The organism is Vibrio sp. 2134-1 (genome assembly GCF_033339495.1).
The window spans coordinates 136,669-194,339 of the sequence record NZ_JAWOUS010000004.1; the positions used below are offsets into that span (position 1 = coordinate 136,669).

Below are 57,671 nucleotides of genomic sequence, written 5' to 3' on the forward strand. Positions count from 1 at the left end.
AGCCAAAGCGCGAAAAGCGAAGCAAGCAGACTCAGCTGAAGCGGAAGAAGCTGAAGCACCTGCCGAGCAAACCGAAGATCCGAAAAAAGCCGCCGTGGCAGCTGCCATTGCACGTGCCAAAGCGCGTAAAGCGAAGCAAGAAACGCAAACAGAGCCTGTTGAAGAAGCAACTTCCGAAGAACCAGAAGTGGATCCGAAGAAAGCCGCGGTTGCCGCAGCAATTGCGCGCGCGAAGGCTCGTAAAGCAAAACAAGCAGACTCAACTGAAGCGGAAGAAGCTGAAGCACCTGCCGAGCAAACCGACGATCCGAAAAAAGCCGCCGTGGCTGCTGCCATCGCTCGAGCCAAAGCGCGCAAAGCGAAGCAAGAAACGCAAACAGAGCCTGTTGAAGAAGCAACCTCCGAAGAACCAGAAGTGGATCCGAAGAAAGCCGCGGTTGCCGCAGCAATTGCGCGCGCGAAGGCACGCAAAGCGCAACAAGAAGCTAATAAAAATAATACTGAGGAGAACGAGTAGTGTCGTTTTTTATTGCCAGTTCACCGCATACCCACAGTCGTCGTAGTACGCCAGACTTAATGAAATGGGTGGCACTTTGCGCACTTCCAGGTTTAGTAGCTCAAACCTACTTCTTTGGCTGGGGTACGCTTATTCAGCTGATTTTTGCCATTGCAGTCGCTGTATCCCTTGAAGCCTTAGTCATGATCTGTCGTAAACGCTCACCAATGAGAGCGCTACGTGATAACAGTGCAATAGTTACCGCTTGGTTATTAGCCGTTGCTATACCACCATGGTCTCCGTGGTGGATTATGGTGATCGGGCTTATTTTTGCGATAGTAATTGCTAAACACCTCTATGGTGGCCTTGGACAAAACTTATTCAACCCTGCAATGGTCGCTTATGTGGTCTTGTTGATCTCTTTCCCAGTACAAATGACGAGTTGGAGTGCACCGACATCACTCATACCTGATCATGTAAATTTTGCAGATACACTCTCTTTAATTTTTACGGGCTATGATTACGACGGCTTATCACTTCAGCAAGTTCGCTCAGGTGTTGACGGCGTGACAATGGCGACACCACTTGATGCATTTAAGACTGGCATTCTTACAGGTGCCACTCCAAGCGAAGTAATGTCGCAGCCAATATTTGATGGCTTAGGTGGTATTGGTTGGCAATGGGTAAACCTTGCTTACCTTCTTGGCGGCATAGTCATGATCAAAAAGCGTATCATCCAATGGTATATTCCAGCAGGTTTCCTTGCGAGTCTGACTCTGTTTAGCCTAGTGTTCACGTTGCTGACGCCAGGGGAAACTGCGTCGCCAGTTTTACACTTGTTATCTGGTGCAACCATGCTTGGCGCATTCTTTATTGCAACCGATCCCGTTTCGGCGTCTACCACCGTCAAAGGACGTTTAATCTTCGGTGCGCTTATTGGTGCTTTGGTTTTTATCATTCGCAGTTGGGGCGGTTTCCCAGATGGTGTTGCATTTGCAGTGTTGCTTGCAAATATGTGTGTGCCACTGATCGATTACTACACCAAACCTAGAACTTACGGTCACTGAGGTAAACATGTTAACCGCTATTAGAAAAAATGGTCTGACACTCGCGATCTTTGCATGTGCAACAACCGGATTAGTCGCCCTTACTCAGTACCTAACAAAAGACCAAATCAAGGTACAAGAGCAAAAACAATTACTTTCTGTTTTGAATCAAGTCATTCCAGAAAATATGCATGACAACGCACTCACGCAAGCTTGTACAATGGTCACGTCTCCAGATCTGGGGACATTACGTGCGATGCCAGCCTACCTCGCCACGAAGAATGGTGAACCAACAGCAATCGCAATAGAATCTATCGCGCCAGATGGCTACAATGGTGAGATAAAAGTAATTACTGGGATTGATAATCAGGGCAATATTTTGGGGACACGCGTCCTAAACCACCAAGAAACCCCTGGTCTGGGCGATAAAATCGATCTTCGTGTCACAGACTGGATCCTGAGCTTTACAGGAAAACAAGTCACGGAAAACAATTGGAATTCGTGGAAAGTTCGTAAAGATGGCGGCGATTTCGATCAATTTACTGGTGCAACGATCACGCCAAGAGCCGTCGTAAAAGTGGTGCGAAATACCGTTAACTACGTAAACCAATCTCGTGAAGACATTCTTAGCCAGCCGTTAGGCTGTGAAGGAGAGCAGTAATGAATGAGAATAAATTACTGATGAAAAACGGTATGTGGAGTAATAACCCCGCTCTCGTACAACTGCTGGGCTTATGTCCACTGCTAGCGGTTTCTTCCACGATAACCAATGCATTAGGTCTTGGTATTGCAACCTTACTCGTGCTAGTTGGATCCAACGTAACAGTTTCTCTTATCCGTAACTATGTGCCAAAAGAGATCCGTATACCTGTATTCGTTATGATCATTGCCTCACTCGTTACCTGCGTTCAGTTGTTAATGAATGCCTATGCGTACGGTTTGTACCTGTCTCTAGGTATCTTTATTCCTCTGATTGTAACGAACTGCATTATTATTGGCCGAGCAGAAGCTTACGCGTCAAAAAATGATGTTGCACCCGCTGCGCTAGATGGTTTGTGGATGGGCCTTGGTATGACGAGCGTCTTGGTTGTTTTAGGTGCCATGCGCGAATTAATTGGTAATGGCACACTATTCGACGGAGCAGACCTTCTCCTAGGAGACTGGGCTTCAGCTCTACGGATTCAAGTTTTCCAATTTGACAATAGCTTCCTGTTAGCGCTTCTCCCACCTGGTGCATTTATCGGTGTTGGGCTGTTGATAGCGCTCAAAAATGTCATAGATAATTCAATTCAGGCACGTCAACCAAAAGAAGAAAAACCAACCATAGAACGTGCTCGCGTCACTAACGCATAACAAGATAAGGCTCTGTCATAGGAGCCTTTTTCATAAACCGCAGAGACGGTATTGGAAGTCAGCAATGAACAAAATAAAAAGAATCGAAATTCTTGAGCGATTACGAGAAAACAATCCGAATCCTCAAACTGAGCTTAACTGGAGCTCCCCTTTTGAGCTGCTAATCGCTGTATTACTATCAGCTCAAGCAACCGATGTAAGCGTCAATAAAGCCACCGACAAGCTTTTCCCTGTAGCGAATACACCTCAAAGCATTCTTGATTTGGGAGTCGATGGCTTAAAAGAATACATAAAGACAATCGGTTTGTTTAACTCAAAGGCAGAAAACACAATCAAGACTTGTAAGATCTTGTTGGAAAAACACAATGGTGAAGTTCCTGAAGATCGTGCAGCGTTAGAAGCGCTGCCAGGCGTAGGTCGCAAGACCGCAAACGTCGTGCTCAACACCGCTTTTGGTTGGCCAACTATTGCCGTCGATACGCACATTTATCGCGTGTCGAATCGCACTAAATTTGCGATGGGAAAAACGGTTGATGATGTCGAGCAGAAGCTATTAAAAGTTGTGCCAAAAGAGTTCAAACTCGATGTGCACCACTGGCTCATTCTTCATGGTCGTTATACGTGCGTAGCAAGAAAGCCTCGCTGCGGTAGCTGCATTATCGAAGATTTGTGCGAATATAAAGAGAAAGTATACCCAGATAGCTAACGCTATTTGTAAATCAAAGCTAGGAGCAAAAAATGTCAAACGGTCGAATTCTCCACACTATGCTTCGCGTAGGTGATCTAGACAAATCCATCAAGTTTTACACTGAAGTTATGGGCATGCAGCTGCTTCGTACTAACGAAAATAAAGAGTACGAATACACGCTAGCGTTTCTTGGTTATGGTGACGAATCCCAAGGTGCAGTGATCGAACTGACTTACAACTGGGGTAAAACTGAGTATGACCTAGGTACTGCTTTTGGTCATATCGCCATTGGTGTTGATGATATCTACACAACTTGCGACGCTATCAAAGCGGCGGGCGGTAATGTGACGCGTGAGCCAGGTCCAGTAAAAGGCGGAAGCACGCACATTGCATTCGTAAAAGACCCAGATGGTTATATGATTGAGCTTATTCAAAACAAGCAAGCTTCAGCAGGTCTTGAAGGCTAAGCGGCACTTCTAATAATCACTTGTACTGCAAGTTGAACTCCGATTACAGGCAGGTCTGCGATCTGCCTGTCCTTTTATAAACAAAACTCTTTACTTGATAATAGTTATCGTTTAGATTTGTCCGCAACTTCGATATGCGGGATTACGATAATGATCAGTGAATGGGAAAAACACACACTTCTAGCCGATACGGCACTTCAACTAGATGACCCTGTTCGCAGCATTCTTCATTACCAGCAAGCCCTAAGCCTGAGTGAAGATATCAGCGAATGTGTGGAAATTGAGGCGGACGAGCGATTATTAATTTCTGTGATTTCTTGTCATAACTTAGCTCAGTTCTGGCGTTGGGCTGGAGATACTGACTATGAACTCAAATACCTTCAACTGGCCTCTGAGAAAGTCTTAACACTTATCCCACAATGCCCAAATAAAGAGTGTGCAAGCTTTATCGACTCGATAGGATGCTGTACTAAGGCGTTGATAGACTTTATGAAGCGTCACCCTAATCCGGCTATTGCCAAACAGGTTGAAAAAATAGATACCGCAACCAATTGCGAAGTCATTGCCAAATTCCGCTTAAACTAACATTCAAATTATACAGTAGGAATCACCGAAAGGTGCTTGGCAAAATACCACTAAAATATTATTAACAACGTCAGTAAATCAAAAACGCCGAAGCTTTCAGCTTCGGCGTTTTTATAAGCATCACACTTGGGTTCGCCCTAGAGATATCACGACTCGGCGGTTTTTGTCTTTTCCTATTGGCGAACCGTTATCTGCAATAGGACGACGCTTGCCGTACCCTTGCACTTGAATTCGATCTTCCGGTAGCCCTAGAGACTGAAAATAATCACGAAGTGACTCTGCACGTCGCTCTGATAAACTTTGACTCGCACTTTTACCATCGGTTGAATCTGTGTACGTCGCCACCAGCACGAGATCGATATCTTGATTATGTCGGATATAATCTGCAATTTGTGATAAACGCTTTTTAGAAGCCTTGGTTAACTGATCACCTTGTCTTTCGTAGTGCAAAATCGTAAAAGCAATGTCCTCGAAACTGTATTTCAATAAGTTGGAAATACAGTCGCTAAACGCGTTGTACTTGTTTTGAAACAGTACTGATGACAATGCGACTTCAATTCTCTGATCTCGGCTCTGCCAATCTTGGTAACTAAAAGTCGGATAACGGCCTTTTTCCAGCTCAGACAAAATGCCCCATGCTGTTTGCCCTCCGACATAACCATCAAACTGTTTAAAAAACTTTAGGTTTGTAATTCGATCGGCGTGTTCACCTGGTCGCCAAGGTGGCGGCATAGAAATGAGACTGACGTTACGTGTTTCTCCCATCGGGCGACGCATTTTTAACTCAAAGTCTAAATTGATTTTTTTATTCGCACGAGATGAAAATACCGCATCTCCAAAGCTTGGAATGGGGTGTACAAGCTGACATTCTAATGGTGTATTGACCACCATTTCCCATTGAGATTGCTGTGGAGTTGCAGCATAACGTTTGCCCATCAAAGCGAAGCTGCTTGTGCTAAACAACGAAAATACAACACCACTGGTAATTAGCCATTTCTTCATCTAATACTGTCTCTTAAACGGCAGTCTGTTGCCGTCAATTTGCATCAATAAAACCACTTCAACCAGCATGCAAAAATCTCGCCAATATAGGGTTATCTGTCACACTGCCATTAATGTGAGCCACCGTGTTCCAATCACCTTAACCGCCACTTAGCGTTTTACTTCCTCATGTTTTATCGGTTTACATGATGCAAAGTATGGCGAATAAACGTCTACATAATATGCAATACAAACTTATTGATTGGATGCAAAATAGAATTCCGGTTTTCTCTTAAATTGCGGTTTTTCTCATCGGTATAATCTGCAATAATGCAGCCTTCGTCACACAAAAATAAGCCAACATGACACTAGAAAATGAAGCTCTAACCTTGAAAAAACGCTTTCGTGGTTATTTCCCTGTGGTAGTAGACGTTGAGACCGCTGGTTTCAATGCTCAAACTGATGCACTTTTAGAAATCTGTGCCGTTACGTTGAAAATGGACGAACATGGCGTGTTGCATCCGGCCTCCACCATTCATTTTCATGTGGAACCATTTGAAGGCGCTAACTTAGAAAAAGAAGCGCTTGAATTCAATGGTATTCGTGACCCTTTCAGCCCTCTTCGAGGTGCTGTTTCTGAGCAAGAGGCGCTAAAGGAAATTTATAAGCTTATTCGCAAAGAACAAAAAGCCGCAGATTGCTCACGTGCAATTATGGTTGCTCATAACGCAGCATTCGACTTGGGTTTTGTAAACGCAGCAAATGAACGCTGTAAACTAAAAAGAGTCCCTTTTCATCCCTTTGCTACTTTTGATACGGCTACATTAAGTGGCCTTGCTTATGGCCAAACAGTTCTCGCTAAAGCATGCAGAACAGCCGGGATGGAATTTGATAACCGTGAAGCACACTCTGCGCTTTACGATACACAAAAAACAGCAGAATTATTCTGCGGTATTGTCAACAAATGGAAGGCCCTCGGCGGTTGGCCGCTTGTCGACGAAGAATAATAAGTAAACACAACATATTAGGAAAAGTATGAATCCTGTCGTTATATCAGTGTGCGTCATGCTCGTGTTAGCATTGATGCGCGTAAACGTGGTGGTTGCCCTCACGTTTAGTGCCATCGTAGGCGGCCTAGTCGCAGGCATGAGCCTTGGGGATACGGTTGCCGCATTTGAAAGTGGTCTAGGTGGCGGTGCAACTATCGCGCTAAGCTACGCCATGTTAGGTACTTTCGCTGTTGCCATCTCGAAATCAGGCATCACGGATCTACTGGCCAAAAGTGTTATCAAGCGCTTAAATGGTAAAGAAAACTCGGCGTCAACTACCGGGTTAAAGTACGCGGTGTTAGTCGCGCTCGTTCTTGTCACTATGTCATCTCAAAACGTAATTCCGGTCCATATCGCCTTTATTCCAATTTTGATTCCACCTCTTTTGGGCGTATTTGCGAAACTTAAGCTCGATCGACGTTTGGTCGCGTGTGTTCTTACCTTCGGTTTGATCACACCTTACATGATCTTACCTGTTGGTTTCGGCGGTATTTTCTTAAACAACATTCTATTAAAGAACCTACATGACAACGGTTTGGAAAACGTGGTTGCAGGCCAAGTCCCAACCGCCATGTTACTGCCAGGTGCAGGCATGCTGTTTGGTCTATTACTGGCTATCTTTGTTAGCTATCGTAAACCGCGTGTCTACAAAGAAACTGAGTTGACTGTCGTTGACGAAACCGATCATGTCATCAATAAAAAGCACATCTTAGTTGCGGCACTTGGTATTGTCGCTGCATTGGGTGTTCAGCTTTACACGGGTTCAATGATTATCGGTGCTCTAGCTGGCTTTATGGTGTTCACTTTCGGCGGCGTTATCGCATGGAAAGAGACGCACGACGTGTTCACTAAAGGTGTACACATGATGGCAATGATTGGCTTCATCATGATCGCAGCGGCAGGTTTTGCAGCAGTAATGAAGCAAACTGGCGGTGTTGAAACACTAGTACAATCGCTATCAACCAGCATCGGTGACAATAAGCCTCTAGCTGCACTACTGATGCTGATCGTTGGTCTATTAGTAACAATGGGCATTGGTTCATCGTTCTCTACGATTCCAATCCTTGCAACTATCTATGTTCCTCTTGCGCTAGCATTCGGTTTCTCGCCGATGGCAACGATTGCACTGGTAGGTACTGCAGCGGCGTTAGGTGATGCAGGCTCTCCAGCTTCTGACTCTACATTAGGCCCTACATCTGGTCTAAATGCCGACGGTCAACATGAGCACATTTGGGAAACAGTCGTTCCAACCTTTATCCATTATAATATCCCTCTAATCATCTTTGGTTGGATTGCAGCAATGGTGCTTTAATACTATTGTTTGGATGGATATACATTAGTTACGAAAAAGCCGCTCAATGAGCGGCTTTTTGTTATTCATAACTGTGGTTATTGCGCTGGCATATTGTCAATAATACGCTCACGAATCAGCTTCAAGGTTGGTTCTGTCGACAGGTAATCGATGGCAATCGGAAAATAAGCGTCGTTAATTTTAAGAACCAAGCTAGGGTAAGAGCTCACACCTAGGCTCTTTGCAAGGCTCAATTGATCTTCGAACACACCTTCTAAGAAAGAGCCATCCATGTCATTCTTGAATTGCTGAACATTCAAGCCAATTTCTCTCGCTAGTTGCAAGTGAGTGGCTTCTTCATGAGGAGGCATCGCACGTAAGTAATACGCATGCTGAATCGCTTCTAGCATCTGCTCATAAGAGTCTTGAAAGCCCGCTGCAATAACCGCACGACAAGATTGGTAAGTGCTTCTAACTGGCGTACAAAGCTTCCAGAAATCGTAGTTAAACTTAGTGCCTAACTGGCGCTCAATCTGCTTCCAAATACCTTCGAGTTTTTGTTGCATCTCGGGCGGCATCGGTAAATTAGTATCTGGCGCAAGACCACCAACCACATACTCAAACTGAATCACACCTGGCAGTTGCTGTTTTAGTTTATCCAGCGTTGGTTTGTAACCCCAACACCAACTGCACATTGGGTCATGCACGTAGTAAAGCTTTATGTTCATTCCACTAACCTAAAAAGAAAAAGGAGCCAGTACGGCTCCTTCGTATTCTATCGCTAAATGTGAGTATTTACGAATTACTCAGCTTGATCTTCAGCGCGCGCTGCTGCTTCTTTGATTAGAGGCTGCAGTTCACCTTTTTGGAACATTTCTAGAATAATGTCACAACCGCCGATAAGCTCACCTTCAACCCATAGTTGAGGGAAAGTTGGCCATTGCGCGTACTTTGGTAACTCAGCACGGATATCTGGGTTTTGCAGAATGTCTACGTAAGCGAACTTCTCACCACATGCCATTAGTGCCTGTGACGCTTGAGAAGAGAAACCACAGCTAGGTAGTTTCGGTGATCCTTTCATGTACAGCAGGATTGAGTTTTCAGAGATCTGCTGTTTGATTTTGTCGATAGTTTCCATCGCTTCCTCATTCATGGGTTTGAACTTTATTTATTTGCCACATTCTACTCAATAACGACAGAATAAAAACCACATAATTAATAAGGCTTAATTTTAGGTTGCTCATTGGCGAGCAATGCAGCACTTCACCACTGCTAACCTCTTAAAATATTTTCATATCGGGGTTTTAATAAAGTAAAAACTTGCTAAAATACTTAGCAAGTCAGCCTTAAAGGCGACATAGCTATAAAAAAACACTGGAAGCAATCGAAAGGTCATCCTTTCAAATCAATGGAGAATCGAGTAATGGCATTTGAACTACCAGCTCTTCCTTACGCGAAAGACGCACTAGAACCACACATCTCAGCAGAGACTCTAGACTACCACCACGGTAAGCACCACAACACTTACGTTGTTAAGCTTAACGGTCTTATCCCTGGTACTGAGTTCGAAGGCAAAACTCTAGAAGAGATCATCAAGACTTCTACTGGTGGCGTATTCAACAACGCAGCGCAAATCTGGAACCACACGTTCTACTGGCACTGTCTTGCTCCAAATGCGGGCGGCGAGCCAACTGGCGCAGTTGCAGACGCTATCAACGCAGCATTCGGTTCTTTTGAAGAATTCAAAGCGAAGTTTACTGATTCAGCAATCAACAACTTCGGTTCTTCATGGACTTGGCTGGTTAAGAAAGCTGACGGCTCTCTAGAGATCGTTAACACTTCTAACGCTGCTACTCCTCTAACAGAAGAAGGTACAACACCACTTCTAACTGTTGACCTATGGGAACACGCGTACTACATCGATTACCGCAACGTACGTCCTGATTACATGAACGGCTTCTGGGCTCTAGTAAACTGGGACTTCGTAGCTGAGAACCTAGCGAAGTAATATACTTCCCCCTAAGTTCAATTTAGTCTTATTCAAAAGCTCGCTATTTAGCGGGCTTTTTTGTTTCGCCTTCCCTAGCACCTTTAAGTAATTCCCTCTTTTACTAAAGTTTTTCTTATCCACGCCGTTAAAAGAGCATCGAGCGAGGAACATCATGCAAATTCATACGTTAGACAAAGCTGCAATTATCAACGAACTTCAGTTCGGTAATGGTATTAACCATGCCGTACACGAAGGTCGTCGTGCGGATTTCTCGCTGATTCTGTCTATGTTCTCTAATGATGTTCGCGATGTGGTCCCAGTTGAAGAGGTCCAGGAAGTCATCACCAGTGACAGTATTCTTCGCCAACAATTGGGTTTATCGCAACCTCAAGCTCTTCGTTCTGATAGCAGCAGCTATGAACTCGCAGCTGAACAAGCGAAACAGTTTCACGATGCAGGATTGCCTTCCGCAAAGCTGAGCCATTACCTAAAACCAGATGCGCTGACTTACCTACCTGAAGACACATTCAACCTACCAGAGGAGGTTTATCACAACCTATCTGGTCATGAGCGACGCAGATTGGGCGAACGCAACAAACAACTGATCCCAGATGCTGGGCTATATAATCAGCTAGTGACGGCTCAACGTCAGCATCAAATTCAAGCTAAAGCATAGAGATCCGCTTTTTATCCAATAGCTTGCAATACCTACACGTCAGAAATGTGACGTCTTACAAATTACCGCACAATAGTCCTCACTCGAAAGCGTTAGTTTGAAGCCTTTCACACTGAACCCAACGAATTTCAACCATGCTATTAGCACAAACCACTGGTGTATTGTTTTTCACATATGGATACAGTGAAGGTGCTATGGATATCAAAGAATCAATTATTCTCGTCACGTCTGCAGGTTCGGTTATAGGAAGAACCTGTGCAAATCACTTTGCTCACCTTGGAGCAACGTTGATTCTTTGTGACCAAAATTCTAGCGCTTTGAGAGCGAGCTATGAGCAAATCAGCGCTTTCACTGACAAAGTGTATGCGATGAATGTGTGTAGTGATAACACAACGTCCATTAACTTATTGTTTGATCAGATAGAATCACAGCTACGTGCGACACCAGATGTGATTGTTAATTGCTGGACCAGCTCCCCTATGCCTGGCTTAATGGCGCCAGAACCAATGAGTACTTACATTGATCACTTGTCGTCTGCGGCACGCTTCCTTTATACCTACGGCCAAGTAGGAGCAGAGCGCTTTCGAGCCAGAAACAAGAAAGGCGTCATTGTTAACGTCATTTCTCATGACAACCATGAAGACTTTACGGGCGTTGAAAGCATGGCGGCGTTGGTGTCAGGTTTTACTCACAGCTGGGCAAAAGAACTCACACCATTCAACATTCGAGTGGGCGGCGTTATTCCCTCGGTAAATCATACAAAAGAAGAGCTAAACGAGAGGCACTGGGCTGAGATCCAAGACGAACTAGTCCGCAACACAGCATACATCGTCGCGAATGAATACTTCAGTGGCCGAGTAGTTGCGACCGAAGTGTAAGCATACACAGCAACTCTGTTTTCCCAAGCCAGATGTAACTCCTGCACCAAAATAAAAAAAGCCCCAGTCATTTGACTGGGGCTTTAACCTTTTCCCGATTAAGGTTCCGTGCTAGCGAAAACCTTGCTCACTCGATTTTTTAATTACGCGTCAGCTTTTTCTTTCTTTGCTTTAGGTGCTGCTTTAGGTGCTGCTTTTGCTGCTTCTTGGTCTGCTTTCTTCTTGATAACAGTTGTACCTTCGAAAGTTTCGCCTTCAACAAATGCTTTACCGTAGTAAGAAGCCATCAACACATCTTTAAGTTCGCTGATTAGAGGGTAACGTGGGTTCGCACCAGTACATTGGTCATCGAACGCTTCTACCGCTAGCTCATCCAGTTTCGCTACGAAATCTGATTCAGCAACACCTGCCGCTTGGATAGACATTGGGATGTCTAGGTTAACTTTTAGTTCATCCAACCATGCTAGTAGACGTTCAATCTTCTGAGCAGTACGGTCACCTTCTTGGCTTAGGCCTAGGTGGTCAGCAACTTCAGCGTAACGACGACGTGCTTGTGGACGGTCGTATTGAGAGAACGCAGTTTGTTTAGTTGGATTGTCGTTCGCGTTGTAACGTACCACGTTAGAGATAAGTAGTGCGTTAGCTAGGCCATGTGGCAAGTGGAACTCAGCACCCAGTTTGTGAGCCATTGAGTGACAAACACCTAGGAATGCGTTCGCAAATGCAACACCAGCGATAGTAGCTGCGTTGTGTACTTTCTCACGAGCGATTGGGTCATTTGCACCGTTCGCATAGCTTGATGGTAGGTACTCTTTTAGCATCTTAAGTGCTTGAAGAGCTTGGCCATCTGAGTATTCGTTAGCAAGAACAGAAACGTAAGCTTCTAGAGCGTGAGTTACTGCATCGTAACCACCAAATGCTGTTAGAGACTTAGGCATGTTCATTACTAGGTTCGCATCAACGATTGCCATGTTTGGCGTGATTTCGTAGTCAGCTAGTGGGTATTTAGCACCAGTCTTGTCGTCAGTAACAACCGCGAATGGAGTAACTTCTGAACCAGTACCTGAAGTTGTAGTGATACATACAAGCTCAGCTTTTTTACCCATTTTAGGGAACTTGTAGATACGTTTACGGATGTCCATAAAGCGCATTGCTAGTTCTTCAAAGTGAGTTTCTGGGTGCTCGTACATTACCCACATGATTTTCGCTGCATCCATTGGTGAACCACCGCCTAGCGCTAGGATAACGTCAGGTTGGTAGCTAGCCATTTGAGCCGCACCTTTTTCTACTACAGACAGTGTTGGGTCAGCTTCAACATCGAAGAATGTTTGAACTTCCATGCCTTGAGCTTTCAGTAGGCTTACTACGTCATCTGCGTAACCGTTGTTGAATAGGAAACGGTCAGTTACTAGGAATGCACGTTTCTTACCTTCTAGGTCGCCCAGCGCGATTGGAAGGCTACCACGACGGAAGTAGATAGACTTAGGTAGTTTGTGCCACAACATGTTTTCAGCTCGCTTCGCTACAGTTTTCTTGTTGATTAGGTGTTTAGGACCTACGTTCTCAGAGATAGAGTTACCACCCCAAGAACCACAACCTAGCGTTAGAGATGGCGCAACGTTGAAGTTGTACAAGTCACCGATACCACCGTGAGTAGTCGGGATGTTGATTAGGATACGAGCTGTCTTCATCTTGTCACCGAAGTAACGGATACGGTCAGCGTTAGTATCTTGGTTAGTGTAAAGACCAGATGTGTGGCCGATACCACCAATCTCAACCATAGTTACCGCTTGAGCAACCGCGTCTTCGAAGTTGTCAGCACGGAATAGACCTAGAGTTGGAGATAGTTTCTCGTGAGCGAATGCGTCATCGTGAGATACTTTGCCCAGACCTTCACCAACAAGAACTTTAGTGTCTGCTGGAACTTTAACGCCTGCCATTTCAGCGATTGCTGCTGCTGGCTGACCTACGATTTTGGCGTTTAGCGCACCATCGATAAGAAGCACTTTACGAACTTTATCAGCTTCTGCTTTGCTTAGGACATAAGCTTTGTGAGAAGCAAAACGCTCTTTCACTTCGTCGTATACTTCATCAACTACGATTGCAGCCTGCTCAGAAGCACATACTACACCGTTGTCAAAAGTCTTGGACATAAGGATAGAAGCAACAGCACGTTTGATGTCTGCTGTTTCATCGATAACAACAGGAACGTTACCTGCACCTACACCGATTGCTGGCTTACCAGAAGAGTAAGCGGCTTTAACCATGCCTGGACCACCAGTTGCAAGGATAAGCGCGATGTCATCGTGTTTCATTAGAGCGTTTGAAAGCTCAACAGAAGGCTGGTCGATCCAACCGATGATGTCTTTTGGTGCGCCTGCTGCTACTGCTGCATCTAGAACGAGTTTAGCTGCATCGTTAGTTGAGTTTTTCGCACGTGGGTGTGGTGAGAAGATGATACCGTTACGAGTCTTCAAAGAGATTAGAGATTTGAAGATCGCTGTAGAAGTTGGGTTAGTCGTTGGTACGATACCGCAGATGATGCCTACAGGCTCAGCGATAGTCATAGTACCTAGGTTGTCATCCTCTTCTAAGATGCCACACGTTTGTTCGTCTTTGTATTTATTGTAGATAAACTCAGAAGCGAAGTGGTTCTTGATTACTTTATCTTCAACAATACCCATACCAGATTCTTCTACCGCTTGTTGAGCTAGCGGGATACGGGCCTGGTTAGCTGCAAGCGATGCTGCACGAAAGATTTTATCTACTTGCTCTTGAGAGTAAGTAGCGAACTCTTCTTGCGCTTTCTTAACGCGAGCAACCATTGCATCTAGTTCAGCCATATTAGTTACAGGCATAGGGAATCTCCTAAAATTAACAAATATTAAAAACTTTTTACTAAGGCTATTACTTATCGTTTTTACTGTTTATCAGTCACTTAGAAAACAAACGTCTTAGTAAATTGCTTTCAGGACTGAGTATAATATTTCAGAGTGTGAAAAAAATTGACTTGGATCAGTTCTCACCACCTAAATACTACCAAAGTGGTGCCTCATCACACCAAAATGACATAAATCACTGATAAACAAATAAATTAACTTTCATTTTTTATTGAGTAAAAAAGAAGCAAATGGACAAATAAATAAAAGAAACTACAACAACCTGTAAAAAAGTTTCATTTTTGACCAACAAAATTACATGTAGGCCCAATTCTTTGTGCTACTGAGAGTATATCGAACCGAATACATCTCTCTACAAACCACCTTGGTTTTTATCAAAAATGTGCGAATGTTAACGTTTATGTAAAACAGTGCAATTTATCAGCAACTTTATACGTAACATTTCCTTTCCAGATTAGATACAGTTTATTAAAGAATTAGTTTTTCTCACTTAAATGGCAGGGAATGCGTTAGTTTTTTTCATTTCTTACAACCTAACTTTTGCCTTACATTACGCCCAAATTACCCCTTCTCCTTTTCACTAATGTGAACTTTGATGAGTACGCAACATGCAAACTTTTGAACTTGCTATCTTCTTGCAGTTTTTTCTCGGTTTGGTCGCCGCAGTAAACCCTGTTGGTATCATGCCTGTGTTTGTGTCACTAACCGGACATATGACTCCAGACGAAAAGCGCAATACGGCAACAACAGCAAATGTGGCTGTTGCGATCATCCTGATCATTTCGCTTTTTGCTGGTCAGTTACTGTTAGACATGTTCAGTATTTCTCTGGATTCGTTTCGTGTGGCTGGCGGGTTGCTATTACTTAGCATCGCATTCTCGATGATGAGCGGTAAACTGGGGGAAGATAAGCAGAACAAACAAGAGAAAACGGAATACGTCAGTCGTGAACAGATTGGTGTGGTCCCTCTTGCAATGCCTTTAATGGCAGGGCCTGGTGCAATCAGTTCGACTATTGTTTATGGTGCACGCTACCCAAGCATGTTCGATACCGTGGGCATTAGTATTACGATTGGTTTGTTCTGCCTTTGTTCATGGCTATTGTTCCGCTCTGCCCCATTGATCGTACGATTTTTAGGTCAAACTGGAATCAACGTCATTACTCGTATCATGGGTTTGATATTGGGCGCGCTTGGCATAGAGTTCATTGCGAATGGCTTACGCAACTTATTTCCAGGATTAGCCTGAGTTTCTATAAAATTGTATGATAGAGCGATTCAACAATGGATCGCTTTGTCATGACGACTGACTCTCTTAAACATACTCTATATGTCACCATTTTTGGTACTCATACCAAAGCTGGTAAAACGTTCGATATTGCTCTCATTATCGCGATCATCAGTTCGTTAATCGTACTGGTGCTAGATTCGATACCCTCCGTTCGGGCCGAGTGGGAAAAAGAGCTGAAGTTTATTGAATACACATTTACTGGCCTATTCACGATTGAATACCTTCTAAGGCTTTATTGCTCTCCTAAACCTGCCGCCTACGCAAAGAGTTTTTATGGTGTCGTCGATTTACTTGCGATTTTGCCCACCTATTTAGCACTCTTCTTCCCATCCGCTTCGTTTATGGGTGTGATCAGGGCGCTGCGAGTGATGCGAATATTCCGCATACTCAAGTTAGTCCGATACCTCCAAGAGTCCAATATCCTCTTACGTTCACTGCTTATGGCGCGCAGAAAGATTTTTATCTTCTTTAGTTCCGTCGCCATTATGGTAACGATTTTCGGCTCGTTGATTTTTATCATTGAAGGACCTGAAAACGGATTTACTAGCATTCCTAAAAGTATTTATTGGGCGATCGTGACCATCACAACGGTTGGGTATGGTGACTTGGTCCCTCAAACAGACCTAGGTAAAGGGCTTGCATCACTCACCATGTTACTGGGTTATTCCATTTTGGCGGTACCTACAGGTATTTTCACTGCCGAATTACACCAAGAGATGCAATCGCACAAAGTATTGGTGAAATGCCCAAACTGCTCCCACGCAGGGCACGACTCTGACGCAATTTACTGTAAACATTGTGGTAGTGAACTGGCCGATCCAGACAAAAGAGTCGTTCGAACGGAAGACGACGCATGAAAAAAGAGCTCCCTAAGGAGCTCTTTTATTTTGTCATCAAATAAAGGATTGATGTGATTATGCTTTCTCAGACAGAATAATTCGCAGAGTACGACGCAATGGCTCCGCAGCACCCCAAAGCAGTTGGTCACCAACAGTGAAAGCATTTAGGAAATCATCACCCATTGCCATCTTACGTAAACGACCCACTGGTACAGACATTGTGCCCGTAACTTTTGCCGGTGTTAGCTCTTGAGCAGTGATGTCACGGTCGTTAGGAATCACTTTCACCCAATCGTTATGAGTGGCGATGATTTCTTCGATTTCGTCCATTGGTACATTTTGTTTAAGCTTGATAGTAAGTGCTTGAGAGTGACAACGCATCGCGCCAATACGCACACAAGTACCGTCAATTGGAACAGGTGAACTTTGAGAACCCAAAATTTTATTCGCCTCAGCGCCCGCTTTCCACTCTTCTTTACTCTGACCATTATCGCGCTTCACATCGATCCATGGGATCAACGAACCAGCTAGTGGCACACCGAATTTATCAGTAGGGAAAGAGCCGCTGCGCATTGTATCCGCGACTTTCTTATCAATATCTAGGATAGAGCTTGATGGGTTTGCAAGTTCAGAGCTAACAGAGTCATTGATAACGCCCATTTGCGAGATCAATTCACGCATATTTTGCGCACCAGCGCCAGATGCGGCTTGGTAAGTCATTGCGCTTGTCCACTCAACAAGGCCTTTCTCAAATAGACCACCTAGCCCCATTAGCATTAAACTAACCGTACAGTTACCACCGACAAATGTGTTCGTGCCACCGTGGATGCCTTGTTGGATTTGCTTTAAGTTCACTGGATCAAGTGTGATGATCGAATCTTCAGCCATACGTAGCGTAGAGGCCGCATCAATCCAGTAGCCTTTCCAACCAGCCTGACGAAGTGCAGGGAAAACTTTTTCTGTGTAGCTACCACCTTGACAGGTGATTACCGCATCAAGCTGTTTTAAGCTTTCAATATCATACGCGTCTTGCAGTAAGCCTGCGTCTTTTCCTAAGTTAGGAGCAGGAATACCAACTTGAGAAGTACTGTAGAATACTGGTTCGATTAGGTCGAAGTCTTTCTCTTCAACCATACGCTGCATAAGGACTGAACCAACCATACCGCGCCAACCAACTAAACCAACTCTCATCGTATTAACTCTCCATGTATTAAAAAACCTACCCCATAGTTAATTTTTCACAGCAAAATCTCAACCCCTATTTTGTAAATAAGCGCATTTTTTAACCTTTTCCTCTGAAAAACCGGGTTACACGAGATTTTTTAGTGTTTGGTTTGCGGTTTTAACCATTTTTCAAGTAGGGAAAGCACTTTAGCCCCCTAATTGGTCTTACCACTCAATGAGAAAATAACACATGAAGCACAATAATTTCACATTACACAACATTTAAAACCAAAAAAGTTAAAACAAACTAACAGTTAATTTCACAAGCAAACGTTTTTACCGACGAACATCAAGATAAAACACCAAATGTTCGAAATATAATTTTTGTTAATGTATGTTATGCGCGATTACAACAAGGAGCGCCTTCCTCTATTGCTCCAAGATTGACAGAGGCACATATGAAGCAAGTTACACCACGCCTACCAAGCTTGATACAGGTATTTATCTCGCTCGGTTTATTTCTCCTGCTGGCATTTTCGTTCACAGCCAAGCTAGACCTACCGATTCAGCTAGCGCTATACATCGGTTGGTTCATTGTCATGATATTGGGCATAAAGCTTGGCCATCAGTATAAAGATCTGGAAAAAGCAGCACTAAATGGCATTTCCAATGGACTTGGAGCCGTTTTAATCCTTTTGGCCGTTGGCGCGCTTGTAGGTACTTGGATCTCTGGTGGTATTGTTCCAACCATTATTTACTACGGCCTTAAAGCAATCCACCCTTCCATCTTTTTGCTCGCGACCATGATCATCTGTTCATTGACTGCGCTAGCGACTGGCACATCTTGGGGTGCGGCTGGCACGGCAGGTATTGCAATGATGGGCATCGGTCAAGGTCTTGGTGTTCCTGCGCCAATCACTGCAGGTGCCGTACTTTCAGGCTGTTACTTTGGTGACAAAATGTCGCCTCTATCGGATTCAGTAATCCTTGCTTCATCTATGTCTAACGTTGAAGTGATGGAACATATTAAAGGCATGCTGCCGATAGCACTCATTAGCTACATTATTACAGGCATTATGTTTACTGCATTTGGCTTCCACTACGCAGGTCAAGTTGACATGAGCCAGGTAGACTCTGTCATTAAAGCGATGGAACAGCAGTTCTACATCACCCCTTACTCATTTGTTCCTGTGATCATCGTATTGTCACTTCTAGCGATGCGTATGCCTTCATTCCCAGTGATCAGTTTTGGTTCTCTGCTAGGTATTATTTGGGCAGTGATGATCCAAGATGTCGATTTCCTAACCGCGTTCAACACGGCTTGGGCTCCGTTTGCAATCTCATCTGGCGTAGATTTCATTGACTCAATCCTTAACCGTGGCGGCATGTCTTCAATGCTTGGGTCGGTAGCGGTTATCGTATTCGGCCTTGGTTTTGGCGGTCTACTAGATAAAGTAGGCGTGCTAGAGACTATCGCGAAGCTGTTTGAAAAACGCGTTCAAAGTGCAGGTTCATTGGCAACAAGCACAATTGGTACGGCCTTTATGGGCAACGTATTTGGTTCAGCGATGTACGTTTCACTTATTCTGACCCCAAAAATCTGTGCGAAGAACTATGACCGTCTAGGCTACAAACGTAAGAATTTGTCTCGTAACGCAGAATTTGGCGGCACGCTAACCTCAGGTATGGTCCCTTGGAGTGACAACGGTATCTACATGGCCAGCATTTTGGGTGTTGCTACACTGTCTTATGCCCCGTTCATGTGGCTGAGTTTTGTATGTATCATCGTAACGATCTTCACTTCTTACATGGGTTGGTTTGTTGATAAGTGCGAACCAACAGCAGAAGCAGTTGAAGAAGCTGAAGGCGAATTGAAGCAGCAAACCGCTTAACTTCGTAGAGATAGGAAGAACCTCCCTTCCGAATTCAATACTAAAAAAGAGCGCTTTAAAGCGCTCTTTTTTTATTTCCAAAGCAAATCGTTAGCTTTGTTTTACTGGCGTTTTTACGGCTGCACGCTTCCCAAACCAATAGCCCAAGCCAAGCGGTGCAAAGAATATAACGGCAATGAACAGAATAAAGTAGATGATGGTACTTTTGACAAGTTCAATCAGCTTAGTCATTGCGAGATTCACAACCTCTTGCGACACTCGATCCATATCTTGAGCAAACTTCTCGCGCTCATGGGTAATGATCTGTGCGATTTCTTGACGTTCTCTGGCAACCATCAGCTCTATAGCTTGGCGTTCTTCACCCAACTGAGATAAACGCGCCTCCGTCCTTTGATCGATATCGTCAACCAAAGGTTGTAACTCCAGCGCCATTTGTTCTGCCAAATAACGCATGTACTCTGGGTTGTTATCGATAAAATCCCTCATCGAATCAGCGGTAACTTGCAAACTATTGAGCGCCGCATTGACTTTTTCGATACTGGCAGAGCTATTCAAGGCCAACAACTGCGCTTTCCACGTCATAATTTTTGGTGTCTGTTCTGATACCAGACTTAGACGATCAGAGACATCCCCAAGTGCTTCTGGCATCGTGCCTAGCGTTTTAACGGCTTCCTCTTCGCTAATTTGGTTTGCATCTAACCACCCACGGTAAGCCGGAGTCCTAATCATGCTTAAATCAGCGAATGGATGCTGCTTGGCGAACTCTGCAACAAACGTTTGTGTCTTGATGTATGCTTCTTTCTTCAATAAAGATTGAGCCAGTTTATCTACCTCTTTCGCTAAATAAACGGAAACTAACTTGGCCTCATCAGACGCAAAGAGCTCATTACCAGAAGCGGTAGTAAAAAACTGTTCCATTTGTAGCGTGAAAGTCCATGTATCAATCAGTGCAGCCATTGGGGACACTTGGTATGCAGAAGCTTGGATGCCTTCTTCAGCATTTATCTTCCAAAGTAAAATATAAGATTGATGAACTTTATCATGAGGCTCATATTGTTCGTGTAGTGCGTCTGCTGCTTGCTCAACCTGAGCAAAAAACTGCTGCGCATACTCACGAGTCAAAAGACGCATATTGAGCTCTTGTTTGGTAAGAGGGACGGTTTGACTCTCGATCTTGACTTCGAGCAGGGAGCACCCTGAAAGCATCATAACCAGCCCTATCAACATCATTGAAGACATTCGGCGAACGGACATGAAAACACCTTTAACAAATTGTATAGAACAGGAATAAAGCGAACTAAGTCATATAGTTCGAGCCTTTATTACCTCAACTCTTATGACATTAAGTCAGAGCAATATCAATCTGTTAGCGCTTCTGTTATCTTTTTACTATTGAGAACATTATTAGCAAAAAGTATGGTTTGTTTTAGGACATCATCTAAACATGCCAACTTCTCTTCCGGCACTTTTTGCCCTTGTTTAATCAACAGTTCAATATCACCCGAAATACAGTGCAATGGCATTGCACCTAAACTCCCTGAGACCCCTTTAAGACTGTGTGCGGCTCTTTGCGCTTGCTCTTTATCCTCTTCTAACAGCTGATACATTTTAGTGCCATCGCCAGAGTGGTCCTGAATAAAGACCTCCAGTAACATCCGCACAGCGCCCTCGTCACCAGACAGAGAATCTAACATTTTATTGATATCTATGTACGGCTCACGTTCCACTACTTCCACTTGTGATGAATTCACCTCATTACAACTTTTTTCGTTCATTTGGACGTTTTGAAAATTTTCTAACTGAGCTGAGGGAACAGTGTTAGCTCCATTTTCATCATCGCCAACTTGCTCTGACTTTTTATCATCGGTTCTGGGTAGTGGTATCGGTTGAATCGTTTTTGGGGAGAAGGCTCCCCATGAAATGAGGAAAAGGAGCAAACCACTGATTACAGACAGCCAAACAATAAAAGTCATTAGCTTCTGTTCCAACTGCTCATTTATCGAAGTTAACTGGTTCGGGAAATCTGGATTAAGCAGTTGATTAGATAAATAACTGCCCTGTGCCTGAGCAGATAGTGCGCTTGAGGTTTGAGCAAGCTGGCGCTGAAGAGCGCTTCGCTCTTCGGGAGAGAGCGTCTCTGATTCAATAAAAAGTCGGTCTAAGTCACGGTAAGTATCGCTATTCGTTGCAGAGTCACTAAAGACAGACTCAAAAACAAGCGCACCTAAGCGATAGTACATTGCCTGAATTTGCTCAGAGTTTTCTGTTCGAGCACGGCTGCTTCGTAACTGTTCTGCTAACGAAACCAATTCACTGTCACTTCTTACAAAAGCTCGAGCACTTTCTAAAAACCGGTCGGTCGTATAAAGTAATTGAGTGATGTCTGGTGTGATTTTCCCTTCAGAAAACTCACTTTCAAGCTGTAAGCGAACTGCATAAGCCAACTGAAGTTTCAGTGAAATTTGATCGACGTGTTTAACACGGTAAGGCAGATCGAAGTTAAAAAAGTGCCTGACTTCTTCAACTTTACTTCCTAACTCATTTACAGTCGAAATCGTTTGAATCGTTTGTTTGGCTTGCAGCCAAATGCCAAGTGCTAAAACACACCACAAAACGAACCAGAACCAAACAAACCGCCGTATTCCTTCTTTTAGCTTCAGCAACACTTGCCCCTCGCATATCTCCATTAATTACAAGCATATACTATGGATGTTTCTTATTCACATAAAAAAAGAGAGCCGTTTGCTCTCTTTATTTAACGATATGATTTTAATTGCGACTTAACTGATCTTTTAGATTTGGAGGCGTCCCTTTAATCGTTAAGGTATCCGTCTCTGGATCATAAAAAATACGCTCGCCAAGTAAGAGACTATCGAAGCTAATATTCAAACCACCACCAGCTCCAACAAATTTAGTCAGTTTGCGAACCGTCGCACGATCACCTGGGAAAGACTCTTCAAGCTCGTACCCTTGCTCTTTGGTGAAATCCATAAAGCTCGTGCCATCTTGGCTTTGAGGAAGCTCTCCGGAAAGCTCTGAGATTTGAACCTCATCACCGGATTTAATTTGCTCATTGCAGTAGTCGTAAACTTGTTTCTTGTACTCGTTCACTTCTTGCTTTTCTAGCTTCGAGTCAGCACAAAAATCATCCACCGCCTGCATCAACACTAAGTTTTGTTGTTTAGTATCTAAGCCAATATCCGCTTGCAGAAAATCTAGGAAGAAGTCCGCCACTTTACGGCCAACGCGTCCTTTAATGTATTGCAGATAACGATTGGATTCCTTGTCGGTCTCGTAGCTCGACAGGTCGATGCGTGCGGCAATATCCATTTTGGTGATATCTAAGTAATCTGTCGCACTGATGTCCAAACCTTCGGTCACTTTTAAACTCTGATTCATTGGTAAGATACCGATGAACAAGTAGTCCGTTGCTAAACTCTGATACTCAGCGAAAACCAAGATACCTTCATCCGCAAATGGGTACTTAATCAACTCTTCTTTCAAGCGATTTGCACTAATTTGTGAGAAGTCGTAAAAATCTCGCTCTCCTTTGCGCATTTCTTGAAGCCAAAATTGAAATTCGCTGTCTGACTGGAAAGCGCCAAAACCTTTACCAGCTTTAGAATGGAATACTCGGTGAAGCTCAGCGACTAAGTTTTCTGTAGATGCATCGTTCTCTAATGATGCTGGACGAAAGTTTACAACCAGCTCGTCCTGATCGTTTTTGCACAGTTGATGCAGAATAACGTTTGAAAGATGAAGACTCATAGTGATTTTATCTTGCTACAAGGTTTTAGTTGATGGGCATTGTAGGTTATCATAAGCCGCTTTTACTATCATTATTAGAGTCTTTATGCCGATTACATCTAAATATACTGACGAGCAAGTAGAAAAAATTCTTGCTGAAGTAGCAACAGTTCTTGAAAAACACGCTGCTTCTCCTGAGTTGACGCTAATGATTGCCGGAAATATCGCAACCAATGTCTTAAATCAACGTGTTGCTGCTTCACAACGCAAAGCGATTGCTGAAAAATTTGCTCAGGCGCTGATGTCTTCTTTAGAAACACCAAAAACACACTAATCACGGACAATAGAACACATACATGGTAGACAGCGGAAACTCATACGGCGAACGTGTATCTCGACTAGTTGGTTGGGGTCACTGGTTTGCATTCTTCAATATCGTTGCGTCGATGTTGATAGGCACACGCTACATTGTTCAGTCTCCTTGGCCCGAGACGTTACTTGGTCAGTTTTATCTGGCGGTTTCTTGGGTTGGTCACTTTGGCTTTCTAGTTTTCGCACTTTACTTGCTTGTTCTATTCCCGTTGACGTTTATCCTGCCATCGCGGAAGTTGTTCCGTTTGGTGGCAGTGATTTTCGCAACCGTTGGGCAAACCATATTATTAATTGATACCCAAGCGTATCAGTCGATCAATTTGCACTTAACTCCCGTTGTCTGGGAGTTACTATTCAGCGAAGACAAAAGTGCGCTCAGCACTGACCTACAACATTTATTTGTTGTGATGCCGCTGATCTTCCTTATTCAACTCGCACTATCCGAATGGGTATGGCGAAAACAGCGCAAACTATCTCATAAGCACGTAGGACGCCCTCTCGCGGCCGTCTTTTTCCTCAGCTTTATGACCAGCCATTTGGTTTACATTTGGGCAGATGCGTATTTTTACAACCCAATTACTAGCCAGCGTTCAAACTTCCCTTTGTCTTACCCGATGACGGCGAAGAGTTTTATGGAAAAACATGGTCTACTTGACCGTGAGGAATACCTAAAACGTTTGGCAGAAAACGAAGGCAACGTAGAGTTAGTCAACTACCCTCTTGAAAAGCTTGAGTTTAACCGCCGAGTTAATAAGCTCAATGTGTTGATGATCAGCATAAACAATTTACGAGCGGATGCGCTGAACCAAGAAGAGATGCCTAACCTCTATGAGTTTGCTGAAAACAATCAGAACTTCCGTAATCATTACAGCTCAAGTAATGATACATACGGGGCCTTTGGTTTGTTCTATGGCTTACCGACCAGTTATGCATCAAGCATCAAGGCGCAAGGTGCTTCCCCAGTATTGCTCGATGTACTGAAAGATCAGGGCTACAACTTTGGTTTATTCAGTGGCAGTGGGTTTGAAGATGATCTCTACTCAGAAATTATTTTCCGCGACTTGAACTTAGCGGAAGACCTAGATGGCACGCAAGCTCATACCGATAAACAATCTATCGCAAACTGGAATACATGGTTAGCAGAGAAAGCAAGTCAGCCATGGTTTAGTTACATCGAAGTCACCACCGTTGATAATTTTGAATCGATTCCTTCAAATAATGACGAAGAAATGCCTGCAAGTGAGCGATTCAAAAAAGCTTATGAATATGCAGTGAAGTCGGCGGATAGAACTATCGCAGGTATTATTGATGAACTAGAAACGACGGGACAACTGACAAACACCATCGTAATCATCACTTCTAATCACGGTAGTGAATTTAACGAAACCAACACGAACAGCTGGGGAGCAAACAGCAACTACAGCCGTTATCAATTACAAGTTCCGATGGTGATCCATTGGCCTGGAATGCTAGCTGGCGAATTTAATCACAGCACAAGTCACTTGGACCTCTCAGTTACACTGTTGCAAGATATGCTCGGCGTATCTTCCAACCCATATGATTACAGTAGTGGTCGCAACCTATTCGATGAAAGTCGTCGTCGCTGGATCTTGGCGGGCGATACTCGCGAGCTTGCCTTAATTACTAGCTCGCAAACCACAGTGATCGATAAGTTTGGCAACTACAAGCTGTATGACAAAAACTACAAACGACTTAGAGATGATGCACCGAAGTTGCCAGTTTTGATGCAAGGTTTAACTGAGTTACAGCGTTTTTATTCTAAAAACGATTAATACCTAGCAATCCATATACTATTCAAACTCCCCTTTTTGGGGAGTTTTTGTTTATTTAAACAACACAAACCACAAATTTGCGCAGTAAACATCCAATCAGTTCAACTAGGGGTTTACAACATTTTCAAAGCCTTATATTATGCGCCTCAACAACGGAGAGATGGCTGAGTGGTTGAAAGCACCGGTCTTGAAAACCGGCATACGTTAATAGCGTATCTAGGGTTCAAATCCCTATCTCTCCGCCACTTTTAGAAAAAGCCCGCTAAGAAATTAGCGGGCTTTTTCGCATCTCCAGACTTAAAAAGATTTGTACAAATCACTTACCACTTCTTGAACGCAACTAAGCACTCCGCCACACTCCGAAAGAACCCACAAAAAATTAATGCCCTTTTCGTTCGTTCCAGTGTTGAATCAATTTGATATTTACATCTAGTTGTATCTACTCATCAATAAAGACTTCTTTAGCGGCATTGATAAGCTGCAAATGGATTGGGACGAGGTCAGCATGATTCGTTCGATATCCACCTCCAACGACAGCTGCGACAGGGATACCTCGAGATTTCACTGTTTGCATTAAAAATCTATCACGTTCTAAAATCCCTTGAGTCGACACATCAAAATATCCAAGCTCATCGTCTTGATGTATATCGACACCAGCATCGTAGATAACTAAATCAGGGCGATGAAGATTAAGTGCCATATCGACCACTTCTTTAAACGCCATTAAAAAATCCTCATCACCTGTTCCTCGCACCAAAGGCACATCGAGGTCAGACTGAGGCTTCCTCGCTGGGAAGTTTTTATCACAGTGGAAAGAAAGCGTGATGATATCTGGCTCATCGTCACATAAAGTTGCTGTTCCATCCCCATGATGAACATCACTGTCAATGATCAATACTTTATCGACATGCTCAACTTCGAGTGCTTGCCTAGCCGCGATCACTAAGTCATTAAATAAACAAAAACCACTGCCAAACCCTTTGTGTGCGTGATGATACCCACCACTCAAATGAATGGCCACACCGTACTCAAGTGCCTTTTTTGCGGTCAGAGCCGTGCCCGCTGCTGAAGTTAGCGTTCTGGTAATGAGAGACTCACTCCAAGGAAAACCTATTCGGCGCATCTTCGCAGCTGGCATGTTTCCACTAACAAGTAGCTCGACGTATTCCTCGTCATGAACACGTTTTACTTCCCCAACAGTTAATGCTTCGGGCTGGAAAAACTGCGCGTGCTCTTTCCAGTTATCTTTCTCTATATGCACCAATACCGATTCATAGAGGTACTGGTATTTCATAATTGGGTAACGATGCCCCTCTGGCAACTCAAGTTGAGAATAAATCGGGTGGTAGATAAATGGCAGCATGAGAAATTCTTAATAACAATGGTAACGAAATAGTATCAACTTCAAGGGTTGAATAAAACGCAATTTAATTGATAATGATTTTCAATATCAATTAAATTTAATATACATATGAATTCTACTTTCTTTGCTATTCTCGGCGCACTGTTTGGCTCTCTTTGTGCTCTGTCCCTATTTTCATCTCTTGTTGTTGGTGCGTGGTGGTTGGTTGATTTTATGGTGCTTAGCTAACACAATGACTTTCAACTGAAATCAAAAAAACATAGGTGTTTGTATGAGTCAAACCGTCTTTATTACCGGAGCAAATCGCGGCATTGGCCTTAGCTTAACTGAGCTGTACCTGAAGCAAGGCCACCAAGTACATGCTACTAGCCGTTCCTTAGAGAACAGTTCAGAACTACAAACTCTAGCCTCACAATTCAGTAATCTGGTTTTGCACGAACTGGATGTCACTCACTACGAACAAGTCGCTAAGCTTGCCGATAAACTCCCTGCCATCGACTTACTCATCAATAATGCAGGATATTACGGCCCCAAGGGATATGGCTTTGGAAACACTGACGTAGAAGAATGGCGTAAAGCCTTCGAAGTAAACACCATTGCACCGTTAAAACTGGTTGAGCACTGTTACCCTCGCTTACAACAAGGCAAGATAAAAAAGATTGCTTGTATCTCATCAAAAGTGGGGAGCATGACCGAAAATACGTCCGGTGGCGGTTATATTTATCGCTCATCGAAAGCGGCGCTTAACTCGGTTGTGAAAAGCTTAAGTAATGATTTAACACCTGAAGGATTTACCGTTTTAGCGCTTCACCCTGGTTGGGTAAAAACGGCGATGGGTGGGCCAAATGCTTTGATAGATACGCAAACCTCCGCGCAAGGCCTAGCGAACGTGATAGAGCTGAGCACACCGCAGCTTTCAGGTCGATTTATTAACTACGATGGTACTGAGTTACCTTGGTAGCAGCATTAAGACACAACCATCACTAAACCAAATACCATCAAAGCCAGGCTTCATAATCGTGACTTGGTTGGCAAACATAATGTTCATCAGTGATCCACCAGCATAATTCACGCAATCTAACTTGAATTTATCTACATCCAATCCAGACTTAGGAAAAAGTAGAACAAATAAGGAGAAAGCACGATGGCAGCAGATAGGGATTTGGTTAATTTTAGCGAAGAGCACGAACTAAATTACTGCTTGAGAAGTGCTGGTAAACGCCAAACTCAAGCGAATCGAGATACATTAGTTGACTTGGGCAACCAGGTGAAAGAGGTACTGGACAAACGCGTGTTAACTCAAGGTGAAGTAAGAGGCGCGATCCAAAACCACGGTGACCTGTTCGAGTAATCTATTTTCAAGCATGCGCGGTGTTTAATTACACCGCGCTTGTCCTATGCCTGCTTACCTTTGGTTGCACGAGATTTAGTCGCGCCACCATTCTTTGAATAACTGCGCTTTTTACGTTTAAACGCAGGACGTTCCACCTTGGGTAGATGACGTAATGAATCAGGGATAGGGCCTGCTTTTACTTGTGCCATCAAGCTATCAATGCGTTGTTCCAGTGCTTGCATGAACGGCTGATATGCTTGATTTCTCTCTGCCATACCTTGTAACTGGTGCTCCCAATGAGCCGTCATATCAGGGTATGTTGAATCTTCTGGCAAGGCATGAATGAGACCTCTTCCCGCAGGAGAACTGAGAATTGACTTACCTTGACGCGTAAGCAGTTGGCGTTTGAACAGCGTGTCCAAAATACCAGCGCGAGTCGCTTCCGTGCCTAGCCCATCAGTGTCACGAAGGATTTTTTTCAGTTCTTTATCCGCAACATAACGGGCGATCCCGGTCATCGCTTGCAACAGCGATGCCTCGGTAAAATGCTTTGGTGGCTCGGTTTTTCGGTCTTTTATTTCCCCTTCACGACAAGTTAACACGGTGCCTTCGGGTAGCGGTGGCACGGCATCAATACCTTCATCTTCCTTGTCAGTTTTGCCCATTAGCGCTTTCCAACCCGGCGAAACTAACTGACGACCTTTCGCGACAAACGTACCACCAGCGATATCGAAAACCAATTTCGCTTCTGCGTAAACCGCCGCCGGATAGAACTGCATGAGGTACTGGCGCGCAATCAATTGATACACTTTCATCTCATTGCCGGAAAGCGCATTCACATTAGCTTGCTTCGGTGTAGGGATAATCGCATGGTGCGCATCCACTTTTTTATCGTTCCAGGCTTTGGACTTTAATGTTAAGTCTGCTCCCTGAACGGCAACTTGCAACTCTTTTGCGTTATTCGCAATAGCAGTTGTCACCGTCCCTGCTTGTGAGTAGTGTTCCATTGGTAAATAGCGACAATCTGAACGCGGGTAAGTGATCAGCTTGTGCTTTTCATACAATGCCTGACAAGTATCTAGTACTTGTTGCGCACTCATACCATAGCGCTTCGCGGCATCGATCTGTAAAGCAGATAACGAATAGGGTAATGGTGCTGATTGCTTGGTTTGCTTTTGTTCCGACTCTGTCACTTTTGCGGGTTGATTTGCAATACGGTTTGCAACATTTTCCACCAACTTACGGTTTAACACTCGACCTTCTTCGTCCTGCCAAGGCTTGCATGCCTCACTTGGCTTCCAACGAGCACGAATATCAAAAGTACCATTGGCATCTTGATATGGGATCAGAGCATGTAGGGTAAAATAGTCCTTCGGGACAAAGTTTTCGATTTCTTCATCACGACGCACCACTAAGCCAAGAACTGGCGTTTGCACTCGCCCTACCGAGAGAACACCTTGATACCCTGCTTTTTGACCAAGCAAGGTATAAGCACGAGACATGTTCATACCATACAGCCAATCAGCCCGAGAGCGGGCCAATGCTGAAACTGAAAGTGGGATAAACTCGCGATTACTGCGCATAGAACTGAGAGCACGTTTAACCGCAGGTAAGTTCAAGTCGGAAATCAGCAAACGCTGTGTGGATTCCTTCTTGGTTTTAGATAACTTGCAATAGTCGAGAACTTCATCAACTAACAGCTGACCCTCTCGATCTGGGTCTCCTGCATGAATGACTTCATTAGCTTCTTTGAGCAATTTACGAATCACGGTTAATTGCTTACTTGCACTTTTCCTCGGTCTGAGCTGCCATTGCTGCGGAACAATTGGTAAATCTGCCATATTCCACTTTTTATAACGCTCATCGTAAGCGTCGGGTTCGACTTGTTCGAGTAAGTGGCCGATACACCAAGTAACGATATCCCCGTTCCCACAGCGGATGAATCCTTGATCTTTCTTTTGAGGGTTTGGCAGTGCAGCGGCAATCGCACGGCCTAAACTTGGTTTTTCAGCAATAAACAGACGAGACATAACGTTTTGGAAATAAATATAATTAGGGCCACATTATCGAATGTAGCCCTAATAAATCAAGAAAAACTGTATAAATAAACAGTCAATTTATTTAAGTTTTCAGTTATAGGAATTCAACAAACTGAGAAAGGTCACGCTCAGGAACTTTCATCGGTGTACAACCAGGCGTGCCTAAGTACAAGAAACCAACAATCTCATCGTCACCCTCTAAACCAAATGCTTGATGAACTTCTGGATGGAACATCCACTTACCTGAGCGCCAAAACCCTTGAAAGCCTTGCGCTACGGCTGCCATTTGCATCGCTTGTACAGCGCATCCCGCAGATAAGTGTTGCTCTAGTGCTGGTACTTTCTCATGTTCTGTTACTTTAGCAATCACCGTGATCACCATTGGTGCGCGAAATGGGGCATTCTTTACCTTTTCGACCACCGCTTCATCACTATTTTCAGCTTCTGCCGCTTTTACCAATATATCTGACAGTTTTTTCAAACCATCGCCCTGTGCGATAACGAAACGCCAAGGGGTTAATCCCGCATGGTCAGGCGCACGAAGGCCAGCACGAATGATGTTCTCAAGTGCTTTACCTTCTGGAGCAGGCACGGATAACTTCGCGATAGATCGGCGATTGAGCAAAAGATCGAGAGCGTCCATGAAAGAATCCTTATTGAATATCGTTGTTATTTTGTTTACGCCACTTTAGCACAATCTGCTCCTGCGAATAACAACCGGTTTTCTGTGGGCTTGATAACGTGCTTCACTTAACATCAATCTGGGTTTAATGTTAATTTATTCGCGAAATGAATAAGTTGAACATAGGCAGGTTGATGAACAAGGACAAACAAAACAGCATTTACGAAAAGATCGTTAATGACGAAGATGCCCGTGCCTGTAAGGCGATTCCTGAATCAGCTTGTCATCAAGTTCCCGGCAACTTTCTTAAAATCATTCTCGCTCAGTTTTTAACGAAGGTCGGCGATGCGTTAATCAACCCTAAAGTCACGTTGCCGTGGATACTACAAAGTCTCGGGGCTCCGGTTTACTTAATTGGTTGGCTGGTTCCTATTCGTGAGTCAGGATCCCTTATCCCACAACTTAGCATCGCGCACTACATCCGACGCATTCCAGTAAGAAAATGGGGCTGGGTAATTGGCAGCATCTTGCAGGCTCTTTCCATATTTGCAATCGGATTGGTCGCATTAACTCTAACAGGAGCAGCTGCGGGTTATGGTGTGATTGCATGTCTTGTGATCTTCAGCCTCTCACGCGGTTTAAATTCCGTCGCATCAAAAGATGTATTGGGCAAAACCATCCCTAAAAACCAACGAGGTCAAGTCAACGGCTGGTCTTCAAGCGCTGCTGGCCTAGTTACGCTGCTTTTCGCTAGCCTTCTGGCACTAGCCTGGTTATGGGACGTAGAGCCGACAGAGCGCTTTTACGGTCTGAGTTTAGGCTTAGCGGGCGTCATATGGCTCATCGCGGCATTCGTCTATGCGCGAATTAATGAGTATGCCGGTGAGGTAGACGGTGGTCGAAATGGCGTCCTCGAAGCATTTAAACAACTCGCGTTACTTAAGACAGACGTGACCTTTCGTCGATTCGTTATCACGCGGACACTATTTTTATGTTCTGCGCTGAGTGCACCGTACTACGTTGTGCTGGCACAGCAATCTCTGGGTGGACAGCTCTGGGTGCTAGCTCTCTTTATGTTTGCGAGTGGCTTAGCCTCCTTTGTCTCAGGTCCTTTCTGGGGAAGAATGTCAGATCGCTCTAGCCGCAGTGTGATGGTCATAGGCGCAATGATGAGCGCGCTACTTGGTGTTGTGTTATTTGTTTACGATACATGGGTCACCGCTAGCCAAAGCTTCCTATTCGTGATTCCTCTGCTTTACTTTTGTGTTTGTATTGCCCACGACGGAATACGAGTCGGACGAAAAACCTATTTAGTTGATATCGCAGAAGGTGACAAACGGACGAGCTATGTAGCCGTGAGTAACACAGTGGTTGGGATAATGCTGCTTCTAATGAGCTCTCTTGGTGTTATGTCGAACTTCTTGAGCCTTTCAGCTGTGGTGTTAGTGTTCTCTTTTATTACTTTTGCTGGCGTGGTAATGGCCAAACAACTGCCAGATATCAGTGACTAGTTCTATACAAAAAAGCTGCGCTCAAAGCGCAGCTTTTATGGTAAACACACATTAAAAGGCTAGAGTTTTACCGCCAATTTAACACCTTGACGAATCGCACGCACAGCATCAAGTTCACCCGCATGGTCAGCTCCGCCAATGATATGAATCTTCTCTCCAAGTTCAGACCATTTATCTTCAAACGGACGTACAGACTCTTGCCCAGCACAAATGATAACTTTGTCTGCATTAAGAACCTGCGCGCTTCCGTCTACATGAATGTGCAAACCTTGATCATCAATTTTATCGTAAGACACGCCGCCGACTAAATGTACGCCCCGTTTTTCAAGGGTACGTTTATGGATCCAACCTGTCGTTTTACCCGGACCTTTACCTACACGACCTTTACGACGCTGAAGTACCCAGACTTCTTTATCGCTGACCGCATCAGGGTAAGGGTATAAACCGCCCGGCTGAGACATCTCCTTGTCGATTCCCCATTCATGCAACCAGTCATCCAACGTTTGTCCAACTGGCTCTGTGAGCATGGTCGCGACATCTACGCCAATGCCACCAGCACCTACGATAGCCACTTTCTCACCGACTGGCGTTTTGTCTCGAATGAGAGTTTGATAGTCGACGACTTTCTCTGGGTTATCAATTCCATCAATATTGACTTTACGTGGCTCAACACCCGATGCCATCACTATCTCATCATATTCTGTGAGTAAGTCATAGTTCGCTTCCGTCGATAAGTGCAGATTCACGCCTGTTTCATCAATACGGTTAGCGAAATATCGTATCGTCTCTCGAAACTCTTCCTTACCAGGGATCTGCATCGCAAGACGGAACTGACCACCGATGCGGTCGTTCTTTTCGAACAAATCAACCTTATGGCCACGTTCAGCCAGTGTGGTCGCACAAGCCAAGCCCGCAGGGCCAGCACCAACAACTGCAATGTTTTTCTTCTTAAAGGCTGGTTCAACAACAATTTCGGTTTCATAGCACGCTAGAGGGTTCACTAAGCAACTGGCGCGCTTACCTTTAAACACGTTATCTAGACACGCCTGATTACAACCAATACACGTATTAATAAGCTGCGCTTTTTCCTGTTCGGCTTTAGCAACAAAGTAAGGATCGGCCAAGAATGGGCGCGCCATCGAAACCATGTCGGCATGACCTGAAGATAAAATGCGTTCTGCTTCATCTGGCGTATTTATACGGTTGCAAGTGATAATAGGAACCGAAACGTGAGGTTTAACTTTTTCCGTAACCCATGTAAACGCACCACGTGGTACTTGAGTCGCAATGGTCGGAATTCGAGCCTCATGCCAACCGATACCCGTATTAATAATCGTGACGCCAGCCTCTTCAAGTGCTTTCGCCAATTCGATAACGTCTTCAAAAGTGCTGCCCTGCTCGACAAGATCCAGCATAGAAAGACGGAAGATGATGATGAACTTGTCACCCACCGCCTTGCGTACCGCTTTAACAATTTCTAGCGGAAAACGCATACGTTTTTTATAGCTGCCACCCCATTCGTCGTAACGCATATTAGTACGTTTACATAAGAATTGGTTTATCAAGTAACCTTCCGAGCCCATTAACTCGACGCCATCATAACCAGCAAGCTGTGCTAACTCCGCACTATTAGCAAACGCGTCGATGGTTTTCTTTATCTGGCGGTCGCTCATTTCACTCGGAGCAAACTTTGCAATTGGCGCTTTAATGCCAGATGCACTTTGCGAGAATGGATGCATTGCATAACGCCCAGCATGGAGAATTTGCAACGCAATTTTACCACCGTGCTTGTGCACCGCTTCTGTCACAACTTTATGGGCTTTAGCATGTTTTGGCTTGCTGAATTCAGCACTCAACGGGTGTAAACGACCGCGTAAGTTAGGAGAAAAACCTCCGGTTACAATCAGTCCGACACCGCCTTTCGCGCGTTCTTCATAAAAAGCAGCGAGCTTCTGTAATCCTTCTTTGTGCTCTTCTAAGCCCGTGTGCATTGATCCCATCAGAACTCGGTTTCGTAATTGTGTGAAACCGAGATCCAGTGGCTTTAATAGGTTTGGGTACATGGCAGACATCACTTAACATCCATTGTTATTATCATGGTCTGACCAGATTAAGCCTGCTCAACCAAAAAATCAAACAAGCGTTTACATTTTTGTAACACCGATCAATCTCGTGTGAAAATATGCCAATTGTTGAGTGGTCGTGATAAGCTAAAAAAATGTTATCTTTTGAGATCTTAGAGATAAGAACCCATACTTTGTTAGACTCGGCGTAACTATCTCGTTATGGAGACAAGATGAAAAAACTCTTCAAATTTATTGGTTTGATATTTAAAGGGATATGGAAAAGTATCACTTTCATCAGACTCGCACTGGCAAACCTAATTTTCTTGCTGATGATTGCCGTTTTCTACTTTGCCTTTACTTATACCGGAGACGGTCAACCTGTCGTCGAAAAAGAATCGGCATTGGTGATGAACCTTTCAGGCCCAATTGTCGAACAAAGACGTTATGTAAACCCAATGGACTCTTTTGCTGGTTCCCTTTTGGGTAATGAGTTACCGAAAGAAAACGTCCTTTTCGATATCGTTGATACCATTCGCTACGCGAAAGACGATCCTAAAGTGTCTGGATTAGTGCTAGCACTGCGAGACATGCCAGAAACAAATCTCACGAAACTACGTTACATCGCGAAAGCGTTGAACGAATTTAAAGCGTCAGGCAAACCCGTTTACGCCGTAGGTGATTTCTACAACCAAAGCCAATATTACTTGGCAAGTTACGCTGACAAAGTTTATCTGGCACCTGATGGTGGTGTATTGATTAAAGGTTACAGCGCTTACTCAATGTACTACAAAACGTTACTTGAAAAGCTTGACGTTTCTACTCATGTTTTTCGCGTAGGTACTTATAAATCCGCTATCGAACCTTTTATTCGTGATGACATGTCCGATGCGGCGAAAGAGTCAGCAACACGCTGGGTTACTCAATTGTGGAGTGCTTTTGTTGATGACGTAACAACAAACCGAAACATTGATGCGAAAGTGCTTAATCCAACCATGGATGAACTGATTAACGAGATGAAGTCTGTAAATGGCGATATTGCTCAGCTCGCAGTCAAATTGGGGCTAGTGGATGAACTTGCTACACGCCAAGACATTCGCACTCTATTCGCAAAACAGTTTGGTAGCGACGGCAAAGACAGCTACAACGCGATTGGTTACTACGACTACCTTGCAACGATTCGTCCCGATTACACACTACCTCAGCACGACATCGCCGTTGTTCTAGCAAGTGGCGCGATTATGGACGGTCAACAACCTCGCGGAACTGTTGGTGGTGACACAGTCGCAAGCTTGCTGCGTCAAGCACGCAATGATGAAAAAGTGAAAGCGGTCGTATTACGAGTAGATAGTCCAGGAGGCAGTGCCTTTGCTTCTGAAGTGATTCGTAACGAAGTAGAAGCTCTGAAGCAAGCAGGTAAGCCGGTTGTTGTATCCATGTCGAGTTTGGCCGCTTCTGGTGGTTATTGGATTTCAATGAGCGCAGACAAAATCGTTGCTCAGCCAACAACCCTGACGGGCTCCATTGGTATATTTAGTGTCATCACCACGTTTGAAAAAGGCTTTAGCAAGTTAGGTATTAATACTGATGGCGTTGGCACATCGCCGTTCTCAGGTGACGGTATTACCACTGGCCTTTCTGAGGGCGCGTCTCAAGTGTTCCAATTAGGTATCGAACACGGTTACAAGCGCTTTATTTCTCTAGTTGGCGAGAATCGCGATATGTCTCTAGAGGAAGTTGACAAAGTTGCTCAAGGTCGAGTTTGGACTGGCCAAGATGCACTATCCTTTGGTCTTGTCGATCAAATGGGTGACTTTGATGATGCTGTAGAGCTAGCGGCGAAACTAGCGAACGTAACCGATTACGGCATTTACTTGGTAGAAGAGCCTCTTTCACCTACTGAACTATTTCTACAAGAGTTTATGAAACAGGTGAAAGTCTCTCTAGGTATTGATGCAACAAGCTTGCTACCAAAAAGTCTTCAACCCGTAGCTCAACAATTCGAACAAGACGCAAGCTTGCTCCAAAGCTTCAACGATCCTAAAGGTCAATACGCATTTTGTTTGAACTGCCAAGTGCAGTAGTTTTTCCATCAATATTACAAAGGGCACTTCTACTTGAAGTGCCCTTTTTATTAGGCTTTGCATCTCCTCAGATGACTTTCTGATACTGTGCGTATAGCCTCGCATCTCAAGGTTATTTAGGTATATAATCCCCGCCTCTGTTCCCCTACACGAAAGAAAAAACGATGACTAGAAAACACATCTACATCGCTTACACCGGTGGTACCATCGGAATGCAAAAATCCGACCACGGCTATGTGCCTGTTGCTGGCTTTATGGAAAAGCAATTAGCAAGCATGCCCGAATTCCATCGTCCTGAAATGCCGGATTACACCATCCACGAATACGACCCTCTGATTGACTCATCAGATATGACACCTGCTGACTGGCAGCAGATTGCGAATGATATTCGTGACAACTATGACAAATACGATGGTTTCGTTATCCTACATGGTACTGACACCATGGCGTACACAGCGTCAGCATTGTCTTTCATGCTTGAAAACCTTGGTAAGCCAGTGATTGTAACGGGTTCACAAATCCCTCTCGCAGAGCTGCGTTCTGACGGCCAAGCAAACCTATTAAACGCGCTACATATTGCGGCAAACTACCCGATCAACGAAGTAACTTTGTTCTTCAATAATCAATTGATGCGTGGTAACCGCAGCACAAAATCTCATGCAGACGGTTTTAATGCCTTTACTTCACCAAACCTTCCTCCACTATTGGAAGCTGGGATCAATATTCAAGTTAGCAACAGCGTAACCGTTGGTGCACAACCAGAAGGTGAGTTTAAGGTTCACAACATCACGCCACAACCAATCGGTGTGATCACCATGTACCCTGGTATTTCACACGAAGTTATCCGCAACACGCTCCGTCAGCCCGTGAATGCGATGATTCTTCTGACTTTTGGTGTCGGTAATGCTCCTCAGAACCCTGAGCTGCTTGGTCACCTGAAAGAAGCCTCTGAGCGCGGCGTTATTGTCGTAAACCTAACTCAGTGTTTGGCAGGTAAAGTGAATATGGGCGGATATGCCACAGGTTGTGCTCTCGCAGACTCTGGTGTTATCAGTGGCTTTGACATGACGCCCGAAGCGGCGCTGGCAAAACTACACTACCTTCTAAGCCAAAACCTTTCTTACGAAGAAGTAAAAGAGAGAATGCAACAAGTACTGCGTGGTGAAATGAGCCTGTAAGTTCAAGCTTTCTACGATCTAAAAAGCCCAATACAATTTGGGCTTTTTTCTTTCAAAATCAAAATAATAAAATTTTGAGAAATAAGGCGTAAGGATTAATCAATGTTCGGATTAACACGAACAATATCGCTCTCTTCTCCGCTGAATTGTTTTTTAAGCTCTTGTTTTGATTTAAAACTGATTTCACCACCGGCTGCAACCGTCATATGCTGCGCATCAGTATTATGTTTTGATTGATACAACATCACAGCTTGCATACACGAATCTCGCTGCTCTTTAGAAAGTGTTGTACCCTCAGGCCATCTTCCCGTTTCTACTGCATAGACTAAGCGATCATAAACTTCTGGAGTCATCGCTTGTAATAGTTGTTCTGCGTCCATAGTGTACCTTCTTATTACATTCTATTTACAGAACATAACGGGTTAAGAAACTGAGTCAAGAATACGAAAATGAATTGGTGTAACGGATCACAAGCAAAGCCATGAAAAGAACAAACTGGTTACTTCTCAGCCTCGCATGTTTTGTGCTGTCGGGCTGTTTTGAAGGTAACGTGACAACCGAAGAGTTGTGCCAAAAAACACCAGAGCTGCGTTGCGAGCAGCTCAATATGGATGACGGCCAATGTCGAATTCCAAGAACAAATTTGGTTTGGCATCGGTTTGAGCAATTGAAAAACCCATCAGAGGCCAACCAAATCATCGAATACGGTCTGGTAGCTGAATATAGGAAATGCTTAGAACTCGCCTCCCAGATCACCCCTATTGATCAAAGTGCTCTCAAAAGACAACGCTTTAATGCATTGGTACACAGTATTGATGAGCTAGAGCGCATCGTAAACGAGTTAAAAGGCTCAGAAGACCCGGCTACTTTGTATTTCTTATGGTCTCAAACGGGAGATACTCAAGCTCGGCGCGCATTTTTACAAATGGAAGGGTCTCCCCAATTAAATAATGCTGAGATGCAATATGCATTAGCCACTTTTTATACCAACCGAGATACCAAGAAAACCCTGGAGCTTCTTAATAACGCGTTGTCTTTATCTGATGAAGACAACATCAATCCGGTCATTCTCAAGTCAATGGCAAGTATTCATCAGGGGCTTGGAGACAAAGAGCAAGCGTATCTATGGGCAATGGTCGCGAAGAGATTCGACGTACCGCTTGCTGATGAAAAGCAGCTCCAACGTATGTTCAATTTCAGTCATCCAGAGCGATATAAGCAGTTGGATGAATTAGCCGAATCGGTGGCGAAAGCCATAGAGAAAGGTATCTATTCCCCAGCAATGATACCCAGTGAGATATAAACGAAAAACTCCCGCAATGAGCGGGAGTTTTTATTTAAGTCGAGCGACACTCAGATCACTGTTGAGCATGAATCATCCTGAAAGGATAAAACAATCTCGAGCACAATTTTGTCGTTATTATTCTGATTTGTTGAAAATTAACGACACAGAATTAACACAAAAACGCTCTCCTGTGGTCTGTGGGCCATCTTCAAAAACGTGCCCTAGATGGCTATCACACGTTGCACAACGAATCTCTGTACGTACCATTCCGTGACTTAGATCTTCTAAATAACGCACCGCTTGGTCGTTGATAGGCGCATCAAAACTTGGCCATCCGCAGCCAGAGTCATACTTGTTATCAGAGACAAAGAGAGGGGCATTACAACAAGTACAAGCATAAACACCAGTTTCCTTATTATGCAGTAGCTTACCGCTGAAAGGAGGCTCTGTACCTTGCTCTCGGCAAACACGGAACTCTTCATCAGACAGTTGCTCACGCCACTGTTCATCTGACTTCGTCACTTTTTTCCCGCTTTGTTCCACGACTTTCGGCTCCTTATTTACTGTTCTTGGTATTGACTTTTTTAGCAAAAAACTTGCTTCTCTTAACAGTTGTAGCACATACTTTCTCACCAGGACACCATGCGTAATTAATTTGATAAGAGCACTTATCTCACCAGTTATATTACGCCAACTGGGCTACAGAAGAATCAGTGAAAAGTTTAAAAAACGTACATTTGCAAAGAATTGTTAAAAAAAGCGTCGCTTTTTTTTGACTTTAAACAAGTTAAGTCCGATTATCACTTGCAGATGTTTACTGGATTCTGTAATTTTACTACCAGTTATCTTTAATCAGAAATTAAGTTGTGGAGCAACTATAATGACTATCAAAGTAGGTATTAACGGTTTTGGCCGTATCGGTCGTTTCGTATTCCGTGCAGCGCAAGAGCGCAACGACATCGAAGTAGTAGGTATTAACGACCTTATCGATGTAGATTACATGGCATACATGCTTAAGTATGACTCAACTCACGGCCGTTTCAACGGTACTGTTGAAGTTGAAGGCGGTAACCTAATCGTTAACGGTAAAACTGTACGTGTTACTGCAGAGCGCAACCCTGAAGACCTAAAATGGGACGAAATCGGTGTTGACGTTGTAGCTGAAGCAACTGGTCTTTTCCTAACTGACGAGACTGCACGTAAGCACATCACTGCTGGCGCGAAAAAAGTTGTACTAACTGGTCCTTCTAAAGACGCTACTCCAATGTTCGTTAACGGCGTAAACTTCGACACTTACGCTGGTCAAGACATCGTTTCTAACGCTTCTTGTACTACTAACTGTCTAGCGCCTATCGCTAAAGTTCTTAACGACAAGTTCGGTATCGAATCTGGTCTTATGACTACAGTTCACGCAACTACAGCAACTCAAAAAACTGTAGATGGTCCTTCTGCTAAAGACTGGCGCGGTGGTCGTGGTGCTTCTCAAAACATCATCCCATCTTCAACTGGTGCCGCTAAAGCTGTAGGCGTTGTACTTCCAGAAGTAAACGGCAAACTAACAGGTATGGCTTTCCGCGTACCAACTGCTAACGTTTCTGTAGTTGACCTAACTGTTAACCTAGTTAACGGTGCTTCTTACGAAGACATCTGTAAAGCGATGAAAGAAGCTTCTGAAGGCGAACTAAAAGGCGTTCTAGGCTACACTGAAGATGCAGTTGTATCTCAAGACTTCATCGGCGAAGTTTGCACTTCAGTATTCGATGCTAAAGCTGGTATCGCGCTAACTGACAAATTCGTTAAAGTTGTATCTTGGTACGACAACGAAATCGGTTACTCAAACAAAGTTCTAGACCTAATCGCTCACATCTCTAAGTAATTAGAAAGTTAGCAATTAGCGAATAACTTCGTTAAAGAAAAGGCGGCTCTAGAGTCGCCTTTTTTGTATCTGGAATTTGAGAGAATGCAGGCTCGATGTTGCATTTAATGTGCGAAGCGCGTCTAAAAGCTCTCCCCAGCGATAGGAAACTACACATGGATTTAAAAACTCTCCCAGCCCTAACGGTGCTATCTGATAACGTCACTATCGTTGAAGTTGATCAGATAAAAATCGTCCGCGTGATTCATGACAAAGCAACGGCAGGCATCTCGCTACACGGTGGTCATGTCGTGTCGTTCACGCCTGAAGGTCAAGAAGATCTGATCTGGATGAGCGAAAAAGCTGTCTTCGATGGTAAAGCTGCTCTTCGCGGTGGTATTCCGGTTTGTTGGCCTTGGTTTGGGCGTATTGCTGCTCCAGCTCACGGCTTTGCCCGCACCGCAGAATGGGAGTTGGTTGAACATCGTGAGAACCATAACGGTGTGATTGTTGAACTTGCTCTGTTCCCGACAGAAGAAATCCACGATATTTGGCCCCATATGTTTGACGCTCGTTTGGTGATTGAAGTGGGCGATGAGCTAAAAGTGACGCTCAAAGTCATGAACATTGATGACGAGGCTTGGACCTTCTCTGGCGCATTACATACTTACCTAAACGTTGGAGACATTAAGCAAGCACAAACGACAGGCATGGGTGCCGAGTACATTGATAGCTTGAAAGCTGATGCGGTATGCCAAGGTGGTAATGTTCTACAACTAACTGACACCATTGATCGCGTTTACACGCAACCAGAAGCGAAAATTTTGGTAAAAGACCCGGTATTGGATCGTACGCTAAGCGTACACAACCAAGGCCACAACTCAGCAGTATTATGGAACCCTTGGGCAGAAGGTGCGCAAAGCATGGGTGACATGGCTGACGATGGTTATCAAACCATGTTGTGTGTGGAGTCTGCTGTTCATGCACCAAGTATTGAGCAAGGTCAAACGCTCCAACCAGGTGAGACACATGAACTTGTCACTGTCATTTCAGCGCAGTAAGAATCACCATGTAAAGGCCGGGGATACCCGGCTTTTTTTGTAATAATAGCTCTGCTTAGATGGTCCTATCTTTACTAACTTATTGGTTACTGGTCACTTTTGACGGTTTCATTAATAAATATCAAAAAAATTGATCATATAAACCGATAGCATACCGATACAAAACTCATAAATAATAAAAATATCAGGAATTAGTCTATGTTAGAGAGATACCGAAATCAAAGTGTCGGATTCCAGTTGAAACTGGTGATTACTTTGTGTCTATTCATTGCTTTCAGCAGTATTGCAGCGCTTGTTTACCGCAACGCTTCCGATGTTCTATTGGAAAGCACACTGAAAGAACACCAATCTAAAGTAGAATCAATGGCAAAAACCATTGCTGGCCAATTCGATGCTTACCTGCACACCGCTAAAGTCCTCGAATCTACTTTTCGCAATGGCTACCTTGCCGGTGTCTATGTCGAAAATTACACGGTTGACTTCATGGGACATGAAGTACCAAACATCACTCAATACAGTGAAAGCTTAATTAATGACACCAAGTTGGTCGACAGTTTCACACGTGATACCGGCGCTATAGCAACGCTATTCGCACCGTTGGGTGACGACTTTATTCGGGTGTCCACCTCCCTAAAAGATCCACAAGGTCAACGAGCGATCGGAACCACGCTAGGCATCAACCATCCTGGTTATCAGCAACTTAAAGCAGGACAACCGTATTACGCTCAAATTAAATTGTATGGCGAGCGCTACATTACCTACTATGCCCCAATCAAAGATGCGACAGGAAAGGTAGTAGGCCTATCGTTTATTGGCTTACCAGTAGACCAAGCGACACAAACCTTATTCGATGCACTCGAAGAGATAAAATGGGGCGACACTGGTTACACCATTATCGTTGATAACGACGACAACAATCTTGGTAAATACCTACTTCATCCGGCAAAAAGCGGCTCAGATTCGTCAATACTAGAAGTCGCCGACTACAATGGTCACAAGCCTTTTGGCCAGATTTTCGAACAATCTAGTGGATTAATTCGCTACCCTTTCGAGTACCAAGGTAACGTAGGCGAAAAGTATCTTGTCTACACAGAGGTTCCAGGTTGGAACTGGAAACTGCTAGGTGGTACGTTTATCAAAGAAGTAACAAAAGGTAGCGACACGCTTCTCACACTCATTGCCATCATTTCTTCGGTAGCGGCAATCATTACTTTTGTTGTACTGACGCTTTTCTTGAATCGCAGCTTACAACCTCTCACGACTCTAAACTCATACATGACTCGCTTAGCTGGCGGCGAAGTCAGCTTGAGCATCCCAGCGTCTCGTAAAGCATCAAAGAATGAAATTACGAACCTGAGCTCGGGTGTCGCCAGTATGGCAAGTCAGCTCAATGAACTTGTTGGTAAGATCCGTTCAACAAGCGACTTAGTGGAGAGCAACTCCACCAGCGTTGCCAACGATGCACATAGCAATTTGACCCAAGCCGACCGACAACAACAAGAAGTCGAGCAAGTTGTGACAGCGATTGAAGAAATGGCCTCTTCCGCTCAATCTGTCGCACAACAAGTCGAAAGCATTGCGGAAAACGTACGCTCAGCAAATACCGATAGCCAGTCTGGTCTCGCGATTGTTGAAGGCGTATGTATCGACGTTGCTCAACTTAACGATCAATTGGATCAATCAGCAACGGCTATCGAGCAAGTAAATCGCGATAGCGAGAGTATTCAAACCGTCACGAAAATGATTGATGAAATTGCTGAGCAAACCAATTTACTTGCCTTGAATGCCGCCATTGAAGCAGCACGAGCAGGTGAACAAGGTCGTGGCTTCGCAGTTGTAGCAGATGAAGTGCGCACACTTGCGCACCGAACCCAAAGCTCAGTTCAGGATGTCGTGGAAATTATCGAGAAACTAAAAGGGTCGACTCATAATGCAGTTAATATGATGACAGACAGCCAACGCAGTGCAAACCAGGTCTTGGACAAAGCACAAGACGCGGGCACAGCATTAGAAGCCATCGCAGTACAAGTGCAGTCGATAGCCTCTCAAGCCGACGCCATTGCAGCGACTTCAGAAGAACAAGCTCAAGTTTCACAAGAAATTGCAGCAAATGCCCATTCTATCAGTGAACTTAACCGAGAAAGCCGCAACACGAGCGCAAAAACCTCGCAAAGTGCCATTGAACTTCAACAACAAGCACGAAACTTGAAAGAGCAAGTCGACTTCTTCCACTAATACTTAATAAGAGCCGACCCAGTCGGCTCTTTTTGTTTCACTTGAGACCATGCTTTTTGATAGAATTTGCCGCCCTACTTTCTGTTCGAGATCGTCATGAACTATCAATGCCCTCTATGCCACCAAGCTCTAGCGTTAAATGAAAAAACGTTTAAGTGCGAAAACAATCATCAGTTTGACTTAGCAAAAGAAGGCTACGTTAACTTGATGCCAGCGCACCACAAACGTTCTAAAGATCCTGGTGACAACAAAGAGATGATGCAAGCTCGTCGTCGATTCCTCGAAGGAGATTACTACAACCCAATGCGCCAAGAAGTGGCGCAGCTGTGTGCAACATACACTGAGGGGAGCACCCATCAATTATTAGATATTGGTTGTGGTGAAGGTTACTACACAGATCAAGTACAAAAGACGATAGAAACACAAGCGAACCATGCCACGATTTATGGCTTAGACATTTCCAAAGTTGCCATTCGTTACGCGGCGAAGCGTTACACGCACTGCAACTTTAGTGTGGCTTCTAGTCACCGACTTCCCTTCGCAAATGAATCCTTAGATGCCATTTTGCGCATTTATGCCCCGTGTAAAGCTGAGGAGCTGCAGCGCGTTGTAAAAAACGACGGCGTTGTTGTCACGGTTACTCCTGCTAGCCGCCACTTATACCAACTGCGTGAGCGCATTTATCAAGAAGTTCGTCTTCACAATGAAGAACCAGAACATATTGAAGGGTTTGAATTAGAGCACCAGCAGCATCTTAACTATGTTATGGACTTGAAAAACGGAGCCGCAATCGATTTATTGCAAATGACGCCATTCGCATGGAAAGCAACCGATGCTCTTCGTGAAGAGTTGAAATCCGCTACACTTTTCCAATGTGAGGCTGATTTTATGTTGCGTGTATATCGCAAAAAAACACTCAATTAATAAGTCAAAAAAAACAACAAACGCAAATAGTTATCATTTATATTGATTCATTGCTCAGCCTCCATTAATATCATCCGGACATTTTTGGAGGCTTTTCAATGCGCTTTTCTACTTTGAGCTTGCTCTTTGCAGGCTTACTTACTGGTTGCTCTTCATATACGCACACCAACTCTCACGCAACCTCAGCGGAAGTCACTAGTTTTTACGACTACCAACTATACACCCCTTCTGGCGAGCATATCGCTCTAAGCAAACTGCCAATTGAGCTGCAACAAGCAGATGTCATTCTTATTGGTGAATGGCACACACACGCCGGCGTTCATCGCTTTCAAACCGATATGCTCAAACAACTTACGTCCTACGACCGCTCACTCGCGTTATCTATGGAACAATTTACCCGCGACAAACAACCTGTTGTTGACGCTTACCTACGTGGGGAGATCGGCGAACAGTACTTAATGAAACAAGCCAACGCTTGGCCCAATTATGAAAGCGACTATCGCCCTCTCGTGGAGTTTGCTAAGCAGAAAAATCTCCCGGTCATTGCAGCAAATGCACCAAAGAGCATTGTTCGATGCATTGGTCGACAAGGGCTAGATTACATTAACAAGCTCGATGATGATCAGCGGATGTTCATTGCACAAGCCATCAACACTGGTAGTAGTCCGTACAAAGAAAAGTTCATGGCATCCATGCATCACGGTAAGCCAGAGCAGACGGAAAAACAGTTTGCAGCTCAAGTTACTTGGGATGAAACTATGGCGGAATCTATCGTTAGCTACCTAGACGACAACCCAGGCGCTCAGGTTGTCCATGTTGCAGGCAAGTTTCACACCGAGCAAGGGTTGGGTACGGCAGCATCAATCTTAAGCCGCAACCCGAGCTTAAAAGTGGTTGTAATTAGCCCAACAGATAACGTGCTTTCCGATAATACTGACTATCAGTTAGAGGTTCTCGCACCACCAGTACGGTATGTACAAGATGCTCACCGCATGGCGGCATATCAACATCTAACTAAACGCAATAACGATCTTCAATGTAAGTAGCTGGTCTTCAATTTAAGTTACTACCTTGTCGTTGCGTTGCATCATCACACCGCTCCGAGTTCATCGAGTGACAAGGGTCTGCTTCCTGCTGGTCTATTTTTTGCTAATGATCACCAATAGAAACTAGAAGCGGCAAAAGCAGACCTGTTTTTATCCAAATAGCTTCAGAAATAAACTTTGCCGCCGATAAAAATATAACTGCTTTTTACCCGCACTCAGTGACCGAGTGTCGATGTTCCAAGGAGTATTCGATGAATCCAGTAGGAAGCACTTCTGTTAATAGCTATGCCAAACAATCTGTCGCCTCTAAACAAGCAAGTATTGCACAAGAAGAAACTAGTGCTTCGCCGCTGAAAGTCGAACACAATAAGGTGACGCTTTCGACCGAAGGCAAAGCGCTACTTGCCGCTCTGCAACAAATCGAGCACGACAGCAAGAAAATAGAAGCAGAAGATAAATCTGTTGGTGAAAAGGTCGAATCTTTCACGCATGGTGCGCTTGGCATGGATCACCCCGATAAAATCGAGAAAGAAGAGGATGGCTCATATTCTGCGGGTCAATACCTTTCTGCGGCACTTACCGTTGGTGGCATCATACTGGCATTAGTCTGATAACCAGTCTGATAATCGTCACGACAACAAATCCTATTTGAACCAAACACTTACTGCAGCCCATAATTTAATAAGCCAAAGAACGATATGATGCAAACGTAAGTGAATTCGACCGCTCTTGTGGCCCGATAATACATGCTCGTTTATTGCTCCCTAAACTAGGTTTCTTGTGAAGGCACTGAATGGATAACTTTAGTCCATGCTTTCAACTCCTAAGCGTAATCCAAGCCCACGTTTGTGGGCTTTCTTCTTTCCAAACTAACGAACGTTAGAGAGCGACTCATTTTTTCTGCAAAACCAAACAAAAACGACAATTTGGTTAAACTTTTATTACCGACACAAAACCTTCATAAATCATTGCTTTAATGCCTGCGCTTTCAATAAACAAGGAAAATATAATGAAGCGCTTAGTATCTCCAATCGTTACGGCAGTGGCTGCATCTACCCTCTCTTTCAACGCACTCTCAGCTGAAATCAAAAACGTCATTTTGATGATCGGCGACGGCATGGGTCCTCAACAAGTTGGTTTACTCGAGACCTACGCAAAACACGCACCTAACTCGGTTTACAAAGGCGAAAGCACAGCGTTATACAAACTCGCTCAAGAAGGTGTGATTGGATCATCACTGACCAATCCAGAAGACGCAATTGTCGTCGACTCTGCGTGCTCAGCTACGATGCTAGCGACAGGAATCCCTACCGCTTCTGAAGTCATTGGCATTGATAGCCAAGGCAACCATGTCGAAACTATTTTGGAAAAAGCCAAAAGTAAAGGTAAAGCGACAGGGCTCGTCTCTGATACGCGTATGACCCACGCAACGCCAGCAGCATTTGCCGCTCATCAACCACATCGCTCCCTAGAAAACAATATTGCGGCGGATATGCTCGAAACAGGCGTAGACGTGATGATGTCTGGTGGACTTCGTCATTGGATTCCAAAGTCGACAAACGACAAGGGAGAGACATACGAGCAACTTGAAAAGCTCACTCAAGGTAATGTCTACCTAAAATCGAAACGCAAAGACGAACGCAACTTGCTTGCCGAAGCGCAAGACCAAGGCTATAGCTTAGCTTTCAGCCGCGATATGCTCACACAAGCTAAAGGTGACAAATTACTTGGACTTTTTGCTTACTCGGGCATGAACGATGGTATTGCCTACAGTCAAAGCAAAAACGATCCAAAACGCACGCAGCCATCGCTGAAAGAAATGACCACCAAAGCAATCGACATTCTTTCAAAAGACAAAGACGGTTTTTTCTTGATGGTTGAAGGCGGCCAAATTGACTGGGCTGGCCACAGTAACGATGCAGGTACGATGCTGCATGAAATGCTTAAATTCGATGAAGCGGTAAACTCAGTTTATGAGTGGGCAAAAGGCCGTGATGACACCCTGATCATTGTTACTGCTGACCACGAAACCGGCTCTTTTGGCTTTAGCTACTCATCAGCAAACTTGCCTAAACCACAAAAACGCGACGGCGAAGCATTCAAAAATCAGGATTACGCGCCAAACTTCAACTTTGGTCAGTTCGAGATCCTCGATGGTTTATACAACCAAAAGAAAAGTTACTACGGCATGATCAGTGAATTCCAAGCGCTTGATAAGAAAGAGCAAACTCCAGAGAAGTTTGCGGAAGTCGTGAACGCAAATAGCGATTTTTCGATTACGCCTGAGCAAGCAGAACGCGTATTAGCAAGTAAACCAAATCCATACCGACTCGCTGGACACAAATACTTAAGCGAAGAGAACGTACCGACAATCAATGACTTTGATGCTTTCTTTCCTTACAACGACCGTGGCAACTTGCTAGCGCGTGAGCATGCAACAAAGCAAAACACAGTATGGGGGACGGGTACTCATACGCATACTCCTGTCAACGTATTTGCTTGGGGACCTGCAGAAACTATCCTTCCGGTATCAAAAATCATGCACCACTCGCAACTAGGCGAGTACTTGAAGCAACAAATTAAATAATCAACTTGCACTTACTTCACAACTCGTGATGTTTCAACGCTCTCGCAAGGGAGCGTTTTTTTATGCATGAAAACAGTTGACGTTTTAAATCGTACATCACAATAATTATGGGTCTTTAATTATATGAATAAAGAAAATGTGCGAAATCTTTGCTAAGCAACCCCAAGACAACTATCAGTTCATCACCCGCTCTATCCGTATTGATGGTCACGCGACCAGTGTAAAACTTGAAGCGAGCTTTTGGACAATTCTTGAGGAAATCGCTAGTGCTCAAAACATGACGGTTCCTAAATTCATAAGCACTGTTTATCAAGAAGCACTCGAATACAATGGTGAAGTGAACAACTTTGCCTCCTTACTTCGATGCGCTTGCCTCACTTACGCCCGCCAACCTCAAGAGACCACTCGTCAAGCACTTGCGCAACTTAACAGTTAATAGCAACCAACCGAGCAATAACCATCCTAGGCTATGCATCCGTATTATAAACCCTTGAGCATCTTCTAATTTGTCGTACTAGAGTACTACCCAGACTCCTTTTGAAATCGCTAACCTGTGCGGACTATCAAGGAGTACCTATGACAAAAATGATTCACACCATGATCCGAGTAAGTGATCTGGACCGCTCTCTACAATTTTACTGTGACGTACTTGAACTAGAAGTCGCTGATCAATACATCTTTGATGGCTTTTCTCTAACCTATCTAGCCAACCAAGAAACTGGCTTTGAATTGGAACTGACGCACAATCACGACCAAAGTGAGCCCTACACTCACGGCTCAGGTTACGGCCACCTTGCCGTCAGCGTGGAGGACATTGAACAAGCCCACAAACGCATTAAATCTCTCGGCATTGAAACTGGTGACATCAAAGCCTTTGACCATCAACAAAAGCATTTAGCAACGTTCTTTTTTGTAACCGACCCTGATGGTTACAAAATTGAGTTCCTGCAACGCCAAGGGCGTTACCTATAACAAAAAGAGTAAACATTATGATTCACTTGACGGCTACCTTTCATGCACAACCGGGAAAAGAACAAGAGTTGAAAGAGGTACTTACCCGAGCGCTTGAACCTACTCGCAATGAAGAAGGTTGCGTTCGTTATCAATTGTTCCAAGATAAAGACAATACATGCCACTTCGTTTTTCAGGAGCAATTTAAAAACCAACAAGCATTTGAGCTTCATGGTAAAACAGAACACTTTGCTCTTTTGATTAGCCAGATCGACAACTTGTTAGAATGCGAGCCTAAACTGGTGTTCTTTAACGAACTGTAACTATAGCGCTAACCGAAGATCAAAAAAGGCACTCTATCTAGAGTGCCTTTCACTAGTTGGGACCTGTGATTAAGCGTCTTGCTTCTCCACCATATGCAAATGCACATCTTGTTGTGGGAAAGGAATCGAAATACCTTCTCGGTCGAAGCGTAGTTTCACCTCTTTTGTCACATCCCAGTATACATCCCAGTAATCATCCGTTTTTACCCAAGGACGCACAATAAAATCTACAGAAGACGTATTTAATGTATGAACTTTGATCATTGGCTCTGGAGTGCGAAGTACCGAAGGGTGAGAGGTAATGATATCAGACAATACTGACTCCGCTTTTAAGAGGTCATCCGCATAGCCAATGCCAAACACCATATCCACGCGGCGAATGCGTTCATGCGTGACGTTCTTAATAACATCTCCCCAGATTTTGCTGTTAGGCACAATAATAATTTGGTTATCAAACGTACGGATTGTGGTGTTCACCAAACTCATATGGCTTACCTTGCCATCCACACCGCCAGCATACACAAAATCACCAACATCAAATGGGCGATAAATAAGCAGCATCATACCCGCCGCGAAGTTGGATAACGTGTCTTGCAACGCGAAACCAATAATCACACCAGCAATACCGAAACCGGTTAGGATTGGCGCTAGGTTCAAACCAAGCTGAGATAAGCCCACCATGATACCGATCACCCACACGAATTTGCCGGACATCGAGATAAAGAAGTCCTGCATCAAGTGGGAAAGTTTTAAGTTTTTCGATGCAACTGCTTTACGGACGACTTTGCGAGTTAACTTAGCCAGTCCGCGAGCGATCAATAAAATCAGCGCAAAAACAAACAACTGGAAGATATGCTGCGGTGCATTCTCGGCAAACCAATCCAGTGCCGAGTTGGACCAGTGACTCAGTATTGACCACACAACTTTGGTATTCAGTAAATCATGGGTGATATTACCCGTCACTTCAAAAATTTGGCGTTTGTATTCAGACGTTTCTAAACCGACTTTATCACCAATTGAAATCAGGTTGCGTAAGCTTTCTGTCGCAATATTTAGCCTTTGTTTAGTAATGAGCTGACTAAGTTGCAACGACGCTTTTTCCGACTCTGGGCTAGACGAAAGTTGGGAGCCAATGATCTCACTTTGCTGACTCAAGTACTCAATTGAAGCAGACAGTAAGCGCATACGTTTATCAATTTTATCTTTTAGTTCCGCTTCTGCGCGCTCGTTTTGGGCCCCTAGCTCCTTCAACCAAGCGAGATTTTGCCAGCTCGAATCGAAGCTAACATCAAGATAACGCTGTAGCTCTCGATAATCGTTAACAAGAGCAAGCTTCTCTTCATCCTTAGCCTTATTTAAATCCTCGACGACTTTCTTTATTTTTTCCGATAGATAGTTCGTCGCGTCCTCAGAGTATTGTTCTTGTTTTTTAACTAGCAAGATCAGCTTGTCGCGAGAGATAGTTTCACGTTCAATCGCTGACGCTAACTGGCTTCTTAATTCTTCATTCTTTTGGAATAGTTGCAGTTGAAGGGCGTCACGCTCGTCGCCACTCGCTTGCGAGAGGCTTTGGGATAAATCCACAATCTCTCGGTTCAAGTTGTCAATCGAGATTTCGGCAGCAGAAGGCTCTTGGATATCGTCAGTAGCAGTCGCATGAACAGCCATTGGGGAGAACATAATGACGGCAAGTGCGAATAATGTCACCCAAGATGTCAGGCGCAGTTTCTGGGGGAAATGAAACGTCATGTTTACCTCATAGGGAACAATCCTGATCAAAACAATCAGGAATAGAAGTGTAAAGCGTTGAAATCATACTCCTAAGTTTACAACACTAAATAATAAACTGAGCAGCATTTCGTTAGCGAGACGTCAAAGTTGGGAGCCCCAATAGCAAACAAGCCTTTCATTTAATCAATGAAAGGCTTGTTTTTATTCGACTAAGGACGGTTGGGATGATTTAAAATATGGTCTTCCCAATCCACCACATCAATCTCGTAAACAACTTTGTTACGGACACTTTCCCCAGCCGCATGCATTGCGGACTTAGAGCCTGTAATCAACGGATGCCATTCTGGTAAAGGCTGCTTTTCAGCCAACAGACGGTAAGCGCACGTGTGTGGCAGCCAAGTAAAATCGTCGATGTCTTCTCGGGTCAGCTTGGTGCACTCTTCACCCGAAGTGAAACGGTTTGGGTAATCCTTACATGAACACGTTTTACTGTTCAGCCAGCTACAAGCCACATTGGTATAGTAGATTTCATCGGTATCTTCATCCATCAGCTTATGCAAACAACATTTGCCACAACCATCACAGAGAGATTCCCATTCCTCTTCTGTCATCTGCTCTAACGATTTACTTTGCCAAAATGGAGTGCTCATACTTCAGGTCTCACCAAGGGAATTTAGGGGGCGATTTATACTCTTCTCAACGCAAAAGTTCAAGTTTTGAGAAGATCTTGCATCCTTCCCACATAACGGTGGAGATATTCAACTACTTTCGTTTTACTGTTCTATCCTTAAACAAGTTTCCATTACTCAATTGTTCAAGAAGGCATTAAGGAGTTTTCATGGGTATTATTTCTTGGATTATTTTGGGCTTAATCGCCGGCGCACTTGCTAAATGGCTCATGCCAGGAAAAGATGGGGGCGGTTGGATTGCAACAATGTTACTTGGTATTGCAGGGGCATTTGTAGGTGGCTTCCTTGGCGGCATTCTCGGTTTCGGCGGAGCAACTGGCGTCAACATTGGTAGTATCATTACCGCAACACTAGGCGCATTTATTCTGTTGTTTGTTTATAACCGTTTCTTAAAATAATCACGATGATTTAAAAGCAAAAAACCAAAAAGGGAGCGTAATGTTAAGCGCGCCCTTTTGTTTTTTTCTTTATTCACTCTTCCAATCCACGTCAAAATGACCATAATTGCCCCCTTAATTTTTTAAGAGGTTTACATTATGGATTGTCGATTAGGATGTGGAGCGTGCTGTATTGCGCCAAGTATCTCTTCACCAATACCTGGAATGCCCAAGGGCAAACCTGCAGGTGTTCGTTGTGTGCAACTCAACGACGACAATTTGTGCAAGCTATTTGGTAAGCCTGAACGCCCTAAAGTCTGTCACGATTTTAAACCGTGTCCGATTGTATGCGGCAACACCAATCAAGAAGCACTCGACAACATCACTGAATTAGAACAATTGACGTAATGCGACTCTAGACCACACGTTTAAAGTTAGTACCTCGGTTGTTTCTCTCCGAGGCAGTAATCAAAGCAAACTCAAGATTTAGCACTCCCCCCCCTCAGCCTTTTATCTCACCCTTGAGAACTCTTGCCACATAGCGTTCCATTTGCGGTTTTTGCGCGATCTCCCTCACAATTTATTGACAATTCTCGACTATGTTCAGCGGGTCATTTAATTAAAGATCAGGAAAGAACATGAATAAGTATTTGGCTGAGGCTTTTGGCACGTTCTGGCTAGTGTTAGGCGGCTGTGGTAGCGCGGTGTTGGCTGCGAGTTTCCCTGAAGTGGGTATTGGTCTGTTGGGCGTTTCTTTGGCATTCGGTTTAACCGTTCTGACGATGGCATTTGCTATCGGTCATATTTCAGGTTGTCACTTGAACCCTGCAGTGACAGTTGGCCTTTGGACTGGCGGTCGTTTTGAGACAAAAGACGTTGCTCCCTACATCATCTCACAGGTGATCGGCGGGCTTATCGCAGGTGGCGTGCTTTACGTTATTGCATCTGGACAAGCAGGATTCGATGTTGTGGGTTCTGGCTTTGCCGCCAATGGTTATGGGGAACACTCTCCAGGCCAATACTCGATGATCGCTGCACTTGTGACTGAAGCTGTCATGACGATGATGTTCCTGATTGTCATTATGGGTGCAACAGACAAACGTGCGCCACAAGGCTTTGCACCTATCGCAATTGGCCTGTGTTTGACTCTCATTCACCTGATCAACATTCCTGTCACCAATACGTCAGTAAACCCTGCTCGTAGCACGGCAGTCGCAGTATATGTGGGTGACTGGGCGGTTTCTCAGCTATGGCTGTTCTGGGTTGCGCCTATTGTGGGTGGCGTGCTTGGTGCGGTTATCTACAAAAACCTTCTTGGTGAAGAATCGAACGATTAATCGTTCCCAACTCCCAAGATCAAAAAAGCCGCTGAGTTCAGCGGCTTTTTATTAAATTCTGTGTCGACCTAATAGCGAATGTGACAACGTCGTGCCATCAACAAGCTCTAGCTCCCCACCGACAGGCACACCATGCGCGATGCGGCTGGCATCAACTTGGTGCTCTTTACATAGCTCTGCGATGTAATGGGCAGTGGCTTCACCTTCAACTGTTGGGTTTGTCGCCAAAATCACTTCGGTAATATCACCGCGACGTAAGCGGTAATCAAGGACATCTAATCCAATATCACTTGGACCAATACCATCTAATGGCGACAAATGCCCCATAAGAACAAAGTACCGACCAGAATATTGGCCTGTTGCTTCAACGGCTGCGATGTCTGCCGGGCTTTCTACCACACAAATTTGACCATTTTCTTGGCGTTTTGGGTTGGTACAAATGTGACAGACTTCTTCTTCGGTGAAGGTTCGACACTCAGTACAATGACCTATTTCTGTCATTGCCTGACTAAGCGCATCTGCAAGCTGCAAACCGCCTTTTCTATCGCGCTGTAACAAATGAAAGGCCATACGCTGCGCTGACTTGGGGCCAACCCCAGGTAGACAACGTAAGGCCTCCATCAATTGCTCCAGCATATGACTGGTACGCATTAAAAGTCCGCTTAATTAAATATCAGCAGATTAGAATGGCATTTTCATGCCTGGTGGTAGTTGCATACCGCCAGTTACAGAAGCCATTTTTTCTTTTTGAGTTTCTTCAACACGACGGGCTGCATCGTTGAACGCCGCAGCGATCAGATCTTCAAGCATTTCTTTGTCGTCTTCCATCAAACTTTCATCGATGTCAACACGACGTACGCTGTGACTACCAGTGATAGTAACTTTAACTAGGCCAGCACCAGACTCGCCAGTTACTTCCATATTCGCGATTTCTTCTTGAAGCTTTTGCATGCGATCTTGCATTTGCTGGGCTTGCTTCATTAGGTTGCCCATACCGCCTTTACCAAACATGTTTATCTCTCTGGTTTAATGAGGTGTTGCATCAATTAATGGGGTTATACCTTTGGGTTTTCAACCCCATTCCATTCGATTATTAGATAGGGCGCACACTATCTTTATCAAGCTCTGCAGCAAAACGACGTTCAATAAATTGAACATTTGGATCGTTTTCTAAACTGTTCAGCGCTTGCTGTAATTTCTCTTGGTAGAGCCTATCTCTCAGTTCAAGTGGTGTTTCTCCACTCTCCCCTATTTCGATGCTCATGTGGCACTCTTCACCTAACACGGTATTAAGTGCTTTGAGCAATTCGGCTTGAGCTCTATCAGTATTCAAATGAGCTTGGCTGCTTCTCAATAGTAACGAAACGGTTGTTCCTTCCTTACTATAATGAGAGTTTAGCGCAAGTTGCTCTACCAGCTTAGGGATCTCCATTAAGCTGATTAGCTTCGCCCATTCATTATGTTCTAATGACTCATCGATGAGCTTTTGTGCCATTTCAGGCGTTTTCTCATGCTCAAGTGCCTGCTTGAGCTGCGTAGGTGTCAGTTTTGTATTTACTTTTGTCTCAACAGGCTTGCTTGGACGCCAGCGATACGCTTCCTCAACTTGTGGCTCCGTCGACTTCGGAGCTGAGTTTGGCGACACCTGCGCGGAATTGCCATGCAATTGCGCTACTCGGTCGATAACCGATTCTGGTTGTGCAGATGCCGCTTTAGGCTTTTTTGAGCCACCATTTTGAGGAGTGTTCTGTTGTAGGCCTTGACGCTGAGAACGTAATTGGTGACGTAAACCGCTTAGACCACCGCGCGCCGGTGTTGAAACGCTCTCTTGCACTTGTTGAGGTGGCGTTTCATGCTGCGGTGCAGGGTTTTCGCTCATCGGCGGCGCCATATCATACTGTGGCGGAACCCTCTCATATCCACTCGCGTGATATTCAGGTTGTGAATTGGATGAAGGTTGAGGCGCCACTTGTGGTGAGCTTTGTGCTGGACTCGGCTGCTGAGCTCGAGGAGCTGCTACTGTCTGAGCTGGTACAGTCTTTGATTGACTGGCACTTTGAACTGGGGCTGAAGCTGATTCGCAGTTACTGGAAACAACATTTGCCCCACTGTTACTTGATGGGCGGAACGCCATCATACGCAGCACAATCATTTCCAGACCGACTCGCCCATTTGGCGAGAGGGTCAAATCTTCACGACCTTTCAATGCAATTTGATAGTAAAGCTGAACGTCTTGCGGGCTTAGAGCTTTACTCAACAACTCGATTTTTTCTGCATCTGGCTGCGCTCGGTCTAGCGACGCTGGCAGCGCTTGATACATCGCAATTCGATGAAGCTGTGTTGCGACTTGCTGCAACAAACCATCCCACTCAACACCATTTGCTGCTAATTGCTGGATTTTATCCATGGCTGGTTGAGGTTGCTTGCTGCTGATTGACTCTAGTAAGTGAATCGCTTGGTCGGTATCAATCGTCCCCAACATGTGGCTGACAATATCGGTTTGCACCGCACCGTTACCTAAAGCAATTGCTTGATCGGTCAAGCTGAGAGCATCACGCATACTGCCATCTGCAGCATGTGAAATCATACCCAGTGCTTTTGGTTCTGCCGATACTTGCTCTTGACCCAAAATGTAGTCAAGTTGCTGATGAATATCATCAACGCTGATCGGTTTGAGATGGAACTGTAGACAACGCGACAATATAGTAACAGGCAGCTTTTGTGGATCGGTTGTCGCGAGTAAGAACTTCACATACTCTGGCGGCTCTTCCAGGGTTTTCAACAACGCATTGAAAGAGTGACGCGATAGCATGTGCACCTCATCGATGAGGTACACTTTAAAACGTCCACGAGCAGGTTTGTATTGAACGTTGTCTAACAGTTCACGAGTGTCTTCAACTTTAGTACGTGATGCTGCGTCGATTTCAAGAAGATCGACAAAGCGACCTTCATCAATTTCACGACAAGTATCACACTTACCACAAGGTGTCGCGGTAATGCCGGTTTCGCAGTTCAAGCCTTTGGCAAACAGCCTACCGATACTCGTTTTACCCACACCACGAGTCCCGCTGAACAGATAAGCATGGTGTAAACGGTTTTGCGCCAGTGCGTTTTCCAACGCCGTCAGGACATGTTTTTGTCCGACAACTTGGTCAAACTGATTAGGACGCCATTTTCGCGCTAAAGCTAAATAACTCATTGAATGTATTAATGTCCTTCAAAATCGCAGATGCTGTACACGTTTAGACCTAGTGCTTCTAAACGTTTATCGCCACCGATTTCTGGTAGGTTGATAACGAACGCAGCGTGCTCAACTTCACCACCCAGTTGGCGAATCAGCTTAGTCGTCGCTTCAATAGTACCGCCCGTTGCCAATAAATCGTCGACAACCAGTACTTTGTCGCCTTCAACGATGGCATCTGTATGGATTTCTAGTGTATCAACGCCGTATTCAAGCTCATAAGATTGAGCAACAGTAGGGCGTGGTAGCTTGCCTGGTTTACGCACTGGTACAAAACCAACACCTAGCTCAAGCGCTAAAGGCGCGCCAAATAGAAAGCCACGAGCTTCCGTACCCACAA

55 protein-coding genes, 1 tRNA gene and 1 pseudogene (1 of these 57 running past the window's edge) are annotated in these 57,671 nt (G+C 44.4%); 37 read left to right on the forward strand and 20 right to left on the reverse strand.

The annotated features are described in order from the left end of the window. From R7R78_RS07175 to R7R78_RS07205, 7 genes and pseudogenes are all read left to right on the forward strand, one after another. Window positions 1–517 (forward strand): annotated as a pseudogene (locus R7R78_RS07175) (electron transport complex subunit RsxC); the annotation flags it as partial. Continuing rightward, on the forward strand, window positions 517–1,563 hold the full coding sequence (rsxD, locus tag R7R78_RS07180; RefSeq protein ID WP_005390256.1) for an electron transport complex subunit RsxD: 1,047 nt from the start codon (window positions 517–519) through the stop codon (window positions 1,561–1,563). The pseudogene R7R78_RS07175 and the gene rsxD, both read left to right, overlap by 1 nt. A gap of 7 nt (window positions 1,564–1,570) precedes the next feature. Further along, the gene (gene rsxG, locus R7R78_RS07185) at window positions 1,571–2,203 is read left to right on the forward strand and encodes an electron transport complex subunit RsxG (protein ID WP_005380747.1); all 633 of its coding nucleotides are present in this window, start codon (window positions 1,571–1,573) and stop codon (window positions 2,201–2,203) included. Next, on the forward strand, window positions 2,203–2,895 hold the full coding sequence (locus R7R78_RS07190) for an electron transport complex subunit E (RefSeq protein ID WP_005380745.1): 693 nt from the start codon (window positions 2,203–2,205) through the stop codon (window positions 2,893–2,895). The genes rsxG and R7R78_RS07190 overlap by 1 nt, the downstream gene beginning before the upstream one ends. A 64-nt stretch (window positions 2,896–2,959) precedes the next feature. Further along, window positions 2,960–3,601 (forward strand): endonuclease III, encoded by a 642-nt coding sequence (gene nth / locus R7R78_RS07195; RefSeq protein WP_005380743.1) that lies wholly within the window; start codon window positions 2,960–2,962, stop codon window positions 3,599–3,601. A 32-nt stretch (window positions 3,602–3,633) separates the two neighbouring features. Further along, a complete protein-coding gene (gene gloA, locus R7R78_RS07200; RefSeq protein ID WP_005380739.1) occupies window positions 3,634–4,050 on the forward strand; it encodes a lactoylglutathione lyase in 417 nt (138 codons plus the stop codon). 150 nt (window positions 4,051–4,200) lie between these two features. Further along, window positions 4,201–4,635: a DUF2753 domain-containing protein gene (locus R7R78_RS07205; RefSeq protein WP_005384886.1), complete on the forward strand. Its 435-nt coding sequence runs from the start codon at window positions 4,201–4,203 to the stop codon at window positions 4,633–4,635. A gap of 120 nt (window positions 4,636–4,755) precedes the next feature. On the opposite strand, the gene motY is transcribed toward R7R78_RS07205, so the two are convergent. Beyond that, window positions 4,756–5,637, reverse strand: a complete 882-nt coding sequence (gene motY / locus R7R78_RS07210) for a flagellar protein MotY (RefSeq protein WP_005384887.1) — start codon at window positions 5,635–5,637, stop codon at window positions 4,756–4,758. 341 nt (window positions 5,638–5,978) lie between these two features. Between motY and rnt the strand changes: the two genes are divergently transcribed. Continuing rightward, entirely contained in the window at window positions 5,979–6,623 is a 645-nt protein-coding gene (gene rnt / locus R7R78_RS07215; RefSeq protein WP_225473372.1) for a ribonuclease T, read from the forward strand. Between the two features lie 28 nt (window positions 6,624–6,651). Further along, window positions 6,652–7,977: a Na+/H+ antiporter family protein gene (locus R7R78_RS07220; protein ID WP_025767202.1), complete on the forward strand. Its 1,326-nt coding sequence runs from the start codon at window positions 6,652–6,654 to the stop codon at window positions 7,975–7,977. Window positions 7,978–8,054: 77 nt separating this feature from the next. Here R7R78_RS07220 and R7R78_RS07225 read toward each other — a convergent pair whose 3' ends face one another. Together R7R78_RS07225 and R7R78_RS07230 are read right to left on the reverse strand one after the other, a co-directional pair. Beyond that, window positions 8,055–8,684, reverse strand: coding sequence for a DsbA family protein (locus tag R7R78_RS07225; protein WP_132936849.1), 630 nt, complete (start codon window positions 8,682–8,684; stop codon window positions 8,055–8,057). A gap of 74 nt (window positions 8,685–8,758) precedes the next feature. Next, window positions 8,759–9,094, reverse strand: a complete 336-nt coding sequence (locus tag R7R78_RS07230) for a Grx4 family monothiol glutaredoxin (protein ID WP_017635833.1) — start codon at window positions 9,092–9,094, stop codon at window positions 8,759–8,761. Between the two features lie 285 nt (window positions 9,095–9,379). Between R7R78_RS07230 and sodB the strand changes: the two genes are divergently transcribed. The 3 genes from sodB (at window position 9,380) to R7R78_RS07245 (ending at window position 11,500) form a co-directional block, all read left to right on the forward strand. After that, complete coding sequence (gene sodB / locus R7R78_RS07235; protein ID WP_005396533.1) at window positions 9,380–9,964, forward strand: superoxide dismutase [Fe]; 585 nt, start codon at window positions 9,380–9,382, stop codon at window positions 9,962–9,964. A gap of 154 nt (window positions 9,965–10,118) precedes the next feature. Beyond that, the gene (locus R7R78_RS07240) at window positions 10,119–10,622 is read left to right on the forward strand and encodes a VC2046/SO_2500 family protein (RefSeq protein ID WP_033907342.1); all 504 of its coding nucleotides are present in this window, start codon (window positions 10,119–10,121) and stop codon (window positions 10,620–10,622) included. Between the two features lie 134 nt (window positions 10,623–10,756). Further along, a complete protein-coding gene (locus tag R7R78_RS07245) occupies window positions 10,757–11,500 on the forward strand; it encodes an SDR family oxidoreductase (RefSeq protein ID WP_005380732.1) in 744 nt (247 codons plus the stop codon). Window positions 11,501–11,643: 143 nt separating this feature from the next. Here the strand turns inward: R7R78_RS07245 and adhE are convergent, their stop codons facing one another. Beyond that, entirely contained in the window at window positions 11,644–14,358 is a 2,715-nt protein-coding gene (gene adhE / locus R7R78_RS07250; protein ID WP_225473373.1) for a bifunctional acetaldehyde-CoA/alcohol dehydrogenase, read from the reverse strand. Window positions 14,359–15,008: 650 nt separating this feature from the next. Between adhE and R7R78_RS07255 the strand changes: the two genes are divergently transcribed. Together R7R78_RS07255 and R7R78_RS07260 are read left to right on the forward strand one after the other, a co-directional pair. Next, a complete protein-coding gene (locus tag R7R78_RS07255; protein ID WP_005380729.1) occupies window positions 15,009–15,647 on the forward strand; it encodes a YchE family NAAT transporter in 639 nt (212 codons plus the stop codon). A gap of 35 nt (window positions 15,648–15,682) precedes the next feature. After that, the gene (locus R7R78_RS07260) at window positions 15,683–16,546 is read left to right on the forward strand and encodes an ion transporter (RefSeq protein ID WP_005380728.1); all 864 of its coding nucleotides are present in this window, start codon (window positions 15,683–15,685) and stop codon (window positions 16,544–16,546) included. Window positions 16,547–16,603: 57 nt separating this feature from the next. Here R7R78_RS07260 and asd read toward each other — a convergent pair whose 3' ends face one another. Continuing rightward, the gene (gene asd, locus R7R78_RS07265; protein WP_005380727.1) at window positions 16,604–17,719 is read right to left on the reverse strand and encodes an aspartate-semialdehyde dehydrogenase; all 1,116 of its coding nucleotides are present in this window, start codon (window positions 17,717–17,719) and stop codon (window positions 16,604–16,606) included. A gap of 431 nt (window positions 17,720–18,150) precedes the next feature. Between asd and nhaC the strand changes: the two genes are divergently transcribed. Then, a complete protein-coding gene (nhaC, locus tag R7R78_RS07270) occupies window positions 18,151–19,584 on the forward strand; it encodes a Na+/H+ antiporter NhaC (RefSeq protein ID WP_005380726.1) in 1,434 nt (477 codons plus the stop codon). Window positions 19,585–19,674: 90 nt separating this feature from the next. Here the strand turns inward: nhaC and R7R78_RS07275 are convergent, their stop codons facing one another. The 3 genes from R7R78_RS07275 to yejK form a co-directional block, all read right to left on the reverse strand. Continuing rightward, window positions 19,675–20,838, reverse strand: coding sequence for a chemotaxis protein (locus tag R7R78_RS07275; RefSeq protein ID WP_213969713.1), 1,164 nt, complete (start codon window positions 20,836–20,838; stop codon window positions 19,675–19,677). Between the two features lie 104 nt (window positions 20,839–20,942). Then, the gene (locus tag R7R78_RS07280) at window positions 20,943–22,271 is read right to left on the reverse strand and encodes an Hpt domain-containing protein (RefSeq protein ID WP_225473375.1); all 1,329 of its coding nucleotides are present in this window, start codon (window positions 22,269–22,271) and stop codon (window positions 20,943–20,945) included. Between the two features lie 82 nt (window positions 22,272–22,353). Then, window positions 22,354–23,352, reverse strand: coding sequence for a nucleoid-associated protein YejK (gene yejK / locus R7R78_RS07285; RefSeq protein ID WP_005380723.1), 999 nt, complete (start codon window positions 23,350–23,352; stop codon window positions 22,354–22,356). A gap of 85 nt (window positions 23,353–23,437) precedes the next feature. Between yejK and R7R78_RS07290 the strand changes: the two genes are divergently transcribed. The 3 genes from R7R78_RS07290 to R7R78_RS07300 all read left to right on the forward strand — a co-directional run bounded on the left by R7R78_RS07290 (window position 23,438) and on the right by R7R78_RS07300 (window position 25,741). Beyond that, window positions 23,438–23,665, forward strand: a complete 228-nt coding sequence (locus tag R7R78_RS07290) for a YejL family protein (RefSeq protein ID WP_005380722.1) — start codon at window positions 23,438–23,440, stop codon at window positions 23,663–23,665. A gap of 22 nt (window positions 23,666–23,687) precedes the next feature. Continuing rightward, the gene (locus tag R7R78_RS07295; RefSeq protein WP_005380721.1) at window positions 23,688–25,496 is read left to right on the forward strand and encodes a DUF3413 domain-containing protein; all 1,809 of its coding nucleotides are present in this window, start codon (window positions 23,688–23,690) and stop codon (window positions 25,494–25,496) included. 154 nt (window positions 25,497–25,650) lie between these two features. Then, a tRNA-Ser gene (locus R7R78_RS07300) sits at window positions 25,651–25,741 on the forward strand. 194 nt (window positions 25,742–25,935) lie between these two features. Here the strand turns inward: R7R78_RS07300 and R7R78_RS07305 are convergent. Further along, on the reverse strand, window positions 25,936–26,859 hold the full coding sequence (locus tag R7R78_RS07305) for a histone deacetylase (RefSeq protein ID WP_225473376.1): 924 nt from the start codon (window positions 26,857–26,859) through the stop codon (window positions 25,936–25,938). A gap of 271 nt (window positions 26,860–27,130) precedes the next feature. On the opposite strand from R7R78_RS07305, the gene R7R78_RS07310 reads away from it, so the two are divergent. Together R7R78_RS07310 and R7R78_RS07315 are read left to right on the forward strand one after the other, a co-directional pair. Next, window positions 27,131–27,820, forward strand: coding sequence for an SDR family oxidoreductase (locus R7R78_RS07310; protein WP_017635826.1), 690 nt, complete (start codon window positions 27,131–27,133; stop codon window positions 27,818–27,820). Between the two features lie 183 nt (window positions 27,821–28,003). Continuing rightward, entirely contained in the window at window positions 28,004–28,210 is a 207-nt protein-coding gene (locus R7R78_RS07315) for a hypothetical protein (protein ID WP_005380717.1), read from the forward strand. A 44-nt stretch (window positions 28,211–28,254) separates the two neighbouring features. Here the strand turns inward: R7R78_RS07315 and R7R78_RS07320 are convergent, their stop codons facing one another. Together R7R78_RS07320 and R7R78_RS07325 are read right to left on the reverse strand one after the other, a co-directional pair. Then, window positions 28,255–30,222 carry a DNA topoisomerase III gene (locus R7R78_RS07320; RefSeq protein WP_017821143.1) on the reverse strand — a complete coding sequence of 656 codons (1,968 nt, stop codon included), beginning with the start codon at window positions 30,220–30,222 and terminating at the stop codon, window positions 28,255–28,257. A 103-nt stretch (window positions 30,223–30,325) separates the two neighbouring features. Further along, window positions 30,326–30,874 carry an NAD(P)H nitroreductase gene (locus tag R7R78_RS07325; RefSeq protein ID WP_225473377.1) on the reverse strand — a complete coding sequence of 183 codons (549 nt, stop codon included), beginning with the start codon at window positions 30,872–30,874 and terminating at the stop codon, window positions 30,326–30,328. A gap of 173 nt (window positions 30,875–31,047) precedes the next feature. Between R7R78_RS07325 and R7R78_RS07330 the strand changes: the two genes are divergently transcribed. Continuing rightward, window positions 31,048–32,364, forward strand: a complete 1,317-nt coding sequence (locus tag R7R78_RS07330; protein ID WP_225473378.1) for an MFS transporter — start codon at window positions 31,048–31,050, stop codon at window positions 32,362–32,364. Between the two features lie 59 nt (window positions 32,365–32,423). Here the strand turns inward: R7R78_RS07330 and R7R78_RS07335 are convergent, their stop codons facing one another. Beyond that, window positions 32,424–34,436, reverse strand: a complete 2,013-nt coding sequence (locus R7R78_RS07335) for an NADPH-dependent 2,4-dienoyl-CoA reductase (RefSeq protein WP_005380708.1) — start codon at window positions 34,434–34,436, stop codon at window positions 32,424–32,426. 224 nt (window positions 34,437–34,660) lie between these two features. On the opposite strand from R7R78_RS07335, the gene sppA reads away from it, so the two are divergent. Both sppA and ansA read left to right on the forward strand, forming a co-directional pair. Next, window positions 34,661–36,511, forward strand: coding sequence for a signal peptide peptidase SppA (gene sppA / locus R7R78_RS07340; RefSeq protein WP_225473379.1), 1,851 nt, complete (start codon window positions 34,661–34,663; stop codon window positions 36,509–36,511). A gap of 164 nt (window positions 36,512–36,675) precedes the next feature. Next, window positions 36,676–37,689, forward strand: coding sequence for an asparaginase (gene ansA / locus R7R78_RS07345; protein WP_017635822.1), 1,014 nt, complete (start codon window positions 36,676–36,678; stop codon window positions 37,687–37,689). Window positions 37,690–37,784: 95 nt separating this feature from the next. Here ansA and R7R78_RS07350 read toward each other — a convergent pair whose 3' ends face one another. Further along, window positions 37,785–38,069 (reverse strand): YeaC family protein, encoded by a 285-nt coding sequence (locus tag R7R78_RS07350; RefSeq protein ID WP_005380700.1) that lies wholly within the window; start codon window positions 38,067–38,069, stop codon window positions 37,785–37,787. Between the two features lie 101 nt (window positions 38,070–38,170). Between R7R78_RS07350 and R7R78_RS07355 the strand changes: the two genes are divergently transcribed. Next, entirely contained in the window at window positions 38,171–38,992 is an 822-nt protein-coding gene (locus R7R78_RS07355) for a DUF2989 domain-containing protein (protein WP_005384926.1), read from the forward strand. A gap of 117 nt (window positions 38,993–39,109) precedes the next feature. Here the strand turns inward: R7R78_RS07355 and msrB are convergent, their stop codons facing one another. Then, window positions 39,110–39,517: a peptide-methionine (R)-S-oxide reductase MsrB gene (gene msrB, locus R7R78_RS07360; RefSeq protein ID WP_005380698.1), complete on the reverse strand. Its 408-nt coding sequence runs from the start codon at window positions 39,515–39,517 to the stop codon at window positions 39,110–39,112. Window positions 39,518–39,854: 337 nt separating this feature from the next. On the opposite strand from msrB, the gene gap reads away from it, so the two are divergent. From gap to R7R78_RS07410, 10 genes are all read left to right on the forward strand, one after another. Further along, window positions 39,855–40,850, forward strand: coding sequence for a type I glyceraldehyde-3-phosphate dehydrogenase (gap, locus tag R7R78_RS07365; RefSeq protein ID WP_005380697.1), 996 nt, complete (start codon window positions 39,855–39,857; stop codon window positions 40,848–40,850). A gap of 155 nt (window positions 40,851–41,005) precedes the next feature. Then, window positions 41,006–41,890, forward strand: coding sequence for a D-hexose-6-phosphate mutarotase (locus R7R78_RS07370; RefSeq protein WP_033907352.1), 885 nt, complete (start codon window positions 41,006–41,008; stop codon window positions 41,888–41,890). A gap of 198 nt (window positions 41,891–42,088) precedes the next feature. After that, on the forward strand, window positions 42,089–44,125 hold the full coding sequence (locus R7R78_RS07375; RefSeq protein ID WP_225473380.1) for a methyl-accepting chemotaxis protein: 2,037 nt from the start codon (window positions 42,089–42,091) through the stop codon (window positions 44,123–44,125). Window positions 44,126–44,221: 96 nt separating this feature from the next. Then, on the forward strand, window positions 44,222–45,049 hold the full coding sequence (gene rlmA, locus R7R78_RS07380; protein ID WP_005380691.1) for a 23S rRNA (guanine(745)-N(1))-methyltransferase: 828 nt from the start codon (window positions 44,222–44,224) through the stop codon (window positions 45,047–45,049). Between the two features lie 98 nt (window positions 45,050–45,147). Beyond that, complete coding sequence (locus R7R78_RS07385; RefSeq protein ID WP_213871948.1) at window positions 45,148–46,095, forward strand: ChaN family lipoprotein; 948 nt, start codon at window positions 45,148–45,150, stop codon at window positions 46,093–46,095. Window positions 46,096–46,346: 251 nt separating this feature from the next. After that, a complete protein-coding gene (locus R7R78_RS07390; RefSeq protein ID WP_005380688.1) occupies window positions 46,347–46,706 on the forward strand; it encodes a hypothetical protein in 360 nt (119 codons plus the stop codon). Between the two features lie 398 nt (window positions 46,707–47,104). Continuing rightward, complete coding sequence (locus tag R7R78_RS07395; protein ID WP_005380687.1) at window positions 47,105–48,682, forward strand: alkaline phosphatase; 1,578 nt, start codon at window positions 47,105–47,107, stop codon at window positions 48,680–48,682. Between the two features lie 136 nt (window positions 48,683–48,818). Further along, window positions 48,819–49,118, forward strand: coding sequence for a ribbon-helix-helix domain-containing protein (locus R7R78_RS07400; protein WP_005384938.1), 300 nt, complete (start codon window positions 48,819–48,821; stop codon window positions 49,116–49,118). Between the two features lie 140 nt (window positions 49,119–49,258). Then, complete coding sequence (locus R7R78_RS07405; RefSeq protein WP_005380685.1) at window positions 49,259–49,654, forward strand: VOC family protein; 396 nt, start codon at window positions 49,259–49,261, stop codon at window positions 49,652–49,654. A 17-nt stretch (window positions 49,655–49,671) separates the two neighbouring features. After that, on the forward strand, window positions 49,672–49,956 hold the full coding sequence (locus R7R78_RS07410) for a putative quinol monooxygenase (protein WP_005384942.1): 285 nt from the start codon (window positions 49,672–49,674) through the stop codon (window positions 49,954–49,956). A 69-nt stretch (window positions 49,957–50,025) separates the two neighbouring features. Here the strand turns inward: R7R78_RS07410 and R7R78_RS07415 are convergent, their stop codons facing one another. Further along, entirely contained in the window at window positions 50,026–51,705 is a 1,680-nt protein-coding gene (locus R7R78_RS07415) for a mechanosensitive ion channel family protein (protein ID WP_005380681.1), read from the reverse strand. 191 nt (window positions 51,706–51,896) lie between these two features. Beyond that, window positions 51,897–52,337, reverse strand: coding sequence for a YcgN family cysteine cluster protein (locus R7R78_RS07420; RefSeq protein ID WP_005384948.1), 441 nt, complete (start codon window positions 52,335–52,337; stop codon window positions 51,897–51,899). A gap of 188 nt (window positions 52,338–52,525) precedes the next feature. Here R7R78_RS07420 and R7R78_RS07425 point away from each other — a divergent pair, with 188 nt between their 5' ends. The 3 genes from R7R78_RS07425 (at window position 52,526) to aqpZ (ending at window position 54,090) form a co-directional block, all read left to right on the forward strand. After that, entirely contained in the window at window positions 52,526–52,774 is a 249-nt protein-coding gene (locus R7R78_RS07425) for a GlsB/YeaQ/YmgE family stress response membrane protein (protein ID WP_005380625.1), read from the forward strand. Window positions 52,775–52,912: 138 nt separating this feature from the next. Further along, window positions 52,913–53,161, forward strand: coding sequence for a YkgJ family cysteine cluster protein (locus tag R7R78_RS07430; RefSeq protein WP_017820793.1), 249 nt, complete (start codon window positions 52,913–52,915; stop codon window positions 53,159–53,161). A 230-nt stretch (window positions 53,162–53,391) separates the two neighbouring features. Beyond that, window positions 53,392–54,090, forward strand: coding sequence for an aquaporin Z (aqpZ, locus tag R7R78_RS07435; RefSeq protein ID WP_225473381.1), 699 nt, complete (start codon window positions 53,392–53,394; stop codon window positions 54,088–54,090). A gap of 51 nt (window positions 54,091–54,141) precedes the next feature. On the opposite strand, the gene recR is transcribed toward aqpZ, so the two are convergent. From recR to apt, 4 genes are all read right to left on the reverse strand, one after another. Continuing rightward, on the reverse strand, window positions 54,142–54,741 hold the full coding sequence (recR, locus tag R7R78_RS07440; RefSeq protein ID WP_005380619.1) for a recombination mediator RecR: 600 nt from the start codon (window positions 54,739–54,741) through the stop codon (window positions 54,142–54,144). Window positions 54,742–54,771: 30 nt separating this feature from the next. Then, window positions 54,772–55,101 carry a YbaB/EbfC family nucleoid-associated protein gene (locus R7R78_RS07445; protein WP_005380618.1) on the reverse strand — a complete coding sequence of 110 codons (330 nt, stop codon included), beginning with the start codon at window positions 55,099–55,101 and terminating at the stop codon, window positions 54,772–54,774. Between the two features lie 82 nt (window positions 55,102–55,183). Continuing rightward, window positions 55,184–57,289 carry a DNA polymerase III subunit gamma/tau gene (gene dnaX / locus R7R78_RS07450; RefSeq protein ID WP_213987472.1) on the reverse strand — a complete coding sequence of 702 codons (2,106 nt, stop codon included), beginning with the start codon at window positions 57,287–57,289 and terminating at the stop codon, window positions 55,184–55,186. A gap of 8 nt (window positions 57,290–57,297) precedes the next feature. Next, a protein-coding gene (apt, locus tag R7R78_RS07455) for an adenine phosphoribosyltransferase (protein ID WP_225473383.1) crosses the window boundary here: on the reverse strand, window positions 57,298–57,671 show its 3' portion. Its footprint extends 172 nt past the window's final position; only the last 374 of its 546 coding nucleotides appear in the window; its start codon lies beyond the right edge, outside the window; the stop codon is at window positions 57,298–57,300.

What these genes read in the sequence shown, in the direction of transcription:
- R7R78_RS07320 (WP_017821143.1), bottom strand. Translation starts at nt 30,222, where the DNA reads ATGTCTCGTCTGTTTATTGCTGAAAAACCAAGTTTAGGCCGTGCGATT.
- R7R78_RS07420 (WP_005384948.1), bottom strand. Translation starts at nt 52,337, where the DNA reads ATGAGCACTCCATTTTGGCAAAGTAAATCGTTAGAGCAGATGACAGAA.
- R7R78_RS07430 (WP_017820793.1), top strand. Translation starts at nt 52,913, where the DNA reads ATGGATTGTCGATTAGGATGTGGAGCGTGCTGTATTGCGCCAAGTATC.
- recR (WP_005380619.1), bottom strand. Translation starts at nt 54,741, where the DNA reads ATGCGTACCAGTCATATGCTGGAGCAATTGATGGAGGCCTTACGTTGT.
- R7R78_RS07205 (WP_005384886.1), top strand. Translation starts at nt 4,201, where the DNA reads ATGATCAGTGAATGGGAAAAACACACACTTCTAGCCGATACGGCACTT.
- R7R78_RS07325 (WP_225473377.1), bottom strand. Translation starts at nt 30,874, where the DNA reads ATGGACGCTCTCGATCTTTTGCTCAATCGCCGATCTATCGCGAAGTTA.
- sodB (WP_005396533.1), top strand. Translation starts at nt 9,380, where the DNA reads ATGGCATTTGAACTACCAGCTCTTCCTTACGCGAAAGACGCACTAGAA.
- R7R78_RS07240 (WP_033907342.1), top strand. Translation starts at nt 10,119, where the DNA reads ATGCAAATTCATACGTTAGACAAAGCTGCAATTATCAACGAACTTCAG.
- adhE (WP_225473373.1), bottom strand. Translation starts at nt 14,358, where the DNA reads ATGCCTGTAACTAATATGGCTGAACTAGATGCAATGGTTGCTCGCGTT.
- R7R78_RS07245 (WP_005380732.1), top strand. Translation starts at nt 10,757, where the DNA reads ATGCTATTAGCACAAACCACTGGTGTATTGTTTTTCACATATGGATAC.
- ansA (WP_017635822.1), top strand. Translation starts at nt 36,676, where the DNA reads ATGACTAGAAAACACATCTACATCGCTTACACCGGTGGTACCATCGGA.
- R7R78_RS07425 (WP_005380625.1), top strand. Translation starts at nt 52,526, where the DNA reads ATGGGTATTATTTCTTGGATTATTTTGGGCTTAATCGCCGGCGCACTT.
- R7R78_RS07315 (WP_005380717.1), top strand. Translation starts at nt 28,004, where the DNA reads ATGGCAGCAGATAGGGATTTGGTTAATTTTAGCGAAGAGCACGAACTA.
- aqpZ (WP_225473381.1), top strand. Translation starts at nt 53,392, where the DNA reads ATGAATAAGTATTTGGCTGAGGCTTTTGGCACGTTCTGGCTAGTGTTA.
- R7R78_RS07335 (WP_005380708.1), bottom strand. Translation starts at nt 34,436, where the DNA reads ATGTCTGCCATGTACCCAAACCTATTAAAGCCACTGGATCTCGGTTTC.
- rnt (WP_225473372.1), top strand. Translation starts at nt 5,979, where the DNA reads ATGACACTAGAAAATGAAGCTCTAACCTTGAAAAAACGCTTTCGTGGT.
- R7R78_RS07350 (WP_005380700.1), bottom strand. Translation starts at nt 38,069, where the DNA reads ATGGACGCAGAACAACTATTACAAGCGATGACTCCAGAAGTTTATGAT.
- gloA (WP_005380739.1), top strand. Translation starts at nt 3,634, where the DNA reads ATGTCAAACGGTCGAATTCTCCACACTATGCTTCGCGTAGGTGATCTA.
- R7R78_RS07400 (WP_005384938.1), top strand. Translation starts at nt 48,819, where the DNA reads ATGTGCGAAATCTTTGCTAAGCAACCCCAAGACAACTATCAGTTCATC.
- R7R78_RS07405 (WP_005380685.1), top strand. Translation starts at nt 49,259, where the DNA reads ATGACAAAAATGATTCACACCATGATCCGAGTAAGTGATCTGGACCGC.
- sppA (WP_225473379.1), top strand. Translation starts at nt 34,661, where the DNA reads ATGAAAAAACTCTTCAAATTTATTGGTTTGATATTTAAAGGGATATGG.
- rlmA (WP_005380691.1), top strand. Translation starts at nt 44,222, where the DNA reads ATGAACTATCAATGCCCTCTATGCCACCAAGCTCTAGCGTTAAATGAA.
- dnaX (WP_213987472.1), bottom strand. Translation starts at nt 57,289, where the DNA reads ATGAGTTATTTAGCTTTAGCGCGAAAATGGCGTCCTAATCAGTTTGAC.
- R7R78_RS07225 (WP_132936849.1), bottom strand. Translation starts at nt 8,684, where the DNA reads ATGAACATAAAGCTTTACTACGTGCATGACCCAATGTGCAGTTGGTGT.
- R7R78_RS07370 (WP_033907352.1), top strand. Translation starts at nt 41,006, where the DNA reads ATGGATTTAAAAACTCTCCCAGCCCTAACGGTGCTATCTGATAACGTC.
- R7R78_RS07295 (WP_005380721.1), top strand. Translation starts at nt 23,688, where the DNA reads ATGGTAGACAGCGGAAACTCATACGGCGAACGTGTATCTCGACTAGTT.
- nhaC (WP_005380726.1), top strand. Translation starts at nt 18,151, where the DNA reads ATGAAGCAAGTTACACCACGCCTACCAAGCTTGATACAGGTATTTATC.
- R7R78_RS07190 (WP_005380745.1), top strand. Translation starts at nt 2,203, where the DNA reads ATGAATGAGAATAAATTACTGATGAAAAACGGTATGTGGAGTAATAAC.
- R7R78_RS07275 (WP_213969713.1), bottom strand. Translation starts at nt 20,838, where the DNA reads ATGTCCGTTCGCCGAATGTCTTCAATGATGTTGATAGGGCTGGTTATG.
- R7R78_RS07385 (WP_213871948.1), top strand. Translation starts at nt 45,148, where the DNA reads ATGCGCTTTTCTACTTTGAGCTTGCTCTTTGCAGGCTTACTTACTGGT.
- R7R78_RS07280 (WP_225473375.1), bottom strand. Translation starts at nt 22,271, where the DNA reads ATGGAGATATGCGAGGGGCAAGTGTTGCTGAAGCTAAAAGAAGGAATA.
- R7R78_RS07220 (WP_025767202.1), top strand. Translation starts at nt 6,652, where the DNA reads ATGAATCCTGTCGTTATATCAGTGTGCGTCATGCTCGTGTTAGCATTG.
- R7R78_RS07410 (WP_005384942.1), top strand. Translation starts at nt 49,672, where the DNA reads ATGATTCACTTGACGGCTACCTTTCATGCACAACCGGGAAAAGAACAA.
- R7R78_RS07375 (WP_225473380.1), top strand. Translation starts at nt 42,089, where the DNA reads ATGTTAGAGAGATACCGAAATCAAAGTGTCGGATTCCAGTTGAAACTG.
- R7R78_RS07330 (WP_225473378.1), top strand. Translation starts at nt 31,048, where the DNA reads ATGAACAAGGACAAACAAAACAGCATTTACGAAAAGATCGTTAATGAC.
- motY (WP_005384887.1), bottom strand. Translation starts at nt 5,637, where the DNA reads ATGAAGAAATGGCTAATTACCAGTGGTGTTGTATTTTCGTTGTTTAGC.
- gap (WP_005380697.1), top strand. Translation starts at nt 39,855, where the DNA reads ATGACTATCAAAGTAGGTATTAACGGTTTTGGCCGTATCGGTCGTTTC.
- R7R78_RS07260 (WP_005380728.1), top strand. Translation starts at nt 15,683, where the DNA reads ATGGATCGCTTTGTCATGACGACTGACTCTCTTAAACATACTCTATAT.
- R7R78_RS07305 (WP_225473376.1), bottom strand. Translation starts at nt 26,859, where the DNA reads ATGCTGCCATTTATCTACCACCCGATTTATTCTCAACTTGAGTTGCCA.
- asd (WP_005380727.1), bottom strand. Translation starts at nt 17,719, where the DNA reads ATGAGAGTTGGTTTAGTTGGTTGGCGCGGTATGGTTGGTTCAGTCCTT.
- rsxG (WP_005380747.1), top strand. Translation starts at nt 1,571, where the DNA reads ATGTTAACCGCTATTAGAAAAAATGGTCTGACACTCGCGATCTTTGCA.
- nth (WP_005380743.1), top strand. Translation starts at nt 2,960, where the DNA reads ATGAACAAAATAAAAAGAATCGAAATTCTTGAGCGATTACGAGAAAAC.
- R7R78_RS07390 (WP_005380688.1), top strand. Translation starts at nt 46,347, where the DNA reads ATGAATCCAGTAGGAAGCACTTCTGTTAATAGCTATGCCAAACAATCT.
- R7R78_RS07230 (WP_017635833.1), bottom strand. Translation starts at nt 9,094, where the DNA reads ATGGAAACTATCGACAAAATCAAACAGCAGATCTCTGAAAACTCAATC.
- R7R78_RS07310 (WP_017635826.1), top strand. Translation starts at nt 27,131, where the DNA reads ATGAGTCAAACCGTCTTTATTACCGGAGCAAATCGCGGCATTGGCCTT.
- R7R78_RS07395 (WP_005380687.1), top strand. Translation starts at nt 47,105, where the DNA reads ATGAAGCGCTTAGTATCTCCAATCGTTACGGCAGTGGCTGCATCTACC.
- R7R78_RS07355 (WP_005384926.1), top strand. Translation starts at nt 38,171, where the DNA reads ATGAAAAGAACAAACTGGTTACTTCTCAGCCTCGCATGTTTTGTGCTG.
- R7R78_RS07445 (WP_005380618.1), bottom strand. Translation starts at nt 55,101, where the DNA reads ATGTTTGGTAAAGGCGGTATGGGCAACCTAATGAAGCAAGCCCAGCAA.
- R7R78_RS07290 (WP_005380722.1), top strand. Translation starts at nt 23,438, where the DNA reads ATGCCGATTACATCTAAATATACTGACGAGCAAGTAGAAAAAATTCTT.
- R7R78_RS07255 (WP_005380729.1), top strand. Translation starts at nt 15,009, where the DNA reads ATGCAAACTTTTGAACTTGCTATCTTCTTGCAGTTTTTTCTCGGTTTG.
- yejK (WP_005380723.1), bottom strand. Translation starts at nt 23,352, where the DNA reads ATGAGTCTTCATCTTTCAAACGTTATTCTGCATCAACTGTGCAAAAAC.
- R7R78_RS07415 (WP_005380681.1), bottom strand. Translation starts at nt 51,705, where the DNA reads ATGACGTTTCATTTCCCCCAGAAACTGCGCCTGACATCTTGGGTGACA.